The 57,671-nt window shown below is 45.8% G+C and carries 50 protein-coding genes; 18 read left to right on the top strand and 32 right to left on the bottom strand.

What is annotated here, in order from left to right; genetic code table 11:
* Positions 1-215 precede the first annotated feature (215 nt).
* The 4 genes from QUA34_RS21030 to QUA34_RS21015 form a co-directional block, all read right to left on the bottom strand.
* On the bottom strand, positions 216-878 hold the full coding sequence (locus QUA34_RS21030; RefSeq protein WP_333329567.1) for a V4R domain-containing protein: 663 nt from the start codon (positions 876-878) through the stop codon (positions 216-218).
* 57 nt (positions 879-935) lie between these two features.
* Positions 936-1,406 carry a phycobilisome protein gene (locus tag QUA34_RS21025; RefSeq protein WP_333211707.1) on the bottom strand — a complete coding sequence of 157 codons (471 nt, stop codon included), beginning with the start codon at positions 1,404-1,406 and terminating at the stop codon, positions 936-938.
* Between the two features lie 170 nt (positions 1,407-1,576).
* Positions 1,577-1,843 (bottom strand): hypothetical protein, encoded by a 267-nt coding sequence (locus QUA34_RS21020; RefSeq protein ID WP_333042386.1) that lies wholly within the window; start codon positions 1,841-1,843, stop codon positions 1,577-1,579.
* Between the two features lie 93 nt (positions 1,844-1,936).
* Positions 1,937-2,638 carry a V4R domain-containing protein gene (locus QUA34_RS21015; RefSeq protein ID WP_333389123.1) on the bottom strand — a complete coding sequence of 234 codons (702 nt, stop codon included), beginning with the start codon at positions 2,636-2,638 and terminating at the stop codon, positions 1,937-1,939.
* Between the two features lie 282 nt (positions 2,639-2,920).
* Here QUA34_RS21015 and QUA34_RS21010 point away from each other — a divergent pair, with 282 nt between their 5' ends.
* From QUA34_RS21010 to QUA34_RS20995, 4 genes are all read left to right on the top strand, one after another.
* On the top strand, positions 2,921-4,756 hold the full coding sequence (locus QUA34_RS21010; protein ID WP_333389122.1) for a caspase family protein: 1,836 nt from the start codon (positions 2,921-2,923) through the stop codon (positions 4,754-4,756).
* A gap of 771 nt (positions 4,757-5,527) precedes the next feature.
* Positions 5,528-5,683 carry a hypothetical protein gene (locus QUA34_RS21005; RefSeq protein WP_333329573.1) on the top strand — a complete coding sequence of 52 codons (156 nt, stop codon included), beginning with the start codon at positions 5,528-5,530 and terminating at the stop codon, positions 5,681-5,683.
* Between the two features lie 565 nt (positions 5,684-6,248).
* Positions 6,249-6,473, top strand: coding sequence for a hypothetical protein (locus QUA34_RS21000; protein WP_006635912.1), 225 nt, complete (start codon positions 6,249-6,251; stop codon positions 6,471-6,473).
* A 760-nt stretch (positions 6,474-7,233) separates the two neighbouring features.
* A complete protein-coding gene (locus tag QUA34_RS20995) occupies positions 7,234-7,485 on the top strand; it encodes a TIGR02450 family Trp-rich protein (RefSeq protein WP_242725377.1) in 252 nt (83 codons plus the stop codon).
* A 223-nt stretch (positions 7,486-7,708) separates the two neighbouring features.
* Here QUA34_RS20995 and QUA34_RS20990 read toward each other — a convergent pair whose 3' ends face one another.
* The 5 genes from QUA34_RS20990 to QUA34_RS20970 form a co-directional block, all read right to left on the bottom strand.
* Positions 7,709-8,821, bottom strand: a complete 1,113-nt coding sequence (locus QUA34_RS20990) for a M24 family metallopeptidase (RefSeq protein WP_333389121.1) — start codon at positions 8,819-8,821, stop codon at positions 7,709-7,711.
* 101 nt (positions 8,822-8,922) lie between these two features.
* On the bottom strand, positions 8,923-10,011 hold the full coding sequence (galT, locus tag QUA34_RS20985) for a galactose-1-phosphate uridylyltransferase (RefSeq protein ID WP_333389120.1): 1,089 nt from the start codon (positions 10,009-10,011) through the stop codon (positions 8,923-8,925).
* 224 nt (positions 10,012-10,235) lie between these two features.
* Complete coding sequence (locus QUA34_RS20980; RefSeq protein WP_333389119.1) at positions 10,236-11,915, bottom strand: AarF/ABC1/UbiB kinase family protein; 1,680 nt, start codon at positions 11,913-11,915, stop codon at positions 10,236-10,238.
* A 442-nt stretch (positions 11,916-12,357) separates the two neighbouring features.
* Positions 12,358-14,583, bottom strand: a complete 2,226-nt coding sequence (locus QUA34_RS20975; RefSeq protein WP_333329585.1) for a GAF domain-containing sensor histidine kinase — start codon at positions 14,581-14,583, stop codon at positions 12,358-12,360.
* A gap of 533 nt (positions 14,584-15,116) precedes the next feature.
* Entirely contained in the window at positions 15,117-15,995 is an 879-nt protein-coding gene (locus QUA34_RS20970) for a hypothetical protein (RefSeq protein ID WP_333389118.1), read from the bottom strand.
* A gap of 177 nt (positions 15,996-16,172) precedes the next feature.
* Here QUA34_RS20970 and QUA34_RS20965 point away from each other — a divergent pair, with 177 nt between their 5' ends.
* Positions 16,173-16,721, top strand: coding sequence for a LeuD/DmdB family oxidoreductase small subunit (locus QUA34_RS20965; RefSeq protein WP_333042404.1), 549 nt, complete (start codon positions 16,173-16,175; stop codon positions 16,719-16,721).
* Between the two features lie 100 nt (positions 16,722-16,821).
* Here QUA34_RS20965 and QUA34_RS20960 read toward each other — a convergent pair whose 3' ends face one another.
* Positions 16,822-17,244 carry an NUDIX hydrolase gene (locus tag QUA34_RS20960; protein WP_333329594.1) on the bottom strand — a complete coding sequence of 141 codons (423 nt, stop codon included), beginning with the start codon at positions 17,242-17,244 and terminating at the stop codon, positions 16,822-16,824.
* Between the two features lie 221 nt (positions 17,245-17,465).
* The gene (locus QUA34_RS20955) at positions 17,466-17,891 is read right to left on the bottom strand and encodes a DNA-binding protein (protein ID WP_333329598.1); all 426 of its coding nucleotides are present in this window, start codon (positions 17,889-17,891) and stop codon (positions 17,466-17,468) included.
* A 144-nt stretch (positions 17,892-18,035) separates the two neighbouring features.
* Here QUA34_RS20955 and folD point away from each other — a divergent pair, with 144 nt between their 5' ends.
* Positions 18,036-18,905: a bifunctional methylenetetrahydrofolate dehydrogenase/methenyltetrahydrofolate cyclohydrolase FolD gene (folD, locus tag QUA34_RS20950; protein WP_333329601.1), complete on the top strand. Its 870-nt coding sequence runs from the start codon at positions 18,036-18,038 to the stop codon at positions 18,903-18,905.
* Between the two features lie 242 nt (positions 18,906-19,147).
* On the opposite strand, the gene QUA34_RS20945 is transcribed toward folD, so the two are convergent.
* Both QUA34_RS20945 and QUA34_RS20940 read right to left on the bottom strand, forming a co-directional pair.
* Complete coding sequence (locus tag QUA34_RS20945) at positions 19,148-19,912, bottom strand: methyltransferase domain-containing protein (RefSeq protein WP_333329602.1); 765 nt, start codon at positions 19,910-19,912, stop codon at positions 19,148-19,150.
* Between the two features lie 98 nt (positions 19,913-20,010).
* Positions 20,011-20,499: a GNAT family N-acetyltransferase gene (locus QUA34_RS20940; protein WP_333329604.1), complete on the bottom strand. Its 489-nt coding sequence runs from the start codon at positions 20,497-20,499 to the stop codon at positions 20,011-20,013.
* A 110-nt stretch (positions 20,500-20,609) separates the two neighbouring features.
* Between QUA34_RS20940 and QUA34_RS20935 the strand changes: the two genes are divergently transcribed.
* From QUA34_RS20935 to QUA34_RS20925, 3 genes are all read left to right on the top strand, one after another.
* Positions 20,610-21,497, top strand: a complete 888-nt coding sequence (locus tag QUA34_RS20935; RefSeq protein ID WP_333389117.1) for a LysR family transcriptional regulator — start codon at positions 20,610-20,612, stop codon at positions 21,495-21,497.
* A 190-nt stretch (positions 21,498-21,687) separates the two neighbouring features.
* A complete protein-coding gene (gene crtE, locus QUA34_RS20930) occupies positions 21,688-22,614 on the top strand; it encodes a geranylgeranyl diphosphate synthase CrtE (protein WP_333389116.1) in 927 nt (308 codons plus the stop codon).
* 14 nt (positions 22,615-22,628) lie between these two features.
* Positions 22,629-23,087, top strand: a complete 459-nt coding sequence (locus tag QUA34_RS20925) for a divergent PAP2 family protein (RefSeq protein WP_190658220.1) — start codon at positions 22,629-22,631, stop codon at positions 23,085-23,087.
* A gap of 60 nt (positions 23,088-23,147) precedes the next feature.
* Here QUA34_RS20925 and QUA34_RS20920 read toward each other — a convergent pair whose 3' ends face one another.
* The 4 genes from QUA34_RS20920 to QUA34_RS20905 form a co-directional block, all read right to left on the bottom strand.
* On the bottom strand, positions 23,148-23,651 hold the full coding sequence (locus QUA34_RS20920; RefSeq protein ID WP_333389115.1) for a YbjN domain-containing protein: 504 nt from the start codon (positions 23,649-23,651) through the stop codon (positions 23,148-23,150).
* Between the two features lie 334 nt (positions 23,652-23,985).
* Positions 23,986-24,879 (bottom strand): ferritin-like domain-containing protein, encoded by an 894-nt coding sequence (locus tag QUA34_RS20915; RefSeq protein WP_333389114.1) that lies wholly within the window; start codon positions 24,877-24,879, stop codon positions 23,986-23,988.
* A 303-nt stretch (positions 24,880-25,182) separates the two neighbouring features.
* Positions 25,183-25,416: a hypothetical protein gene (locus tag QUA34_RS20910; protein WP_333084936.1), complete on the bottom strand. Its 234-nt coding sequence runs from the start codon at positions 25,414-25,416 to the stop codon at positions 25,183-25,185.
* A complete protein-coding gene (locus QUA34_RS20905; protein WP_333084935.1) occupies positions 25,413-25,739 on the bottom strand; it encodes a hypothetical protein in 327 nt (108 codons plus the stop codon). The genes QUA34_RS20910 and QUA34_RS20905 overlap by 4 nt, the downstream gene beginning before the upstream one ends.
* Before the next feature lie 37 nt (positions 25,740-25,776).
* Here QUA34_RS20905 and QUA34_RS20900 point away from each other — a divergent pair, with 37 nt between their 5' ends.
* The gene (locus QUA34_RS20900; RefSeq protein ID WP_333389113.1) at positions 25,777-26,256 is read left to right on the top strand and encodes a hypothetical protein; all 480 of its coding nucleotides are present in this window, start codon (positions 25,777-25,779) and stop codon (positions 26,254-26,256) included.
* Between the two features lie 109 nt (positions 26,257-26,365).
* Here the strand turns inward: QUA34_RS20900 and glnA are convergent, their stop codons facing one another.
* Positions 26,366-27,787 carry a type I glutamate--ammonia ligase gene (gene glnA / locus QUA34_RS20895; RefSeq protein WP_333329618.1) on the bottom strand — a complete coding sequence of 474 codons (1,422 nt, stop codon included), beginning with the start codon at positions 27,785-27,787 and terminating at the stop codon, positions 26,366-26,368.
* A 337-nt stretch (positions 27,788-28,124) separates the two neighbouring features.
* Between glnA and apcB the strand changes: the two genes are divergently transcribed.
* On the top strand, positions 28,125-28,634 hold the full coding sequence (gene apcB, locus QUA34_RS20890; RefSeq protein WP_293258696.1) for an allophycocyanin subunit beta: 510 nt from the start codon (positions 28,125-28,127) through the stop codon (positions 28,632-28,634).
* Between the two features lie 253 nt (positions 28,635-28,887).
* Here apcB and QUA34_RS20885 read toward each other — a convergent pair whose 3' ends face one another.
* A complete protein-coding gene (locus QUA34_RS20885) occupies positions 28,888-29,085 on the bottom strand; it encodes a hypothetical protein (protein ID WP_333329621.1) in 198 nt (65 codons plus the stop codon).
* Between the two features lie 264 nt (positions 29,086-29,349).
* On the opposite strand from QUA34_RS20885, the gene QUA34_RS20880 reads away from it, so the two are divergent.
* From QUA34_RS20880 to QUA34_RS20870, 4 genes are all read left to right on the top strand, one after another.
* Positions 29,350-30,192 (top strand): TlyA family RNA methyltransferase, encoded by an 843-nt coding sequence (locus tag QUA34_RS20880; RefSeq protein WP_333389112.1) that lies wholly within the window; start codon positions 29,350-29,352, stop codon positions 30,190-30,192.
* A gap of 135 nt (positions 30,193-30,327) precedes the next feature.
* Positions 30,328-31,017 (top strand): hypothetical protein, encoded by a 690-nt coding sequence (locus QUA34_RS20875; RefSeq protein WP_333329627.1) that lies wholly within the window; start codon positions 30,328-30,330, stop codon positions 31,015-31,017.
* 183 nt (positions 31,018-31,200) lie between these two features.
* A complete protein-coding gene (locus QUA34_RS30240) occupies positions 31,201-31,800 on the top strand; it encodes a Crp/Fnr family transcriptional regulator (RefSeq protein WP_333329630.1) in 600 nt (199 codons plus the stop codon).
* A 372-nt stretch (positions 31,801-32,172) separates the two neighbouring features.
* Positions 32,173-33,369, top strand: a complete 1,197-nt coding sequence (locus QUA34_RS20870; protein ID WP_333389111.1) for a serine hydrolase — start codon at positions 32,173-32,175, stop codon at positions 33,367-33,369.
* A 541-nt stretch (positions 33,370-33,910) separates the two neighbouring features.
* Here QUA34_RS20870 and QUA34_RS20865 read toward each other — a convergent pair.
* The 6 genes from QUA34_RS20865 to QUA34_RS20840 form a co-directional block, all read right to left on the bottom strand.
* Positions 33,911-35,401, bottom strand: coding sequence for a DUF697 domain-containing protein (locus tag QUA34_RS20865; protein ID WP_333389110.1), 1,491 nt, complete (start codon positions 35,399-35,401; stop codon positions 33,911-33,913).
* Between the two features lie 198 nt (positions 35,402-35,599).
* Positions 35,600-36,208, bottom strand: coding sequence for a Uma2 family endonuclease (locus QUA34_RS20860; RefSeq protein ID WP_333389109.1), 609 nt, complete (start codon positions 36,206-36,208; stop codon positions 35,600-35,602).
* A 156-nt stretch (positions 36,209-36,364) separates the two neighbouring features.
* On the bottom strand, positions 36,365-37,813 hold the full coding sequence (locus QUA34_RS20855) for a slr1306 family protein (RefSeq protein ID WP_333389108.1): 1,449 nt from the start codon (positions 37,811-37,813) through the stop codon (positions 36,365-36,367).
* 250 nt (positions 37,814-38,063) lie between these two features.
* The gene (locus QUA34_RS20850; RefSeq protein ID WP_333389107.1) at positions 38,064-38,486 is read right to left on the bottom strand and encodes a thioesterase family protein; all 423 of its coding nucleotides are present in this window, start codon (positions 38,484-38,486) and stop codon (positions 38,064-38,066) included.
* Positions 38,487-38,761: 275 nt separating this feature from the next.
* The gene (locus QUA34_RS20845) at positions 38,762-39,844 is read right to left on the bottom strand and encodes an ATP-dependent 6-phosphofructokinase (protein WP_333329651.1); all 1,083 of its coding nucleotides are present in this window, start codon (positions 39,842-39,844) and stop codon (positions 38,762-38,764) included.
* A gap of 303 nt (positions 39,845-40,147) precedes the next feature.
* The gene (locus QUA34_RS20840) at positions 40,148-40,390 is read right to left on the bottom strand and encodes a hypothetical protein (protein WP_333052315.1); all 243 of its coding nucleotides are present in this window, start codon (positions 40,388-40,390) and stop codon (positions 40,148-40,150) included.
* Between the two features lie 137 nt (positions 40,391-40,527).
* On the opposite strand from QUA34_RS20840, the gene QUA34_RS20835 reads away from it, so the two are divergent.
* Together QUA34_RS20835 and QUA34_RS20830 are read left to right on the top strand one after the other, a co-directional pair.
* Positions 40,528-41,034: a hypothetical protein gene (locus QUA34_RS20835; RefSeq protein ID WP_333211658.1), complete on the top strand. Its 507-nt coding sequence runs from the start codon at positions 40,528-40,530 to the stop codon at positions 41,032-41,034.
* 285 nt (positions 41,035-41,319) lie between these two features.
* Positions 41,320-42,138 carry an FkbM family methyltransferase gene (locus QUA34_RS20830; RefSeq protein WP_333329654.1) on the top strand — a complete coding sequence of 273 codons (819 nt, stop codon included), beginning with the start codon at positions 41,320-41,322 and terminating at the stop codon, positions 42,136-42,138.
* 458 nt (positions 42,139-42,596) lie between these two features.
* On the opposite strand, the gene QUA34_RS20825 is transcribed toward QUA34_RS20830, so the two are convergent.
* From QUA34_RS20825 to QUA34_RS20810, 4 genes are all read right to left on the bottom strand, one after another.
* On the bottom strand, positions 42,597-44,177 hold the full coding sequence (locus QUA34_RS20825; protein ID WP_333329657.1) for a glycosyltransferase: 1,581 nt from the start codon (positions 44,175-44,177) through the stop codon (positions 42,597-42,599).
* Between the two features lie 121 nt (positions 44,178-44,298).
* The gene (gene xylB, locus QUA34_RS20820) at positions 44,299-45,741 is read right to left on the bottom strand and encodes a xylulokinase (RefSeq protein ID WP_333329659.1); all 1,443 of its coding nucleotides are present in this window, start codon (positions 45,739-45,741) and stop codon (positions 44,299-44,301) included.
* Positions 45,742-45,762: 21 nt separating this feature from the next.
* Complete coding sequence (locus tag QUA34_RS20815; RefSeq protein ID WP_333329662.1) at positions 45,763-50,946, bottom strand: PAS domain S-box protein; 5,184 nt, start codon at positions 50,944-50,946, stop codon at positions 45,763-45,765.
* A gap of 115 nt (positions 50,947-51,061) precedes the next feature.
* On the bottom strand, positions 51,062-52,558 hold the full coding sequence (locus QUA34_RS20810; protein ID WP_333329664.1) for a mannitol dehydrogenase family protein: 1,497 nt from the start codon (positions 52,556-52,558) through the stop codon (positions 51,062-51,064).
* A gap of 312 nt (positions 52,559-52,870) precedes the next feature.
* On the opposite strand from QUA34_RS20810, the gene QUA34_RS20805 reads away from it, so the two are divergent.
* Complete coding sequence (locus QUA34_RS20805) at positions 52,871-54,160, top strand: NAD(P)/FAD-dependent oxidoreductase (protein WP_333329667.1); 1,290 nt, start codon at positions 52,871-52,873, stop codon at positions 54,158-54,160.
* Between the two features lie 68 nt (positions 54,161-54,228).
* Here QUA34_RS20805 and QUA34_RS20800 read toward each other — a convergent pair whose 3' ends face one another.
* From QUA34_RS20800 to QUA34_RS20790, 3 genes are all read right to left on the bottom strand, one after another.
* Positions 54,229-54,948 (bottom strand): HAD family phosphatase, encoded by a 720-nt coding sequence (locus tag QUA34_RS20800; RefSeq protein WP_333389106.1) that lies wholly within the window; start codon positions 54,946-54,948, stop codon positions 54,229-54,231.
* A gap of 4 nt (positions 54,949-54,952) precedes the next feature.
* Entirely contained in the window at positions 54,953-56,458 is a 1,506-nt protein-coding gene (locus QUA34_RS20795) for a mannitol dehydrogenase family protein (RefSeq protein WP_333329673.1), read from the bottom strand.
* 1,018 nt (positions 56,459-57,476) lie between these two features.
* Positions 57,477-57,671: hypothetical protein (locus tag QUA34_RS20790; protein ID WP_333389105.1), on the bottom strand; the 195-nt coding region annotated here is incomplete at its 5' end.

Here is a 57,671-nt window from a genome sequence, read left to right as displayed (position 1 = left end):
TGATGGCTTTTAAATTTTATGAGTTTCTAGAGTAAGTTATGAAGTTTCTAGCTGCTAGTTATCATCAGGTTTTATTTGAATTGCTAAAACCTTATTTTTTAACTCACGAGCTTTTTTATAATTTAACTCACAGTTTTGATGATACGGTCGATAATATGGCTGCCCAAAAATCGATTTGACAGCTATTAGCAACAAACTAATAGCTGTCAAATAAGTCAGTTTTTTTGAAAAAGTTGACTGAGAATAGCTTCATGGTCTTTTCCTTCTTCGACCATAGAATCTGCTGGTTGGAGGCGCTCGCGCAGCCCTAAAATAAAGCGGTTGCAGTCCGAGCCCAATGATTCGCAGGATGTTTGCAGGCAGTGAAGTTCTCGACCCGTAAGCTGACTAAAGAAAGAACTTAAAATACCTGCTTCTAAAAAACAGGCTGGTCGCTTAGACTTGGGGGCTGTTTTAGCAAAAAGAGAGTTGGCAATTTTTACTATTAAAAATCCCTGTTCGGAATAGCTGGGATCTAGATCAAATGTTCCCCATCCATGAGTTTTCCAACACTGCTGCAAGGACTGAAGAAATTCTACCATTTCCATTTCAGAAACTGGCTGACCGTAGTATTCGCTGACTTCTTCGCAAAAACGCACGTAGAAGTTTTTACCCCACCAGCGACCGCAGTTGAAAAGCACGAGGCGGGAGGCTTGACCTGTTTCTTTTTCTAAGCCAATATAAATAGCTTGAATCAGTGTTTCTGGGAGTGCTAAGAGCCGATCGCCCCGGCGGTTTTCGAGGAGACCGAGTTCGAGGTCGCCTCGGACGTAGGCATCGCTGGCAAAGTAGTTTCCCGGTAGTCGGGGCTGTTTGAGTAAGTCGGCAATATTAATCATCGGGAATTGGGAATTGGGAATCGGGAATTGGAAATTGGAAATTGGGAAGAAAGCTGATTATTTATTACCTTGGTCAATAATAATTGACTGTGCTTGGTCAAAAAATGGTTGCAATATAGCCCGGGCTTGCTCGGAAAGCAATTCTTTTAAACGAGTTTGCAGCAGATTGCAAACAGTTGCTTCGATTTTTTGAGTTTGGTGGGCTGCGACTATGCCGGAAAGCCAGTCTACAAGGCGCTGTTCGAGAAAATTTTGATCGTTTAGCAGCATAGCCATAGCGCAGTACCGCAAGACTAACACCCAATGTTTGAGCGATCGTTCTAAGGTTTCTTGTTTTTCGTCGGGGAATGTTTCTTGTAGTTTGTTGGCTACTGGTTGGAAGATGCTTGCTTCCTTCTCTCGCAAAAATTCGTAAATTTTTAAGCGCTGGACAAGGGTTACAGCTTGACGCTTAAAAGCCATGAGTTCTTCGCCTTTTAAAAAGCGGTTTTCTGCCTGATCCAGCAGCGCCTCAATCTCAGGGTGCATGATTTTAATTAAGTGGTAATCGGTAATTGATAAAAGGAAGGAAGTTCGGCAACGAGCTATGTACGGGATTTAACGGGTTTAACTAATGGATTTTGAGGGATGAGGAAAGATGGGTGAGGGAAGATGGATGAGGGATTGCCCTATTTTTTATTTTCCATTTGGCACACAGATTAAAACAGGTCAAATAGGTCATCAATGGTGACTTCTGCTTGTTCAGAAATAGAAATTACTGGCAAGGGTGGCGGTAGGGGTAGGGCACCTACTTCCGGAATTCCTTCCCAAGAAATAGCTTGAAAAAAGTCTGCTACTGGCTGGGTTAAACTCAGAAGTTGACCGGGAGTCGAGCCATTTGGGGTTTCTAAAGATTTTCCCAGCCAATTATAGTGACCAAAGAATTCTTGGACAGATTGGTCCAACCATGAAGTTTGACTTTTCATCTTTCTTCCTGCCTGGAGAAATCCACCATCGCACTTTCATCGCGAAATTGGTGGGAGGAAAGGCAGGGCAGGGGATGTGCCTTTCCAGGTTGTTTACCGCAATATTTCACCGTGTTGCAGTCGATTTTGAATATCGCGGGCGTTCGCACCTTCGTTGAGCCAGAATGCTGCTGCATCAATTTTATCTGGGTTGCCAAGCAGGAACTTGCAATAGGTTTCTCCCATTGAGTAACATTGGAGTTCTATGCAGCTCAGAGGCTTTTTGACTAAAGAGCCGAAGAAACCGGCGAACAAACCGGCGTATAGGTGACAAACCGGTTTGCCTACGTCGCCCAATGTGCGAGCAACTGCTGAGTCAAAGAGGTTGATGAAGATGCAGCCGTGTTTGCGATCGCTCATGTCCACTTCCCAGCGACCCCAACCTTGAGCCGTGAAAGGCCACCACCAAGTTTCTAGCAGAAACATGAGATTTGACTGGCGAATGTTCTGGCTGTATTCAGCACTAAACCATTTTTGAAAAAATTCGGAATCTTGGAGTCCCCACTGGCAACCAATAGTATACATGATGACAGAGGACGCGGGGCCGACTTCTTCTTCGAGCCCCTCCACCAAACCGATAATGAAGTCTTCGCTGGTAAAAATGTTACGCGACTCATTCCAGTCGTCAATTGTACCCATCTGGCGATCGAAGGCAAAAAAATCCTGAAACCTATAGTGGCTGTGAGTTTTAGGATGCTTTTGCTTCAGTAGCGATTCGCTGTGGCGGGAGATTTCTTTTTTGGCGGTAGAGACCATTGGCGGGTTATTCCTTTTTGGTGTAGTTTGGCGAAAATTAGAGTCAAAGAGACGGGCCTGTGTATCCAATTTAACTTTATTTTTCTAAAGGCAGGCACAGGGTACAATTTTTTACGACTATATAAAAATTAAAAATTCTAGGATGCTAAATTTGGGGGCTGGTTGGGAGTTCTGCCTGCGGACAACTGCTCTCTGAGTGCTGGCGAAAGTGGGTATAACCTTAAACGGCTATGTGTTATCGTTTTGTGCAAGCTGTCCACTATATATATAGGGCATATGGGGATGAAAAATCACGCTTGTATTGCAATAGGCATCAATCAATATCAGTTACTCCAGCCTTTGAGTTATGCCCAAGAGGATGCAGAGGCCCTGTACGGTTTTTTGACTGAGGAGGCGGGTTTTGCGCCGGATGGATGTCTGCTGATGACCGATAGCTCGCCATCGCTGTGGGGTCAATCTACATATCCAAATCGGGAAAATATTCTGAGGTTGACCCAAAGGCTGTGCGCGGAACACGTGCAACAGGGAGATTTACTCTGGTGTTTTTTTAGCGGCTACGGTGTCAGCTATGAAGGTAAGGATTATTTGATGCCGGTTGACGGCAATCCGGCTGACATCCAGGGTACGGGGATTCCGGTAGAGTTGCTGTTGAATACTCTGAAAAACGCTCCTACGGAAACGGTGTTGGTGCTGGTTGATATGAACCGCAGCCAGATTGTGAAAGCGGGGGAAACGATCGGCTCTCAAACGGTCGAGCTGGCCCGGGAACTGGAAATCCCAACGGTGCTTTCTTGCCGCCCGAATCAAGTTTCGCGGGAAACTTCGGCTTTGCGTCAGGGGTTTTTTACGACGGCGCTTTTGGAGGGGCTGCGATCGGGACAGTGCATGACTATTAAGGGTTTAGACCGTTTTTTGAGCGATCGACTGCCGGAGCTGTGTGACCACCATTTGCGTCCGAAACAAGAACCTTTGATGGTGGTGAATCCTCCAGGAAAGGCTAATTTGGTGATTTTGCCCGATGCTTCAGGGGTACCAACTGCTGCGTTGGCAGGACGCAACGGCAATATGGCGGTTGGTACGGCTGATGGGTTCGATCGCCCGCAAATGGCGATGGCTACGGCTCGAATGGATGTGCCTCCGGCAGTTCGTAACGCTCAGGATTCGTCGGTTGAGATGCCACCTGTGTCGCCACCAAATGCTGTGGGCCCGGCTGATGGGGGGGGCGATCGACCGAACTTGCAAAAGCCGGAGGATGAGCATAACGGGGGGTCGGATAAGTCATTTTTGCAGCAGCTAGTTTTATGGAGTTCAGCTACGGCTTTGGTGCTGCTGTTGGGTGTTTTTGTGACGAACAAATCAATTTTTGTTGGTCAGCAGGAAGGAGATCCTCGATCGCCTGCTAAAAATGCCGAAAACTCTGGATCTCAAAAATTTACTGGTACTGGGGGATCGCAGAACCAACCGCGGGCGCTGCAAGCGGGGACTGGAACCAAGCAGCCACCATCCAGCCAGCAGGTGTGGGCTGAGGCGAAAACTTTCCTCAAAGATGGTTCGGCTTCTAGTTTTAATAGAGCGGTGGTTAAGGCTCGAACGATTCCGGCTAGCGATCCGCTCTACCCGCAGGCTCAGCAGGATATTGAGCGCTGGAGTTTAACGATTTTGGATATAGCTAACGGGCGGGCTGCTCGGGGCGATTTCCAGGGGGCGATCGGCGCGGCTAAATTGATGCCGGATGTCAATCAGCCTGTTTACAATCAGTCGAAACAGGCGATCGCTCAGTGGGAGGAGCTATCCAAAGACCAGGATGTAAATATTGCTTTGCTATCGGCTGCTAAGCGTCAAATTAAGCGGGGGGTTGCCTCTTCTTACAGTAAAGGCATCCAGCAAGCTAATAAAATTGAACCCGGTCAGCCGAAGTATGCAGAAGCTCAACAGTTAATTGGAGAGTGGAGCGAAAGTATTCTCAAAATTGCTCAGTTGCGCGGCTCTCAAGGAAAGCTGAAAGAGGCAGTTGAAGCTGCTTCGCTGGTGCCGTCGGGTACTAAGAGTTATCAGCCGGCTCAGAAGGAGATCGCCAATTGGAAAACTAAGCTCCAACGCCAGCAGAAAAAAGGTTGATTTAGTTGATAATTTCTCGGTTTCCCACCGGGAAATTATTTTAGCGACTGGCCGAAGTAGGTCGATCGATCGCTCGATACCTTTTGATACTGCCAAAAGAGATCTACACATCGATAATTTAAAACCAATAATTTTATTCACCATTTCCCCTCCGCAGCTTCTGCGCGAGGGGATTTTATATGCTGCCTGGTAGGTTAGTTTTTGTAGAGCAAAAGATATTGTATGAGCTGTTAATGGGGGGTTGCATAATAGCGTGATGATTTTAAGTTTTTTTGCGATCAACCCATGATCCCGAAGGCGTGTATTTTCAGAGCAGGCGAGACGCCTAACCCTAGTCCCCACAAGGTCTCAAATTGTGCAACCAGGTTAATTAATATTTTAAATTCACGTCCAAAGTTCCCTAAATCTGCACCTGCACCGTCACAAATGAGTTGTCATTAACAATAAGCATTGGTGTTAAAATGTTTACTAAGAATCATGAATAAAGCCTAAATAAGTTAAGTTAAAATTAACTAAAACAGTTAATTTTTGAATTCTATTCGGTATGTTTGTTACCTAAGTTTATAGTTTATTTTAACTTAAATTATCATCAAATTTAACTATATCGAATTGCTATCTCAGGCAAGTGGCTAAGGCAAAATCGCTTTAAACAATTGGGTATGCAGAGTTAAAAATTTTTATCCCTCTTCGTGGGCTATTAGGAGCGATCGACGGATGGAAGACTGTTTAAACTTGTACTGTTTTTAAATTATGAACAGTGACATATCTGTTATGAAATATACAAAAGGAGCCGTTACTGGCAATTCTGGCGGAGGAGCGATCGCCCCCAATGAATTCAGGAAACAGATTCACCGCCACAGAGTACAAATTATCTGGATTCGCAAGCTGCGAGTCTTCGTTAGCCCGGAGATGATAAAGCTGCCTTAATTAACACAAATAAGGGCTTTGCACGAAAATCCAAAAAATATTTTCTTGAGAAACAAGAATAAAAACTTGCTCGCTTATTGTAGCCGCGGTAACAACACGTATGCCTGAAGTTATAGTCCACAGCCAAGTCTACGGGATGATCTAAATCAATAGGGTGATGTGGCAGTGTGGGGGTGTTAAGAGGGGCGCTCGAAGAGGAATGTTCCCGGAGCGATCGCTTCCCAATCGGGGAGTCTAAAACCTAGGAAGGCAAGGAGTTGGAGACAATGCTGAACTTTTTGAGTTCAGGAAAGTAGCGTTAGCACTAAACTCTGCCGTATTGTGGAAATCGAGCCAAATTTGTAACAGTTCTTAACTATAAATAATTCTGCCAAAACTGCTAGCATAGTGACACTTTTGCTAGCAAAAACAGATAAAGTAAATAAAGTTGGCTAGCTCTAGACCCCGCGATCCCCAGGATGGGGATGTTGAATCAATTTGATTCATACCAACTGGTTTTAGAGTTACAATCGGAATCAAAGCATCGCTATTTAACTGAGTTCTTTACTTACTTTTACTTTCAGCTATGAACGTGGATTTTATCAAAGCCCAAGTCAGGTTGCTACAGGGTGCAAGTTCATCGGAGCGAGAAACCCTTATTAAAAACATCGGCGTCTGTGCTGGCGTGATCCGACCGGGAGAGTACGTGACGCCGCAACGGAAGCACGCTATCACTCTCTGGCTGCAAACAAATGCGGTTCGCCTCCGGCTTCCCCAACTTCCTCTGGACTTATCAGGCCAAAAGCCTTAACAGGGAAGTCATCAAGAGGTAGCGACAGAATCAAAGAAATTAGTCAATCTTACCTAAAAGTGCGTTTTTATTGAGCTGTACAGGATCAATGAAACACGATTAAGATTGAAAAAATGTTTGTAGGGAAAGTTGGGCTCGAAAACACGCCTGTGGAAAAGAAGCGGCCGACCGCCTTGCTAGAAACAGGAAGTGAACGTCAAACCTGCTCTAAAAGTAGATTTGAGTAAGTTTCACAGAAAGGATTATTCTGCACAACTATAACCTGGGTTATTTGCTTTTAGATTTGAGATTCACGATTTAGCTCGTACTGGATAAATTTGCTATTTGTGGATCGCCTGAAAAATTATCCTATTCAATAGGTATAACTAATTACAGGGGCAGTCATTGAACTGCCCTTACTTTTGAACCCCGATGCGAAACTGCTGCAAGTTACAATAAAAACATCTACTTGCAGATAGAGTTTAGGCGAACTCTCATGTAAGCTGCTGCGGATCTATATTATTTGGTATGTTCGAGAGAAGGGGAGAGGGGGAGAGGAGTTGACGAGCTTTAATAGGGAATTAATATCATCAAACAGAACGAGTTATAGCAATCCTTGCAGGAGTCCTACAAAGATGTAGGGATAGTGCCTTTCTTTGCCTACCCCGGCCTCATGGGGGCAACCACGGAGGGGTTTGCCCCTACAAGAATTACATAAAGGATTTAGGATGGCTATATTACAATTCACTTGCTTTCTAATATATTTTTCCACAAAAATACTGTGAGCAAAAAACAAAAATTTCCTTATTTAGTTGGTTCCCGATGGACTTCACACCAAAAAACTTGGGGGTGGCGACACTTTCAAGTCGTCAACCGAAAAAACGAAGGTAAATGGGTATTTGCAGAAATGGTGGCGGCTTGCGATCCAAATGTCCGTTTTTGGCTGAACGCCGCACAGCTCAAAGACAGATCCCTCTGGCAAGCTGGATGGCAGTCTACGCAAGAATTAGAGGAACTAGAAACTGCCGACTAAAAGACAGGGCTGTGGGGTAGAGTGAGGGGAACTTCCGCCGCCTCCTGCTATCGTTCCGATCCAAACCAATACGGAGTGAAACTTTGCAGGTTTTGAAAAATCTTTTACATGACTACAAGTTCGGAAACCCTTATGTGGCAGCGTTTTTGCTTAAGTAAGTCGGTTGAATGCGTTTTGTAGGGTAGTGTACTTTTTTCTCTACTAAGGCGATAAGTTAAATTGACTAAGGTCGATCGTCCCATATTTCCAGCGGCACAGGGCGCAACCTTCCGGCGACTTCTACACTCGGCCAATTCGGATCGAAAGTCAAATTTTCCAACGTTCCATCGCTGTGAATTACAAATGTATCCTCAATTTTTGCTCCCGACAAACTCGGATTCCAAGCCACAGCCATATTTTCTGCCAAAATATCTGAAGTTGCCGGATTCGCCACAATTTCCCGCGCCAAATATCCGGTAGTTCCGCCTTGATGATGTTCCGCAATTGCTTGAGGATATCCGTGTTCTTCGTAAGCAGTTTTAAGCGTATCATAAACCGCATTCAGCGTTACTCCCGGTCGGCAAAAATTTAGCGCGGCTGCTTCAATTTCTCTGACTTTTCGGTGTAACTCGGAATGCTTTTCTCCAAGAAAATCGAAACAGACAAATCTGGTTAAATTTGCATACAAACCCCATCCCCTAGCGCAAAATACTAACATTGCTTGTCGTCCAATTTGTTCGGCGGTTGCTGTGGCGTGGCGGTACAGCGGCAAACGCCTTTCTCCAGCAACTAATGTCAGGGCTGGATGCAAACCTCTCGCCCACAAAGCCTCTGCACCGGCTCCGGCTAGCTGATATTCTGTCCATGTGGGTTTGGCTGCAGAAAGTACCTCTGTCATCGCTTCGCTGGCTAAACGGCCGACTCGCCGGTATCGCTCTAATTCGCTTGACATCATTGTCTGTTTGCGGGATTGTAAAGATGCGATTATTGGCATTTCTTGGGAATTTGGCCGATCGCTCATCACGTTACCGCCACCACTAATTTCTTTGACAAAAGCTTCGCGCTGTGCAACATCTGCCCAAGGATAGATGTGCATTTGAAAGTTGGCGGGCAATTCTTCATCTTGCAAGCGTTGAGCTTCGATTTCATCGGTGAGAACCCAAGCTGTTTCGGCGGTAATTAAAAGTTCTGCCACTCCAGTTTCTGCGGTTAGCAATACTGTATGGGAGCCGCCGGCTGTGGCCCAGGCAAACCAGTCTGTACCGCGCAAGCGAAGGGCGATCGCTTTTGTTTCGGTTAAGGCTTTGCGGATGAATTCGAGTTTTGTATCGACTTCTTGGTTTAATGAGTTTATCATCTGCTTTCTTGCATCTAAATTATATTTTTAGGGCGGTCGGGACACCCCACGAAGAAGGAAGAAAATCCATTATTTTAGTCAGCATTTCCTCAATCTAAAATCTAAAATCTAAAATCGATAGATACGGCTTGCAATTCTTTAGCTTTTTCTTCCGGTAAAGCGTCGTTGGCAAACATTCCGGCGGCGAGTTCGGTTCCTGCTAGGTATTTTAATCGATCGCTCGATCGATAGGGCGGATAAAATTGGGCGTGCAAATGCGCTTCTGGATGGGGTTTCCCGTCTGTGGGCCCTTGAAACCAAGCCATCAAATAAGGGAAGGGGCGATGCCACAAACCGTCGTATTTAAGGGTGACTGTTTTTAAGGCCTTAGCGAGTGATTGCCGCTGTTTTTCCGTCAAATCGACAAATGTAGCAGCGGGGGCGATCGGGGCAATCCACACTTCGTAAGGGTAGCGAGCACAAGCGGGGACAAAGGCGATCGCCTCTTCGTCTAAATAAATAATTCGCTGGTTGTCGGAAATCTCTTTTTGAATCAAATCTTGCAGCAAACCGCTACTGTTTTTTTGATAGTAAACGGATTGACATTCTAACATCCGCGCCGGCACCGGAGGCACGAACGGATAAGCGTAAATTTGACCGTGGGGATGGTGCAAAGTTACTCCGACTTCGACACCGCGATTTTCAAAGGGCAAGACGTATTGAATTTCGGGATGGCTGCCAGTAACTGAAGTGCGATCGGCCCATACTTCTAACAATAATTCCAAGTGAGATAATTCCAAAGAACCGAGGGAAGCCAGCGGATCTTGAGTGAAAACCACGACTTCGCAAATGCCTTTGGCTGGCAAAGTTTCGACAATATTTGCAGGTGCATTTTTTGCTTGCAAAGTCATCGAGGGAAATCGATTGTCAAACACTGCGACATCGTAATCTCCCGGCGGCAATTCTGTCGGAAACTTAGGGTTAATTGTAGCTGCCAGCGGGTTGTATTCCGGCGGCGGCATGAAAGTTCTTCCCTGACGGTGGCTGGCGTATGCTACCCATTCCCCCCGCAAAGGATGCCAGCGAAAGTGAGGGTTTGCTTGTACGGGTTCATTGCTGGGACTTACGGCCGCGATACCTTCTGGGATTGGGTAGCGGCTGTACAGTGTGAGTGGGCGGCCGTCTGGTTTTAGCAATTTTTGGGCGTACATTTTTTGTAGGGGCGGGCGATCGCGTTTAATATATGTTATGAGTATAACTTCGTGCTTTGAGAATCCGCCCCTACCTAAAGTCGCAAATTATGTTAAAAACTTGAGTTGGCAGTACCAACGTCAGCCTACCGTCTGCTATTGTAGAACGGGCCGGAGAGCTCGGATCTGGATTAAATTTAAATGCGTAGCAGCTTACGATCGCAATTCCCAATTACCCAGTATATTTATTGATCGACCATTCGATCGAGCTTTTCCTTAACCAACAAGTCTAACAACGATCGCAACACAAACAAGCCACCGAATCCCGAAACCGCAAAAGCTGCGATCGCCCCCGTTTGATATCCGCCCACTAGCAGCACAGCACCCGACAAAAACACAAAACCAGTCAAACAAGCGAAAATTAGAGTTTTCAGGGCTAAATTAATGCGTTTCAAGGCTCTTTCGCTCTCGATATTTCGGACTCTAATTTGCAGTTCGCCCTCTTCAATTCGCTGCTCCAAACGCTTGAGAAAAATTTGCGATTTGCTGGGCTGCCGTAACTTATATGTAATAAAACTTCGCGCTTGCCTTGCCAATTCTCCGATCGCATTTCCTCGCCCCTTGCTCACCGCAATACTTTTGACAAAAGGCTGAGCGGATGCTAGGAAATTATAGTCAGGGTCGAGAGTTCTAGCAATGCCGTCGAGAGTCGTCACCGACTTGATAATAAACATCATTTCTGCAGGCAAGCGAAACGGTTGCTGCTCGAACATGATATAAAGTTCGTTCTTAATTTCATTAAAAGCTTGAAAGTCGATCGGCTTATCAATAAACTTATCCAACAGAAAAGCAATCAACCTGCGTACCGGCATCATATCCGGCATCGGCTCAACCAAGCCGATCTTAATTAAAGTATTGATTACCTCGTCAGTATCCTTTCTCATCACAGCAAAAAAAGTCTTAACCATTTGGTCTTTAGCCAGAGACTTCACCTCAGCCATCATCCCAAAATCGTAAAAAATCAAGCTACCATCTTCTGTCACCGCCAAATTTCCCGGATGCGGGTCAGCTTGAAAAAAACCGTCAATTAACAACTGTTTCAAATAACAGCAAATTCCCAGTTGATTGAGCTTCACAATATCGACTCCAATCGCCTCTAAACTAATGCGGTCGTCCACCTTAATCCCTGGTGCATATTCTAGAGTTAGCACTTTTTTAGTAGTGTATTGCCAGTAGACTTTCGGGACAATAATCTGAGGATATTCTCGAAAATTATGGCTAAAGCGATCGGAATTTTTACCTTCTTGCAGGTAGTCAATTTCTTGATATAAAATCTTAAAAAACTCGTGATAAATAGATTCTAGGTCATATTTGCGCGTCGCAGGCAGATAGCGATCGCAAAAACGCATCACTTGGCGCACCGCCTTTACATCCAAATCAAATAAACTTTCCAAACCCGGACGCTGCACCTTTACAATCACATCTTCCCCGGTGTGCAGCCTTGCTTTGTGCACCTGTCCCAGACTCGCAGCAGCGATGGGCGACGGGTCAAAATCGCGGTACAAAGCATAAATATCCTTGCCTAACTCTGATTCTACAAGAGCGATCGCCTCTTCCGAACTAAACTGAGGAACCCGATCCTGCAACTGTTCGAGTTCCTTCACATACTCGAGCGGCAACAAATCCGCCCGAGTCGAGAGAGACTGCCCGATTTTAATAAAAGTCGGGCCTAAATTCAGCAAAGTATTGACCAACCAATGAGCGCGAATTCTTCTTGTATGAGGCGAATTATTTTGCAGCAGTGCGTCCCACCACAAAAAAAACATAAACTTTCCCGCCGCTGCAAAAATGTCTATTTGCCGTGCCAGTGGCGAATATTTAGAACGTTGCCAACGCAGGGTTTTAGGTGCTGCTTTTGTGAGCATAATATTGGCGATCAAATTCCATGCACCATGACAATTTTTAGGGAACAATCCAGGACGCAGAAACCCGCTGGTACGAAAATACGGGTTGCAGGCTTTTGAAACAGTTAAAAAACTCAGTTTTTTTGGTCTATCTTGCGTAATATCATATCCGACTATACAATTATAATTAAGTTCCTAGTAAGTAATACAAGTCCTGATTAATTCATAAATATAGGACAGTCGTACTCACTACAAACAGGCGCTAATTACGGGCCAATAACCAGACATAATATAAGTCCTGTGGAAAATCAGCAATCGAGAACCGGCAATTTAGACGGCAACTAGATCAACAATTCAAAACAGAGGACTTGGTAGTGTTTACGACATTTCCAAATCTCTCTTTTCTGGCAAGTCTTCTAATTTTGCCTGTTCGCTGCCAATTCCCAACAACTTCTCAACCGAACTATTCTTCTACATTACAGAGTGCCACTGCAAATTGCGGCAGAGTCAAAGTAAAAGATGTGCGCCACAAAGTGTCAGCTTCTGAACTTTCGACCGGACAGCTTGATACATCAATAGTACCATTCAAGTGCTGCACTAAACACTTTACCAGCGCCAGACCCAAACCCGTACCGGCGATAGCTTGGTCAGTAATGCCAGTGCCACGGCGGAACTTATCAAAGATGTGGGGCAAATCAGCAGCAGAAATGCCACGCCCGAAATTAGAAATGCTCAGGACAATATAGCCGGCTGCCTCAGACGCCTCCAAAACTACCGCCGTTCCAGAAGCAGAGTATTTTCCAGCATTCGTCAGCAGTTCCAGCAGTACCCGATTTAGAATGTCCAGATCAGTTTCCCAGCAAGGGGTCAACTTGGGCAAATCCACCTTAAGAGTCAATTGCTTATCCGCCCACTGTTTTTCAAAATCCCCAGCTAAATCTTGAAACAAACGGTTGAGATCGATTTTGATTAGAGAAATGGGGACTTGCTGAGGCTCAAACTGCTTGAGGGCCAGCAAATCGTTAACCAGAGCAGTTTCCTTAGAACACTGCTGTTCTAGAATGTCGAGATACTTAGTCCGATTCGCTGACGGCTGTTCAGCTTGTTTGAGCATCAGAATCGCCAGCTTCATGATTGTTAAAGGGGTACGCAACTCGTGACTCAGAGTGCTGAGAAACTCGTCTTTAATCAGCTTCAATTTCCGCATTTGCTCTAGCTGATTGGCAGATTGTTCGTACAGTTTCCCCTGCACGTCGAGGCTTTGCTGCAACTGAGAGGTTCTGTCGAAGACTAAGGTTTGCAATTCCTTAAGCGTTTGAGTTTGGATAATCATCTTGCTCACTTGAGCGCTGATTGATTCGAGAACTTCTAATTCTTCCGGGTTCCAATTGCGCGGCTTCGAGTGCTGCAAAACCAAGAAACCCAAAACAGTTTCCTGGTAGCTACGGCCCGTGAGGGGAACCAGCAGCAAGCCGCGAATGTCTTGGAGTTTCAAAATTTCTGTGGCCGCTTCTTGTTCTTTGCCGATTAATGCGCCTGCATCAGCGAGGGCGAGGGGTTTGGGTGCGCTGTGGAATGCTTGGTGGCACAAATTAGATTCTGACAGCCAAAAAGCGGGATAGTTATTTGGTTGTGAGTTGGGGATTTTGGATGGGGGATTAGCAGTTTTATCTTTGTTTTTTGTTTTGGATGTTGAGCTTTTTTTTCCGGTAGCGCTTTTTGCTATTGGCTGTTTCTTTGGATTTTTTTTTGCAACGGATTCGCAAACTAATTCGATTTTCGCTTTGGGAGTTTGATTGGGGGAGCGAGTTGTAAATAGAGGATCTGTATATTTCAATAGCAGGATTTGGCCTCTATCTACTTCCAGGGTATCGACGGTATTTTCAATAACTTGCTGCAATATTCGATCGACTTCTGAATTTGTGTCGATCGAGGCAGCAACTGACCTGAGTAGATTTTTGTATTTAGCTTGTCGCTGTAACTGTTTGTTTAAGCTAGCAATTTCTTGAGTTTTTTGAATGTGAGAAATCGCGCTGCCGATCGCGTCTGATGCTGCTTCAAGGCGCTGCCGATCGGCTACCGACCACTCGTGAGGTTGCGACTTACCAACAATCATCATCCCATTTACAGCCCCTCCAAATCGCGCAGGCCCTGCCAGAATTGCCCGAAAAGGCAGCGCAGTCACAGGGGAATTGGGCGATGAAGCTGCCGGAATATCAAGATAGTCGGATATCGCCACTATCTCGCCGTCTGCTAGGACGTTTGCCCAAACAGGATGTTCGAGTGATATGCTAGGCGGTTTTAATCTAGGGGTTTTGGGGTGTTCCGGTGTTTCGGTGGAATCGGCAACACCGGCAACATAGGGGAAATCGCTGCTATTTTGCCAGTAAGCATTCGGATGTACTACTTTTTGGTCAACCACAGCAGTAACTAAACAGAAATCTGCCCCCCATGCAACCCCCAAAGTATTGGCTATTTGCAGCAGGAGGAGTTCTCGATCAAAGCTGGTGGCGAGAATTTGGCAAATTTGTCGCCCAAGAAGGGCAGGATCGACCTGGAACTGCATAAGACGATCCAGAAATTTTTGGACTGATACTGGTTCTGCGATTTGCGGAAAATACAAAGTGCAAGACTCTGACGGCGATCGGTCGATCGAAGTAAAGTCTTGATTTCCCTGGCGATCGATCATGGCAACCAAGCCTTTATTCTAAGATGTTTGAGCCGGCTCCCGCTGCCAATCTAGAACCTTTCCATAACTGTCGGCTTGACCGTTGTTATGAGCCTGCTTTCTGTGTTTGTGCAGCCGGTCGGCGGGTCGCTCGATATGTAAAAATATACCCAGATCTGACCGAGTTCTATTTTCCTGTTTTCTACCCTTTGATCTGTACGGGAGGAACTTTAGCATCCTTTACCGGATGATTATCAACCCCATTCCCGCTAATTTTGACGGCTATTAGTAGTATGAAGGTTTTCTAGAGACCGCTTAGTGACACCCATCTCCTCACCCTGTGATGTTTCCTCTTTAAGTTTGTGATCTTAACAAATTTTTATTTTGATACAAATCGGCCGATCGAGTAATGCCGATCGCAAAAATTCAAAATCCCCAAATTATCACTCATAACTATAGCTGAGAGTTTCCGAGTTTTGACTCAAAAACTCATTTTTCACAACACCGAGAGCAGCGCGGCAAACTCTAGGCTTAAATTTATCAGACTTACCTGCTTACTTATTTTGTGCTTCCTGTTGGGCTTTATCGCTATTTTGGCGGTAAAGTGCCGTCCGGTTCTGAGCCGTTGTGTAGCGGGGATGCTTGGAAGGCACGGCGGCCATCAAATCGGAAGCTTGCTGCCACTTAGCAGCTACGACTAACCAATCCTGGCGAGATTGAGCGGTTTTGCCCTGGGTGGCTGCTTGTTCGGCTACTCGCACTGCTTGGGCAAAAGAGTCAACAGCAGAATTAACAGTCTCCTTAGAAATTTTCAAAGCAGGTTTTGCCTCCGAGGAAGGGGCAGTTGCTACGGCTTGGGTGGTGGCTTGTTTGCTGTTTGGCACTTGGGAATTAAGTCCTTTGTAGATGGCAGTTGCTGCTGCAAGCAACAGCACGGTCAAGCTGATGCCGCCGACGATACCGCGCTGAAATTGCCGCGGTTGCTGCATCGATCGAGGTATAGCCATTCTCGGCAAAGCCCGCTTGCCTGCCACAGCTTGTCGTTCGTGATGCTTGCTCAGAGCTAAACGCTTGAACAAATTCGGCTTTCGGAGTTTAATTTCTTGAGACCACAAAAGTTGATTATCTGGATCGCGGCTAATTTCTTCCAGCCACAGCAGTTGGTGTTCTCGGACAAGCCGGCTGTTGATGTTGACTCGGCGAATATTGTGGGGCGAAATGCGTTCCAAAATTTCTCGGACTCGATCGACCAAACTAGACTCTTCGAGCAGTTGGGGCGTTGCAGCTTCGCACAGCAGTTGCAGCACGCCGTCTGCAAACACGGCTCTGGCCCTCACCCCTACCTGTGCCAGTTCGTCATTAAGGATTTGAATAATCGATGCAACCGAGCCCTCGCGAGCTTGTCGAGCAATGTCATCTATTGGATTTGCCATAAAACTATCTTGACGCTTAGCAATTGTTAATTGTTAACCCAAAGTCTCGGATCTAATTTTTACTCATACAGGTTATCACTGACACTGCCAGGTTAAAATAAACAGATGCAAATCTTGCATACCGATCCACTTAAAATTATCACCACAGCATCGAGCGAGGCTAACAGGAAATAAACTATGGGTAAAGTAATTAGCGGTCAAATTTTTGTTGTAGACGACAACATCGATACAGATCAAATTATCCCGGCAGAATACCTGACCCTGGTTCCCTCGAAGCCGGACGAGTACGAGAAACTAGGCAGTTACGCGATGATTGGCTTGCCCGATCGCTACGGTAAGTTTATCGAATCCGGTGAACAGAAAACCCGGTATCCGATTATCATAGCGGGCGAAAATTTTGGCTGCGGTTCTTCGCGGGAGCACGCTCCGATAGCTCTGGGGGCCGCTGGCGTCACAGCGGTGGTAGCTTTGTCTTACGCACGCATTTTCTTTCGCAATTGCTCGGCTACTGGCGAATTGTACCCGATCGAATCAGTCGAGCGACTCTGCGACTTGTTTGTAACGGGCCAAGAAGTGACGATCGACTTTACAGCAGAGGTAATTGTCAACCACACTCTCGATCGAACTTTCTCACTCAAACCTTTAGGAGAAGTAGGCCCGGTAATAGATGCCGGAGGGTTATTTGACTACGCGCGCCAAACGGGAATGATTGCGGCTCGCTCTTAACTGTTAAAATCCCTGCAATGTAGGGTGCGCGGCTCTGCCGTCCACCTTACGAATATCTCTTTGCTCAAACCCCTCCCATCTAGGGTGCGTGGCACTTTTCTCACATCGAGTCAATAAAATTCAATAAAATACGCTGGTGAGCAATGCCAAAAGGTCGCACATCTCCTGACTGCTCAGAAAAGCATTTTCCCGCCCGAATCTGCTCCGGTGTCAACAACTTCATATCCCAACCTTCAAGCAAAACTAAATCGTTGACATCCGCACTAAGTTGTGCATGAAAAACGTGGCGAACCACATCTTTTTCGACATCACAACAGAAAAAAGAAACACTTGCAGGAGCATAACTAATTTCTTCTTTCAATTCCCGCAATACAGCCACTTGGGCAGTTTCTCCCGGTTCCAAGTGTCCGCCAAACAAAGCCCAATGTCCGGGATACCTGATATGAGGAATATCGTCTCGCAACTGACAGAGAAACTTGCCGTCTTGGTACAAAATCGCGATCGCAACGTGAATTTTAGTCATGTGTTAGAAAGAAGAGAGAAGGCAGAAATTGCTGTAGAAGCGGGTTCACCAACATCTGTAAAATTAACTAAAAATATAGGTAAACCCGCCCAGACCCTAATATTATGATTAATGAACTTTTAAGATAAATAAACAGCTCCCAATAGCCCAATCACAACTATAAACCTTTGATTTTTATGAAATAGACTTACTTATGGAAATAAATTAGCATCTTCGTATTGTTATTTATTAGCTGCTGGAGTGCGCTTTAATTGTTCCATTTCCTCAACATAAACTTCACCTAAATCTTTTCCGGCCAATTCCTTCAGAGTAATACTCTTGTAGCGGACTTCTCCCTTCAGCAACACTTCATCCCCAAGCTGGGGCAAATCTTGCTTGGTTAAAATCCAAATACTGCCCGTACCATCCTCAAGTTGATAAGCCGCATTCCCCACAAACGGAGCGCGATTTTCTACCTTTCCCCGAAGATAAACTTCAGCATCCACTTGCCGCTTTTGTTGAACGTCGCCAATGCTAGCAACATTAAAGCCAAGATTAAGTTGAGACAGAGGTAAATTGCCACAACTGAAAAAACCGCTGGCGAGGATTAGCGATAAAGAGCCGGTGCAGAATCTTTGAACCCAAACTTGCTTAATTGCAGTAGTCATTGGTCAACTGAGTTGAGATTTGAGATACGACTTACTTTAACAGAATCCCAAGAATCGATCGCAAGTAAGAAATTTCTCTAGTGTAGTCCTTGGCGGGGATTAAGCTAAAATCTAAAATCGTCAGCCCCTAACCCAGAGTCTACAATGGATGCCAAAACTGCTCAAATACTAGATGGCAAAGCTTTAGCGACAAAGATTCAAACCGAGCTGAGCGATCGAGTCCGCACCCTACAACCCCAAAAGGGGCGTCCTCCCGGACTTGCGGTGCTGATGGTGGGCGACAACCCAGCTAGCGCAGCCTATGTTCGCAACAAAGAGCGAGCCTGCGCTAAAGTTGGCATAGCTTCCTTCGGCCAGCATTACCCAGCCAACGCTACTCAAGCCGAACTAGAACTTGCAATTGGGGCACTCAACGAGGACGATCGAGTAGACGGCATTTTAGTGCAATTACCACTACCAGAGCACTTAGATGCAATTTCGCTGCTGTACCAAATTGCCCCCGACAAAGATGCTGACGGACTTCACCCTGTAAATTTAGGCCGTCTCGTGCGCGGGGAGGAAGGTTTGCGAAGTTGTACTCCCGCCGGAGTGATGCGGTTATTGCAGGAATACCAGATTGATTTGAAAGGAAAAAATGCCGTTGTTTTGGGACGGAGTATTTTGGTAGGTAAACCGATGGCGCTGATGCTATTAGAAGCTGATTGTACTGTTACTGTAGCTCATTCGCGGACGAAAAACCTAGAATCGATTACCAGCCAAGCCGATATTCTAATCGCCGCCGTCGGCCGCACAGAAATGATTACAGCTAATATGGTCAAACCTGGATCAGTAGTAATTGATGTCGGTATTAACCGCGTTGTCAATCCAGACGGTACGAGTCGTTTGGCCGGAGATGTGGACTTTGATGCTGTTAAAACAGTAGCGGAATTTATCACGCCGGTGCCGGGAGGAATCGGGCCGATGACTGTTGCTATGCTGTTGGAAAATACCGTTTCGACCTACAGTATTAAGTAGTAATTAGTCCTTATAAATACACCTAACGTAGGGTGCATCGCTGTCGAAAATTCTGGTGAAAAATCGATCAAGTTTTCAGGAAGCCACGCACCCTACAACTACACCTAATGTAGGGTGCGTCGCTGCTGAAACTTTTGATCCTATTGGAATATCTAAGGGTGGCGACGCACCTGACTTTACCGTAGGGTGCGTCGCTGTGATATTGTCTATCGGATTTGCAGATTTAAGGGTGGCGATGCACCCTACTGCTTGACCGCAACAACGCGAATTCGGCGATAATCTGCACTCCAATTACCATCGCGGTACAGCGTCGGCCGCAAACGTTCTTCAACTGCGTTAATTACCTGCGATCGCACATCATCAGACAACCCCGACAAAAACCCGCCAGCAAACATCTCAATCCAATTTACCATACCCGCGCTGCCGCCTTCTAGGGGAGTCGGGCGAGCGAACAAAACGGCATAACCCACCTCAAATCCCTGCTTTTCCAAAAGCCCAGCATACTCGCCAATACTCGGAAAATACCAAGGATTAAGCGCTTCAGGCTCCTGACAGCCAATTTCTGACAAAACACTCAAAAGTGCGCGGACGATCGCCCCCACGTTCCCCTTACCCCCAAACTCAGCCACAAAACGCCCTCCCGGCTTCAGCGCTTTTTCCACACAATTAATCACAGCATCCGGCTGTTTAATCCAGTGCAAAACCGCATTAGAAAACACAGCATCTAACGGCTCTTCTACTTGAAAATTACTCGCATCCGCTGCATCGAAGTTGATGTGAGGGTAGTTTACTTTTGCCGTGGAAATCATCGACAAAGATGAATCAATACCTTGCACAAAAGCACCACTTTGAGCAATTTTTTCAGTTAACTGCCCCGTCCCGCAGCCCAAATCCAGAATTTGTTCACCAGCCTTCGGAGCTAGTAACTCCAAAAGCGATTCACCGTACCGCCAAACAAAAGCATGATTTCCCTCATAAAGAGCGGGATTCCAAGAATTTTGTGCCATGATAACTACCCTAAATCTGTCTTCTCTTTCTCTGTGTTCTCTGTGTTCTCTGTGTTCTCTGCGGTTAACAAAAAACCTTCTTCACAAAACCAATCAAATTATTTGTTAGCGAGTTGGGCGATCGCACTTCCATCAATACGGCAAACCCTAATATTTTCCAAAATCCGCGCTCCCTGCTTTTGATAAAAAGCAATTCCCGGCGCATTGCCAGTATTAACAGTCCATTCCATTCGCCCGCAATTTGTGGACTCAGCAATTCGTGCCAAAGACTTTGACAGTGCTGTACCGACTCCCATACCGCGCATAGGAGCTAGGACAAATAAATCATCAAGCCAAAGACAAGGCTGCGCCAAAAGACTTGAATAGGAAGCATAAAACATCGCAAACCCTACCGCTGTGTCGCCAACTTCCGCCAACAATACTCGCACTAGGGGAGACTCGACAAATAGTGTTTGCTTCAATTTGTCTGCTGTTGCTTCTAAAAGATGTGGAACTCCATCGAATTCTGATTTCTGCGAAATAAAAGCCAGAATTAGTTCCAAATCTACCAGCTCTGCTTCTCTAATTTTGATATCCAAATTTGCCATTTTTTGATTCTGAATTTCGCCTATTAATCACTGTATGAAATATCATCATTAATGTCCAATATATGTTTGACTAACAACTTATACTTTTAAAGTATCAATCATTGGGACTTATGGAACTTCGGCATTTGCGTTATTTCGTTGCAGTTGCAGAGGAACTGAATTTCACTCGCGCAGCCGAAAAACTGCATATTGCCCAACCACCGCTGAGTCAACAAATCCAGCATTTAGAGGCAGAGTTGGGGTTTCAACTGTTTCAGCGAACCAAGCGGACGGTGCAGTTAACGGCTGCGGGACAGGTTTTTTTCGAGGAGGCTGGGAAAATTCTGCTGCAAGTCGATCGAGCAATTCAACTCGGCCGACAAACCAGTCGGGGCGAACTCGGCCAACTGACGATCGGCTTTGTGAGTTCTGCAGCACACAACGTGGTTCCAGCGATTTTGCAGGCGTTTCGCACTCGGTGTCCCGCCGTCAAACTGGAACTGCACGAACTGACGACAAACGAACAGTTGCAGCGGCTGCGGTTCGGGCAAATTGATATCGGCTTCGTGCGCCCTCCGGTTGAGGAAGATGGGATAAATTCTGAAATCGTTTTTCGAGAACCGCTGATCGTGGCACTGCCAGAAACGCATCCGGCGGCCGATCGCACGAATGTTGAATTACGCGAACTTTCCACGGAACAGTTCATTTTATTTCCGCGTTCCCAGGCTCCGGGATTGTACGATGCGATCGTCAGTCTTTGTCAGCAAGCAGGTTTTAGCCCGATCGCAGCTCAAGAAGCAATTCAAATGCAAACCATTGTGAGTCTGGTAGCTGCCGAGATGGGCGTGGCGATCGTCCCTGAGTCGATGCAAAATTTCCAGCGCCACGGGGTTGTTTACAAATCTTTGCCAGAATCAACCTGCATTGTGGCGATCGCTCTAATTTGGCGCAGCGATCCAACGGCGGCGGTGCAGCGGTTTTTGGAAGTCGCCAGACAAATCAGCGGATTTGAGATTTGAGATTGTAAATTTGAGATTGACTGGCAATTTGACAAACTTATCAAAACTCAAAGATTTTCTGTGCAACAACACCCGTAGAATGATTAATTGATGCTCGGAGTTCGAGCAACTACTGCCGTAAAAGTCGGCACGATGCGACCCCAACGGCTCACAATATCCCATATAAATATTAAGTACAAGAGAGCAAGGGATGGTATTGGCAACAGAAATGGGTTCGTCCCAACCGGAATCCTCTTTCGATTTATCTACTTATCTAGTCAATCGAAAAGAGGCGATCGAGGTAGCTCTCGACAATGCACTCCCGGTCATCTACCCAGAGAAAATTTACGAAGCAATGCGCTACTCGCTGCTAGCGGGGGGCAAGCGCCTGCGTCCGATCCTGTGTCTGGCTAGCTGCGAACTGGCCGGCGGCACTACATCTATGGCAATTCCGACAGCTTGCGCTTTGGAAATGATCCACACGATGTCGCTGATTCACGACGATTTGCCGGCAATGGACAATGACGATTACCGACGCGGCAAACTGACGAACCACAAAGTTTACGGCGAAGATATCGCCATTTTGGCTGGCGATGGTTTGCTGACCTATGCTTTTGAATTTATCGCCACTAAAACTGAGAACGTACCCCCCCAGCAGGTGTTGCAGACGATCGCCCATTTAGCGCGGGCATCGGGTGCTGCTGGATTGGTAGGCGGTCAGGTGGTTGATTTGGAATCGGAAGGAAAGACAGATGTTTCTCTGGAAACTTTGAATTACATTCACGCTCACAAAACAGGCGCGCTGTTAGAGGCCTGCGTAGTTTGTGGGGCAATTCTGGCTGGGGCGTCTGCTGCAGATTTGCAGCGGCTGTCTCGTTTCGCTCAAAATATTGGGCTGGCTTTCCAGATAATTGACGACATTCTGGATATTACTGCTACCCAAGAAGAACTGGGCAAAACTGCTGGCAAAGATGTTCAAGCAGGGAAAGTCACTTATCCGAGTTTGTGGGGAATTGAGGAGTCTCGGCGCCAAGCTTCGCAGCTTGTTGCTGATGCTAAGGCTCAATTGGCAGTGTTTGGGAGCAAAGCTCTACCGCTGCTGGCTATCGCCGATTTTATTACCAGCCGCAGTAACTAGAAATACTAAACACTATGCAGGAAATTTGCAGCGGCATATTCAACAATCATGTACTCGTGGTTGCTTTGCTCGCTTGTCTGGCGGCTCAGATCATGAAGTTGCCGATCGAGTTGGTCAAAAATCGCAAGTTTAATCTTCAGTATTTGGTAACAACGGGGGGAATGCCCAGCGCTCACTCGTCTTTTGTGGGCGCTTTGGCTGCTGGAGTCGGACAAACGATGGGATGGGAAAGCCCGGATTTTGCGATCGCTGCGATCTTTGCAATTATTGTGATGTACGACGCAGCAGGCGTCCGCCAAGCAGCAGGCAAGCAAGCTCGCATCCTCAACCAAATTATTGACGAGTTTTTTGAGGAAGATCACAACCTTAATGAGGCTCGCCTGAAAGAGTTGCTGGGACACACTCCTTTTCAAGTGCTTGTAGGTTTGGGGCTGGGAATCACGATTGCTTGGATCGCAGGGCCTGCATATTAGTTAACTGTTAACTGTTAACTTTTAACTGTTAGTTGTTGACTGTTAACTGTTAACTAATCACTACTGACCGAATTCTGCTTGCAGAATATCGTCATTGTCATCGGCGATCGTGGCGACAATAGTAATAACCCGAGAAATTTCCCCGGCCGAGATTTCGGCGATCGTCCGAGTCGATATTACCGCAACTTGATTGTCAACAATGGCAAAATGAGATTCCAAAGTAGACAGCCAATTCATTTCTAGAAGTTTCCGCATTAATTGAGCTTCATTCTTCGCTGGCAACTGTAGTACAAAAGCCCAAACAGTCAAAGTATCCTCTTCGGTTTCGCCGGTGAGTTGCACGAACACTTCAACACTGCCGTACTTAAACTTCCAAAGATGTCCGCCAGCTTCATTTTGACCGACCATCACTTTTTGGTCTACAGCCATGCTGGCGATGACAGTTTCAATTTCTTCTGCATAGGTGACGGCTGTGGCTTTTTCGACCTGCTCGGAGGCGATCGCGCTTTCACTCGATAGGCTTTCTGCGGAAGCTGTTTCTATGTTCGGCTCGCTGGTAGTCATAATTATATTTAGATGGAAAACTATTCCAATAATCAGTTTACTTGCTATGTTCTTCAGATTGTAAATTTTAAATCTTAAAGCTCCGTCCAGAGTAACTTCTTCCTAGGCTCTGCCTGGGAACCGATGTCCAGAGGCTCCGCTTTGCTTAACTACGAAAACTTGAGGCAGAGCATCTGGATCGGCGTTACCAGGCTCTGCCTCGTAACGAGTACAAATTATGACTTTAAATAACTGGTTCCCAGGCATAGCCGGGGAACCAGTATATCTCGCTTGTTTGCGGAGGCAGACGCAAGTTTGACTTGCAAAGCGGTTTCAACCAGGTTCGCGATCGTTTTTAAGCCTTGGGCTTAGTCGCCGGCTTCTTCTCAATGGTATTCAAGCCGTTGAGGAACATGGGGACTAATTTCTCCATAAATGCCTGCGGGTCGCGGTTCCAGGCGCGCTGAGCTACATCTACTCTGGTCATTTGCAGGTCGGGGGCTAGCAGGGTTGCGGGCAAGCGTTCCATCAGGTATTGCGGGCGTTCCCACATCGGCATGGTGTTGGCTATATCTACTAGGCGGGTGACGCGGCGGAGTTCTGCCCCCAACATGATATCCATTCCCGATTCAAAAGCTGCTTGTTCGATCGCCACATACTTGCGCTTTGCCTGTTCCACCTTCTGGCGGTGTTCCGGGCTTTTGTCGGCGATTTGGGCCAGCCAGCGGTTGCCCCAGCGGACGTGACCAGCTTCTTCTGGAAAAATCTTTTCGATGGTTTCGCGGATTTTGACGTTTTCTGCGGTTTGGGGAGCCTGTTTGAGGGCGTGGATGTGCGCTGAGAAGTATTCGCAGCCCCGCTTTTCGGTGACATTGATTGCAACTAAGGCTGCAATTATACCGTCCTCGAGGTTGCGGTATTGCTCTTTGTCCAGCAGGCGCTCAAATTCGTCAATGTAGGAGACTCCCGGCGGCGTTCCCACATTTTGGCCCAAGTCTACCAGCAAGTCGGTAAGCCACATAGCGTGTCGCGCTTCGTCGGAAATGTGCCGGGAGAGGTCGCGCACGAGTTCGGCCGGTTCGCCGTCTAGCCGTTCGATCAAGTCGGTGAGGTCTTTGCAACTGCGCTGTTCGCTAAACCGATAGCGATTGAGGGTGATCAAGTGAATTTCGCGATCGCGCACTACATTAGCTAAAATTTCGCGCGCTCCCATAGCGTTGCGAAGCTTGCGGGGATAGGCAACAGTCATGCTTTTATGTTGTTTTGTAAAGATACTTGTATAAGTGTAACGCAGTTTTTTCGACAACCAATTACCTCGCAAGGCAGAAAGTTATTGTTTAGCACGGAGATTCAATTTTATACAGACAATTTTTTTACTAGCTCAACAAATGACAATAGTTTTGAGTTGCGAGCCATACCATTTTAGATTTTAGACTTTAGATTAAAAATGAGTGATGACTATCAGGGTTGGGAGCTTTTCTACAGTTAGATTATTTTTTTAAACTGCTATCACGCAAGGGTGGCGCGGATCGCAGAAAGCAATCTCACGCACTCAAAACTCTTCAGGTTCCGTCGAGTCTGAAGCCTCAACACTAGCAGACTCTTGTTGAAATTTTCGCGCCTCTTCTACTTCTAATCTAGCCAGAGTTGTCGCCACATCAGCTAACTGTAAAGCCAGATTCATCCGACAAACCGGGTTTTTTTCCCTCCAGAGGTCTTTTGCCAAGAAATGTACTCGATAACGAAACATTTTAATTGAATTTGGCGGAGTAACTTTCACGGTCATAGTCTTTCTTCGGTTGAAGTTTGAATGCGGAGCAGCACCCGTTCTAGCTCCAAGTAAACAAATGTCAGCATGATTACTTTATCTTCATCGGTGATTGTAACACTACAGGTTGCCGATCGAGGTTCAACGCCTTCGTGCCTGACAACTACAGTATATTTTCCCGGCTTCAGGTTATCAAAATTCACATCAGCTTCAAACAGGTCAACTGTCTCCTCTGCCAGCACTCGTCCTTCTTGAGTCAGTAAAGTGACAAACGCAATGCCGTCAACTGAAGTCATGGCGACGTTACTCTGATTGCGGATCATCACAAAAATATCGGACATCGTTTGGTCATTGTTAATTGCTAATTGCTAATTTAGAATGAGTGCAGAATCTCACAAAAGAAGGAGCATAAATACAGTGAATCCTTTCAAGTTTTTGCTAATTTTGACTGTTAGTGCAGCGGTTCTCGGTTGGGGAAAAAGTGGGGCCGTAGCTGCTATCTCAAATATCTCTGAGATTGAGCCTCGTTTGCAGCTTCACGGCGTGCGGGTTGCTCAAAGGGACGATCGCAATTTAAGCAACTCGAAAGGTACATTAAAAGAAGGCAGTGCCCTCTCTATCGATCCTGATGAAGTTACGGGCATACCAAAAGCTGAGGCGCGACAGCGTTTCATTTTGAATAAGATATATCGGGTTCAGGAAGGCACTACCGCTGACGATTTGTTTATTGTTGATGAGAAAGCAAATAAATGGGCTGTAGAGGATGTCTCTGAGGCTACAATGGGCCCTACTACTAACAGCGTTGCCCAGATAGTGTCGGGTAACGGGAGAGTCTGGGCGTTGATCCAGAAGTTCTAAACTTCAAAAAAACGCCGCTTTTAAGGGCGGCGTTCTTATTAATTAAAAATCACAGGTTAAAAATGGTATAATTACCAGTTTTAACTTTTAATTTTTAATTTTTAATTTTCTAACAGTCGTAGTAGAGAGCAAACTCGTAGGGGTGAGGACGCAGCCGCATCGGGTTGACTTCATTGTCGAGTTTGTAGGAAATCCAAGTTTGGATGAAGTCTTCGGTAAATACGCCGGTTTCAGTTAAGAAACTGTGGTCTTTTTCTAAAGCTTCTAAAGCGCCTTCCAAGGAACCGGGAGTCGAAGGAATTTTGCTCAATTCTTCAGGGGAAAGGTCGTAGATATCCACGTCCAAAGGTTCGCCCGGATCGATTTGATTCTTGATGCCGTCAATGCCGGCGCACAGCATGGCTGCAAATGCTAAATAGGGGTTGGATGTAGCATCGGGACAGCGGAATTCTAACCGCTTGGCTTTGGGGTTGGTTCCCGACAACGGAATCCGCACTGATGCCGATCGATTTCCTTGAGAGTAAGCTAAGTTTACAGGCGCTTCAAAGCCTGGAACTAAACGCTTGTAGGAATTGGTGGTGGGATTGGTGAGTGCCAAAAGTGCCGGTGCGTGTTTGAGAATGCCACCAATGTAATGCAGTCCCATTTGACTGAAACCAGCATATTGATCGCCTGCAAATAAAGGTTGGCCGTCTTTCCAAATCGACTGGTGAACGTGCATCCCGGAACCGTTATCGTTAAATAGCGGTTTGGGCATGAAGGTGATGGTTTTGCCGTATTTTTTGCCGACGTTTTTGATTACGTATTTGTAAGTCAGCAAGTAGTCGGCGGCTTTTACCAAAGTGTCAAAGCGGAAGCCGAGTTCGCATTGACCGCCGGTGGCGACTTCGTGGTGGTGCTTTTCGATTGGTACGCCGCATTTTGCCATTGTCAGCAGCATTTCCGTTCTCATGTCTTGTGAGGTATCGGTTGGTGCTACTGGGAAATAACCTTCTTTGTAACGCGGTTTGTAGCCGAGGTTGCCGCCTGCTTCTTCTTTGCCGGAATTCCAGCGACCTTCGATCGAATCTACGTAATAGTAGCCGGAATTTTGGGTTTGGTCGAAGCGAACGTCGTCAAAAATAAAGAATTCTGCTTCCGGGCCAAAGAATGCTGTATCGCCAAGACCGGTGGAAAGCAAGTAGTCTATGGCTTTTTGGGCAATGGTGCGCGGACAGCGACTGTACGGTTGGCCGGTGCGAGGTTCTTTGATGCTGCAAATGAAGCTGATGGTAGGTTCTGCCATGAACGGGTCCATCCAAGCGGTGGTCGGATCGATGACCATCGTCATGTCTGATTCGTTGATGGCTTTCCAGCCCCTAATGCTGGAACCGTCGAAGGGTACGCCGTCTGTGAATGCAGTTTCGTCGATTTGGTCGTGGTACAGGGAAAGGTGTTGCCAGATCCCCGGCATATCGATGAATTTGAGGTCAACGATCTGGATCTTATTTTCTTTTATGTAGTTTAAGGCTTCTTGGGGTGTCTGGAACATGACTTACTCCTGATATTGGTTGTTTCTTGGCGATCGGCCGATTTCAGACTGTTTGGGCGATCGTAGGCCTTCAGTATCCACTATTTTGTATCTAGGGCTACAAAATTCTGAAATAGGGGCCCAGTGCGGCCGGGCAGTTTGAAATTCTTGCCCTGTGGATTTTTCGACTGAAGATACAAGGCAAACGGCTGAATTTTACGACAGTTTGCCACGGATAGACTACCCTTCGTGAAAATCCTATCTCAAATCTTAATCAAACGCCGATTTGTAGTAGTCTACAATAGGCGGTCTGTCTCAGATAGCAAAGTATTGATAAAGATTTTTGGGAGAGAAACTTATGCGCGATGCAGTGACGAGCCTGATTGAAAATTATGATGTTGCTGGTAGGTATTTAGACCGAGATGGTATCGATCGGTTGAAATCTTATTTTGCAACGGGCACGGCACGGGTACAGGCGGCGGCTGCGATTAACAGCAATGCTGCGGCAATTGTTAAGCAAGCTGGTATCCAGCTATTTGCTGAACAGCCAGAACTGATCCGTCCCGGTGGAAATGCCTACACGACTCGTCGCTACGCGGCTTGTCTGCGGGATATGGACTACTACTTGCGCTATGCTACTTACGCCCTGGTGGCTGGAAGTACCGACGTGCTCGACGAGCGCGTGCTGCAAGGTTTGCGAGAAACTTACAATTCTCTCAGCGTTCCCATTGGCCCGACGGTGATGGGGATTAGCATTATGAAGGAGATGGTTAAGGCTCAGGTGGAAGCTGCTGGCTTGTCTGTGGGGCCTTTTTTGGATCAGCCTTTTGATTACATGATTCGCGAATTGAGCGAACAAGATATTTAAGTCAATTTGCTAATTCTTTTAGCAGCAAATTGCACTTGTGGCTGGCAGTTAGCAGCAGTTGGATCGATCGCTTTTTTTGGCCTCACCGCCTCCAAGCGATCTTTTTTTATGGGTTATACAATTTTAGATTAAAGATTTCAGATTAAAAATAATAGATTAAAAATAATAGATTAAAAATTTAAATAATTGGGAATGACTGATGAATTAAGGGTTTGGAGCTCCCCTACAATTGCATTCTTGTTTGAAACTGGTGCTAAAAATCGTCAACACATCCCCAGACGAGGCACTTGTCCAGGGGATTTTTAGTTTGACCCAGATCCACTTGTGCGACGGTTGTTGCTTCTACTTCGCCATTGGGGTAAAGAATGTGGATGATGTCACCGCTGACGAATGCGAGGGGATTTTCTTGACAATTGCCGGGATTTCTGATAGGAAAGTTCATTGTTTTCATGGTCGCTCGCCCTGATGGTATTTGTAGCGCTTTTAGCTGCATATAAATCATCCGCTAGTAACAAAAATTATTGTGTGATTCTATGAATGTTTATCTGTGATAAAACTACACACTCAGAGCGATCTCAGTCACATCATGTAAGCTGGGGGCGATCGCCCCGCGACAATCGCCAAACCAAAATAATCGCCAAAAATTAGCAGTGGGGCTTGTGCGTAAGTGCTAATCTGGTACTGTTCTTAACCCTATCCGTACAGATTAAAAACCTTGGCTAAACAGCGACTAGACACTTTATTGGTCAGCCTAGATTTGTGCAGTTCCAGACAGCAAGCTCAGGCATTGATTCGGACTGGAAAAGTCTCTATCAACCAGCAGGTAGTTGACAAACCGGGTACTGAGGTTGACATTGCAGCAAAAATTCAGATAAAAGAGCGATCGCGCTATGTTTCCAGAGGCGGTGACAAATTAGCCAAAGCTTTAGAAGTTTTTGCGATTCCCGTTGCAGGCAGAATTTGTCTCGACGGCGGCATTTCCACAGGCGGTTTTACCGACTGTTTGCTGCAAGCCGGCGCGGCCTTAGTCTACGGCATAGATGTTGGCTACGGTCAAGCAGATTGGGGCTTGAGGAATGATCCGAGGGTAATTTTGAAAGAACGCACCAATTTGCGGTACATGACTGCTGCTGAGCTTTACGGCGACTCTGAGCGAGCAGATTTGGCGGTAGTAGATGTGTCGTTTATTTCCCTGGATAAGATTTTACCGGCGCTGTGGGAATTGTTGGCACCACCGCGAGAAGCCGTGTTGCTGGTAAAGCCGCAGTTTGAGGTAGGGCGGGAGAGAGTCGGGAAAAAAGGCGTAGTGCGAGACTCAGCAACTCAAGCTGATGCGATTTTTCAAGTGTGGAAGGCAGCCACAGCTTTAGGATGGCAGCAACGCGGCTTAACGTGGTCGCCTTTACTTGGCCCGGCCGGTAATATCGAGTATCTTTTATGGTTGGGGATCGATCGCGAACAAGAAACAGACCAGAGGGCGATCGAAGAGGATGTTGTGAAAGAACGGATCGCACAAGTCACCAAAGCGGCGGCGCGAGAACTTGTCGATCGATTGTAGATTGTAGATTTTAGCTTGATTTCAAGATGTCAAACTAATCAATTTAAAAAATCAAATTTGGAACTTCAGATTGCTCTAAATTTTCAAAAATTTTGTCAATCAGACTCCTAAACTTTCACAAGAGTGAATAATTCCATGCAATCATTCAAACAAGCCGGTTCCATTTTCCTGTACGTTCTAGGTGCCATCGGGTATGTGGCGATTGTAGCTACTATTATAGGCGTTTCAATGCTGATCAAGTGGGCAGCTTTGCTACTAGCTGACAAATTATTATATACAATTCTGATTATCGGTGATTTGTTGAGGGGCATCGAAATTATTGAACTGTTAAATATATTGATATTTGCATTTATCGGTATGGGAGTGGGTGTGGCGACAAGGCTTCTACACCCTCAATACGGTCGCAAAATTAGTGCTGCTTTGTTGATAGTTATAGTTCCCTTAGTTTTCATGATTACGCCAGCCATTCGATATAATTCTTGGCTCGAAAAAGTGGAAGAATCGGATAAATTATCGCCTCCGCAAACTGCAACCTTAACTAACTCATTTTTGAATAGAAAAGTAGGATTGCCTGGTTTTATCGGTTATTACGTATATACTGGTCAGTTTCCCGTTATTCCGACGAAACAATCGGAGATGAAAGACCTTGACAGCTTTGAAAAAAAAGTTAATTCCAGATTTGTACAGTTCACAGGTATTGCTCCGACTATTGTTTCTTGGTCAATGCGGGTTTGTTTTTGGCTGATTAGAATATTTTACTTTTCTATAGCGGTAATTGCGACTATCGCGCATTTCAGGGAAGGTGTGAGAATCGCGAGACGGTAAGACGATTTTCGATTTTCGATTAAAGAATTGGGAATCAGTGATGAAGATCGTGGTTTGGAGCTTACCTACAGTTGCATTGTTTTTTGACAAAAGTATTAGTAGCGATCGCTTGCCGCTCAATTTAGCCGTTAAGCCGCTAATTAGTTAAAAATTATTAGGTTTTTTACAAAGGGTTAATAAGGAATGCATGAGCAACTTTTCCAGACATTCAATCAGATCATACCTCTATCTCCACAGCAACGGGAAGAACTTCGTAGAGTTACATACCTCCTCGATTTGCCTCAAGGCTCTTTATTGCTAGAACGGGGTCAGATTTGCAACCATCTTCATTTCATTTTGGAAGGAGTAGTTAGAGCAGTCCACTATGATAATTGGAAAGAAGTTATACCTTGGTTTGGGTTTGAGGGCGATATTGTAAATTCACACCTCAGTTTTACCTATCGCCAACCCAGTCTAGAAAGTATTATTCTGAGCTCAGATTGTAAATTCCTCTCGATAACCTACGAGAGTCTCCAATATCTCTACAGTAAAGATCCGATCTGGCAAAATCTGAGCCGCGTCTTTATTGAACGCTACTATATTGATGTTCAAGACCGGTTGATATCTTTCCTTTCTTTGACAGCATATGAGCGCTACGAGCAATTACTACAGAAATATCCAGACATTGAAGACAGGGTTAATCTTGGTCATATTGCTTCTTACTTAGGAATCCGACAAGAAACTCTCAGCAATCTCCGTAAGAGGCGCAGAAGGCATCAACGCAACCATGGCAAGCCTAATTGAATGGAATAGCTTGAAATTTGATCTAGATCAAATTTGATCTAGATCAAAAAAAACTACTATTCATCATTCCTTTTGGCATTCTAATATTATTCTTGGATTGCCAATAGAGAACACGTCATGGGTAAGGAGATAGTAATGAGATTTTTTCTGACTCGGCTCTGTCCGGCAGTAATTGTATTCTTCATTATTTTCTCTGTGACTGCTCAAGCAGTAAATGTGAATCAGGAAAGAAAATACGATCGAGCTGTTAATTCATTTTCGCTTTCAGCTTTTGCTAGAGCTTTACGCTCTTTTTAAAGTTTGCAAAAGAGCGACAATATTATGAGACCCAGCCCGCCTTTATTCCTCATTGTTATACTTAAATTTAATCATATGTTAACCAATCAGAATAAGTTATTAATTTTGACAGTGGCTTCGATCAGTATAGTATGTGTTTCTTTATTTTCTGTTTGGCAACTCTATTTTTCTCCCAAGCTATCTTTGTTTGACCCTAACAAGCGAGCAGCCAACTTTCGCAACATGGGAAAAATTTTTCCAAGCAAACAAATTTACTCTTCTAATAACCCATATCATTTCAAAGAAAATCTGCATCTTTTAGATGTTTCTTATAAGTTTGAAGGCCAATATTATCAAATGTCTGAACTGCTGAAAAAGACAGAGACCACTGGTATTTTAGTGGTAAAGGACGGCACCATTGTTTATGAAAAGTATTTTCAAGGGAATAGTGCTTTATATAAGAATACTTCTTGGTCGATGGCAAAATCATTTACATCAGCATTAGTGGGAATTGCGATCGCGGATGGATACATCGATAGTATCAATGACTCAATCACAAAATATATTCCAGAACTAGCAGAATCAGGCTATCGCAACGTTCCTATTAAACATATTCTTCAAATGTCTTCTGGAGTGAAATTTAGCGAAAACTATGACGATGAATCCTCTGATATAAACAATTTACTTCCCCAGCTTTTTCTCTATATGCAGCCAATTAAAAAAGTTGTTCTCAACTTTCCATCAGATTATCCATCGGGAAAGAGATTTAACTACATCAGTTTAGACACACAGGTATTGGGTTTGCTTCTTGAGCGAGTAACTGGACAGAGTATTTCGTCATATTTTCAAACCAAACTATGGCAACCGCTAGGTGCTGAATCAGATGCTTTATGGTTGACAGATAATCACCATACAGAACTGACATTTTGCTGCTTGAATGCGACCTTGCGCGATTACGCCAAGTTTGGGCTACTCTACCTCCACGAGGGCTACTTTAACGGAAAACAAATCATCCCCCAAGCCTGGGTTAAAAAGTCTGTTGCCCCAGATAGTCCCTATCTGCAAGTTGGATCTACAGCGGAGGAATATGGTAAATGGGGATATCAATACCAATGGTGGATTCCTACAGATTCTAATGGAGACTACAGTGCTGTAGGTGTTTGGGGGCAGTATATCTATATTAATCCGAAGGAAAATCTGGTGATTGTAAAAACAAGTTCTGACTTAACAAAACCTAAAGATGATGATGAGGTGATAGCACTTTTTCGGGCTATTGCAAAGGAGTTAAAATAGTCTGGATCATTTCACTTACCACTGAAATCGGAGGTAAATGAGCAGTCGTACAGAAACTTACGGGCATAGAACCCAGATCAGAATGAAAACGGAAATAGTGGCTAAAAGGCTTGATTTTCCTTGCCTCTAGATGCCCTTGGTGCATTTGTAATCACAAAACCCTTTGGATTCAAGACTGGCATTGAATTCCAGAAGACGGTTGAATAGGGAGGCAAGTCTTTGGGAAAATCACAACAATTACAGCCGTTTTTGAGCTGATAAAAGCTCCCATCCAAGATTGGCTTTTTACTCCAACGAGGAGGTGTAGTTTTATTCTTTTGTGAGAGTAAGAGTTCGATAAGTTCCCCCTATGAGTCGGTTAAGCTGCTGGAGTGTGACTTTTATTTCTGTGATTCTAGACTCCAGTGATCTTAGCTTGTTACGAAATATCCCAAATGGGTTCTATAAGATTACAAGCAGTAGGGTGCGTCAGATCCTAGATCTTCGATTATTAAGAAATAACCCTCTGCTGACGTACCCTACTCAACTACTAGGGCAATTTTTAATTGCCAATTTTAAACTCTTGCTGCAAGCGATCGATAATTGTATTACGCTCGATGGTGGCGAGAATTTCTTGAATTACCGTATCTTGTCCCAGGGGGCCCCAGGTGCAGCCTTTTTCTAAATAAACTTGGGCGGCACGACCGACAGCGTAGGTTCCGTAAGCTGCTAAACTAGCTTGAGTGACAGCGACTCCGGCAAAAGTAGAAAAGCCGATGTGCGGGGCCGCTGCGGCTGCACTTTTGCCAAATCCCAACAGAAAACTGCTACCCAATTCTCCCAAAAGTACGCCGCCAGCGCTGGAGAAAATAGTCTGCCAAAGTTTCCCGGCTTCGTAACCAGTCATGGGTAAGCCGTAAAGTCTGGATAAAGAGCGAATTAAGGCTAAATCTGCGACACTTGCTCCCATTACATCCAAGAATGCCACTGGATTTAAACCGACAGCCAAAGCTTTATATTTGGCAAATTGCCAGATTAAATCTTCGGCTTCTGTTTGTCGCAATTTGAGAACGTGACGGGCAATATTGGCTTCGGCATCTCTAGCTTCAACTAACGCATTTAGAGCGAGGAGCGATCGACCTTCTCTGTTAAGAATTGTGAGAATTTTATGTTTGAGTTCGTCTATCTGCGGGGGTGGCGACTCCCATTCGTTAGTTACTCTTCCGTCGGACCATTCCACTCGCACTTGCACCGGCGCGGGTTCGGCGGCTACCATGACTATTTCTAAAGATTTGGCAATTTTAGGCGGTGATTTTGCAGTAGATTGATCAGATGGGTTGTTTGGGCGATCGGACAAATTTTCGCTATCTGTTTGCTCTGTTACCGCAGCCGCTGCTAACTCTTCTGAATTTCCCAGCGCTTGCAAACTTTGGTAAATAGCTTTTCTGTCTAATTCTGGATAAAGGTCAATTTTATTAAAAACTAAAATTACTGGTTTTTGAGCTGTTTGCAATTCGCACAGTGCTTGATATTCAGTTCGGGTGATATCCCCTGCAACGACAAACAAAATTAAGTCAGCTTGGCGAGTTACTTGTTTCGCCATTTCGCCGCGCACTTCGCCGCCAACTTCATCAAGTCCGGGAGTATCGATTAATTCTACTTGCACTCCTCCTTTCCCCCCTTTGCCAAGGGGGGATTGGGGGGATTCCTCGCTGTCAAGAAAGGATAAAGGCACACTCCAGCGCACGGAACGCGGCCACTGAGTCACGCCGTTGAGAGGGCCTGTTTGCAGAATTTTGTGACCTAAAAGCGCGTTTAATACGGCTGACTTGCCGCGGCTGACTAGGCCGAAAGTAGCAATGCGGATTATGTTGTGGTCTAGTTTTTCTGAGGTGGAAGTTAAGATATCTAGCTGATATTGCAGCGCCGCTTCTAATTCTGTATTATTCGAGTTTTTTTTCCCTTGGCGCAGGTGGGAATAGCGCGCCAGGGCTTCGCGCAAACTGGCGCGGGCAAGAGATAAGCGATTTTCTTGAAGGGAATTGTCAGCCATTGGCGCTCGGCTTTTTTAAGCAGGTATAATTGATCGTCGAATTATAAATCCTATTTCTTATTTTAATACAATTTTTCATAAATTTATAATTTTTTAGTTTTGAGTTTTCCAAAAAATATTGAACGGGATATCCCGCCCGTTCCACAATAACAAAAAATTTTTGTGGAACAGCCATCTTGCCTGTTCTTTTCCCTAACACTAGGCTCCGCCTCGGAAAATTTGATCGACGTTCAGCTCCATATTGGGAAATGTAGGTGAAATAATGCGATCGCTCCCTCTGAACTGTCTAATCCTATACTCTCCGTCCACGAGCTGACAAACCGAAAGCGTGGGTTCTTTGGGGTCGCCAATATGACGTATTCCGCCGAATGCAGCATAATCCGCAATCCAATATTCGAGGATTCCCATCAATTCGTAATCTGCTAACTTTTTGAGATAATCGTCGCGCCAGTTGGTACTGACAACTTCAACAAGTAGCGGGATAGATGTTCCTTGGGTGAGTGTTGCTGACTTCAACCATAAGGGTTCCGACGCTAAAGCCTGACGGTTTAATAGCAAAACATCAGGAATATATCCTGTATCTTTAGCTGGGGGCTTAACTAGCGCTTTCGAGGGAATGCGGTATGGAAGTTGCAGTTGGGTGTAGAGCAGCGTAAATTCTTGAACAAGGTATGCTGTGATATCTTCGTGTTCTCCTGTTGGCTGCATTTCAACCATTACCCCGTCGTGAAGTTCGTAGCATCTGTTCTCGGCTTTGTCTTCTAGAAATTCTTCAAAGTTTAGTATTTTGGGTTGAGTTTGTATCATCGTGCAAACTTTATTTGATTATATAACAGAAGGCAGAAGGAAGAAGGAAAATATTAACTGGTTGCCTGCTTCTGCTAGGGAACAAGCAAGAGGCCTGTTCCACAACAGAAAAACTGTCTTGTGGAACAGGCCGAAAAGCCTGTTCCTTTATTTTACTTAATTGGCCGCCGACTTAACGGTTTCGGGCCCAGATACCTGAGATGAAAGGCGACTCGCCACTTGGTTGACGAAAGATTGCAAGAAGGAAACTTGCTGATTTTGCGTAAATACTGCTTGCAAAGTTTTAGTCAACTGTTCGAGATTGAAAATGCCTTTTGGAGCATTTTCCAGTTCTTGACTTTGGAAATATTCAATTAAACTCAGTCCTGCTATTCTGGTAAAATATGCTGCACTAATTCCCTGCACCGCGCCTCCTGCTACATAGGTAACGGCATTGCTTTTCAGCAGTCCAGTAATAGTTTGGGTAGACAGTTCTACTAATCCCAATTTAAACATTTGATTAGCTAAAGTACCCGCTACTGTCTTAGCTTGGTCTAAGGAAAACTGTTGCTGGTATATAGCGCCGAGGTCGATTACGAGTTGGGTGCTGATGGCGGTTGTTGCTAGCAAGTCTAAAGCGGGAACCGGGTTAGTAAAGACGGCGGCGGCGGCGATGTACTGATATTGTTCGATAATGGGAAGTGCCCGATCGCGCCTGACTGCATTTAATAAGGTTTTCGCCTCTAGCTTGATACTTGCAGCCTCGCGCACTGCACTCGCCCAGACCAACTGTTGCCGTTCTTCAGTTAAGATTTTAGTCAATCTTTCCGTCAGCCCGTCGAGTTGAGAGACTTGATTTTCGATGCGTTCTTTAAATGTGCCGTCCGCTTGGTGCTGGCGCACTTTAATAGAATTGGGAGAAGCTGCGATCGCAATTATCTCTTCTGTTCCCAATATTCCTTGCATTTTCTGCTGCAAAGAGTGCAAAACCTGCGACTGCTGTTCTGGCAAATATTGGTCTTGTTTGTTCCAGACTAGCAGCACGCGCTGACCTGCAGAAGCTAGCTGAGATAATGTTTTAAATTCGGAATCTGTGATGTCGCCCGCTGTCACAAACAGCACTAAATCACCGTTGATTTTGGCATCGGCATTTGTATTAGCAAACAGCGCTGCTGTTTCTTGTAAACTAAGCTTTTGCGAGTGTTGAGAGACCCAATTAGAATTTAAAACTTGAATTAAGGCAGTTTTGCCGACAGCTTTGCCGCCTGTTACGGTAATCCGTAAATCTTGTCTATCTAATTCGGCTCTGAGCCGATCGAGCTGTGCTGTTAGATTAGCAGGATCAGCAGAGTTTGGAGCTTCTGAAGCCAGCAATTTAATTGCCGCTTCGGAAGTCGCGATCGCTTTTTCGGCTGCTTCCCTGTTGGCCAAGGGTTGGGGGAGTGCGAGTTCCAGTTTGGGGGATTGTTGCTTCCACCACCAATACCCCGCACCGGCAGCCGCCAAGCCGATGAGTGCCGTTTCGCCCATTTCTGAACCCGAATGCTGTAGAGTTTCCAGCAGCCACAGCGCTGCTGAAAGTCCTATTCCGCCTATCAAAATCGGTCGCCGCAAGTTAAGTGTCATTTTTCCCTTCCTGTGGGTATTGTCGCCAAGCTTAACCTTACCGGGCTTGGCCTCCCTCCCTCTATTCCATCGTACCTCTGTGGCATCCAAACTGGCAGGCGGGCGAGCCGACTTTTTGCGATCGGGATTTGCGGCCCCGGCAACAATCAACTTTTTGCACTTCTACAAACGGGGAATAGGGGACTGAAGTCCTCACTACAAACCAATAGATTTTTACAGGATTTTGCAAATATAATAGTTGATTTTTTCTCTAGGTTGGTAATGCTTGAGATTGTGATTCAAAAATATCAATTATTTGTTTGGGAATTGCTCGCGGGCGCATGGTGGTAACTTCAACCCACACCCAAAGCGCCTCTGCTTTTAACAAGATTTCGTCACTTCCAGCTAAGCGAATTTCGTAGCGGCGAACAGCCCGCGGGCCGCGCATTTGTTCGATCCAAGTGGATATCTCCAATCGATCGCCCGCAGCGGCCGATCGCAAATAGTCAATCTCTATCCGCCGCATTACAAAGACGCCGCCCAGTTCCCGGTAGCGATCGAGGGTAAATCCCAAGTGTTCTAAATGTTCGATTGCAGCGTGTTCTAAATAATGCTGGTAGACAGCATTATTGACATGACCGAGGGCGTCCATTTCGTAATGGCGTACTCTAATTTGTGTAGTAAATGGTGTCAATTTCTCACCTTTCCACTTGTTGCGGTATTTTGTAGTTCCGAGTGCGATCGCACTCTGGGTCGATACTAGCTCGGAACTGATTGCAAGTTACACTAAATAGTTGAAACGTCACTGCTTCCAAGTTAATCTTAGTCCTGGAAGCACGGACGGTCATCAGCTTGGTTTTTTTACGACAATACACTGGCTTAAAACCCTCATTCTCCGTTGAAAAACCCGGTTTCGTGGTTCTGAGTGCGTCCCCAACTAAACCTTTGAGAAATCGGACGGGTAATTGTTTAGTCCCCCAGACAAATCCCTAAACCGCGAGCCGTTTTAACCAGAGTACCATCGAAGTCTACAGGTCTGTATTTGGCGATCGCATCTTCCAGAGGAACGCTCACAACTTCCCGCTTTTGCCAAGATACCATGCAGTCGTATTTCTCTTCGGCAATTAAATCAACTGCTGCGATGCCAAAAGCAGAAGCAACTAATCTTTCTAACGATGAAGGAGTTCCTCCGCGTTGAATATGTCCCAAAACAGTGACGCGAGTTTCTGCACCGCTGCACTCAGAAATTGTATCAGCTAAATACTGACCTATTCCGCCTAATCGACTTTGACTTAAGCGATTTGTGTGCATTACTAACTCGCCTTCTTCAGTGCGAACTGCCTCCGCTACTATAATTAAACAGTAGTTTTTTCCCCGGTCTTGGCGTTCTTGGATTTGGGCACAGATTTTGGAAATTGTGTAAGGGATTTCTGGAATCAGAATTATATCAGCTCCTCCCGAAATTCCGGCACTGATCGCAATATGTCCAGCGTCGCGTCCCATGACTTCAACAATCATGACACGACTGTGACTTGCCGCAGTAAAATGCAAGCGATCGAGTGCTTCAGTGGCAATATTGACAGCAGTATCAAAACCGATGGAACGCTCGGTAATGCCAACATCATTATCAATAGTTTTAGGAATAGCAACTAAATTCAAATTACCTTGTTGAGCAATCTTCCTGAGAATGGCAAGACTGCCATCGCCACCAATGCCAATTAAGGCATCCAGACCTAGTTGGTGATAGCCTTCGATAATGTCCTCAGAACGATCGCGTAGAGTGCCGTCAGGCATTGGGAAAGCAAAAGGGTCGCCCTTATTTGTCGTGCCTAGCATCGTACCGCCAATGGTGAGCCACGAGTCTACTTTCTCAATATCCAACGGAATTGCTTGAGGGGGACGACTCATCAATCCGTTGGTGGCTTGACGAATCCCCATGACTTTCCAATTGTAAGTTCCCGTTGCGCGGTAGACAACGGCTCGAATAACTGCGTTTAAGCCTGCACAGTCACCCCCGCTAGTGAGGATACCGATACATTTTTGTTCTCCCATAATTAAGACCCGACTTTTGTTCTTCAGAACATGAGTTGATATTTTTAGATCCCGATCGTCCAATCCTGATTTTCGACGTAAATATGTAGGCGAAAATAAACCTTACTCTGTAACAGAATGTAAAGCTATCATAACTTTTGTGATGGCTTTCATAAGAGCTCGCTCATTCAGGGAGCTTTTCACTACTTATGTATTTTCCAGCTTCATCGACCTAATGGAGTGCCTCATCTCTGACGCATCCCACAAGTTCGATCGCCAACAATCGTAGCATCGCCAATCACCGTCTCCAACAAAACATCAATTTTACTTGGGATTGAGGCGTTTAGAAACTTGGTTAATTATACCGCTGAGAATAGCACCGCCCATAAGAATTCCCAGGGCGGGATTAAATACGGGCTGCCAGAGACTGTACCACAAATCAAAACCGAGATTCACCCCGGTCGATCGACCTGCTACTGCGATCACAAACCACCCAAAAATGGCAAAGACGAAAAACACATCAGCTACTAAAATCAAGTTGAGAAAGTTAAGAAATTTATCTTTCATTGTCGAGGGTTCCTTTTGAGTGTATATGTGCCAAGTTTGGGCAAGCGGTTGGTAATGGAGCGGATCGATAGCTGCAACTGGCGATCGAATAAAGATAAAATATCATTCAATTGTTTTCGCGCACAGGCTGTCAAAATATGGTTCGCTATACACTTCCTCAAAGCCCCGAAATTATTTTAACTGTCAAGGGGAAAGATTCAGCCAAAGCCCGGGAAGAAGCGATGGATCGGCTGATGGATCTCATGGATGAGGGCAAGCTGCCTACGGAACTCGTGGAGGGATTTGGGCCCAAGCAGTTTGTTGAAGTTAAAGATATCGAAGATGCTGCGTCTGACGGCGAGGATGCGATTACTGAAGCCGTCCAGATTTTGAGCAATTTGGCAAGTCTCAAATTGAAAGTCATGGAATCCCGCGAAGAAGCACTCAAAATCCGGGCGGCGATCGACATTTTGTTTACAGATGAGGCTGTGAGTGCCGAGGAAATTGGTCGTTTGAAAGATGGTTTCAAGGTTCTCAAAAACTTTGCTCAAGCTAATGTCCGCTATCGAGAAGCTAGAAGTAAAGCCGAAGAAGCACGGGCAATTCTCGACGAAGCTTTGCAATCTGTAGAACCGGAAAACAAGGCGCAGAAATCCGCGAAATAATAGCAAGTTGGGTGGAAACTCACATCTTGTACTATTCTCAAGAACAGGCTTTTCGGCCTGTTCCACAAGAAAATTCACTCTTTGTGGAACAGGCCGAAAAGCCTGTTCATAAAAAGCTTATTGACAAGAGTGCCACATCTGAGTTGAAACCTATTTCTGTCATTGCGATCCGAAGGGAAGCAATCGCCGAGGTTTGCGATTGCTTCGTTTCTTTATTCGGACATACAATAACTCGGCGGCAGGATATAATATTAATTTTATCCACATTGAAATCGGGAAAAAATTGTGAGCCAACAACAAACAGGAATTCTCAGAAACTCGATGTCAGGCAGCTTGCTGCTGGCTAAAAAGTTAGGTTTCCAACCAAGAACTGTGATTGATGTCGGTGCCGCCTTGGGAACTTTTAACCTTTACGAAACTTTCCCCGATGCGCGACATTTGCTAATTGAACCCATCGCCGAAAATGAACCTTATCTAGCCAAAATTTGCCGCAAGCTCAAAAGTGCAGAATACATTATTGCGGCAGCGACCAAAGAAGCTGGAGTTTTCACGCTTAACGTCAGTCCCTCTATGTTGCATTCTTCAATTTCTGAAAATCGCGTTACTGACAGCAGCAATCCTTATTTGAGAAACATACCAGCAATTACCCTGGATGGAATATGCAGGGAAAGAAATTTGCCAGGGCCGTATTTAATTAAAGTTGATGTAGACGGAAAGGAATTAGATGTTTTAGCAGGAGCAACTGAGATTTTGCAGCAGACTGAATATGTAATTGTAGAAGTTACTTTGTTCGGTCAGATGTATGATGTCATGAGTTTTATGAAGTCCCAAGGATTCGCAGCTTACGATATTGTTGATTTGTCATATCGTCCGATTGATAAGGCTTTGTGGCAAGTTGACATGGCTTTTGTGAAGGAATCCGGTCACTTCAGAAGAGAGAAGGGTTTCGCCACCGGAGAGCAGGATATCGAAGCACTTAACTCGCATCTCAAAGCTTATCGGCAAAGTTTCATCCAATACATCGACACTCATTACAGCGACCCAGTAGAGCAGGAACCACAGGTCACTCAAGCTGTTTTGGGCGAAGATTGTGTCATCATTTAACTCAAGTTGCTTCCATCTGGTACCAAATCCGGGTAGCACTTGGCACGCTTATTTAATTAATCCTCAACATCTAAAAAACTGGTTTTCTAAATGCTGCTATTGCCGTCTCTAAACTGGCAATCTGCTGTCAATTGGCTTTCACTGCATATCAGAAAGTGGGAATGCCCTAATGCGGCAGGGCGGTTTCATTTTCTTGTAGGGGCAAACCCCCCGTGGTTGCCCCGATGCCTGAAATGCCCATGACATCATCTGTGGGTGAGGGCGGGCACTCTTGGCACCGCCCCTACAAAAGCCTGATTTTCCCTAGGGGCAAACCCCCCGTGGTTGCCCCGAAACAGCCCTACGCTGTGACGGCGGAGTGTCAACTACCACAATTAATCCCAAGGCGCTTTTATTGTGAATCGTTGAGTTGCTGGCGGCCTAAGCTGTCAACCATCAACCAGTGGAAGCGGGCAATTCTATTTCTTGAGCCCAAGGTATTGCTGCCAAAATATAGTAGATGTCATCTCCTTGGAAGCACTTTTCCATTTTTCACTTAAGGATGACCATTCATTAATACCTTCAGCAGCAACTTTAAACCACCTAGTCAAAAGGTTAGTACCAGCTAATTTATCTACCTCATTTTGGTTATTATAGCTTTTACTAAGCTTTACAATGCTCATGTGAAAGCTTTCTGGGTCAGAGTTTTTGATAAAATCTGGGCCTTTTAGATAGTCTTCAAAAGCTTTTACAACCATCTCTACATGATTATAATCAAATTTTGCTAAAGCCTGAAGTATTACTTTTGTCAAATGCTCAACTGCCGCCATATATTCTGGAGAATAATGGATGGAATAAGCTATTAAATCATTGCGGATATAATAATAATTTTCCCAATTTACATTCTTGGCCGCCGCTGGTTGATGCCACACCGCCATTGATGGAAAAGCTACAATGTTATTCCCCAACTCTTTTATTCTTAAACCAAACTCCACATCATCTATTTTGATAAATAAAGGCAGCGGTAATTTAGTTTGTTCAACAAGTTCCTTAGAAAAAGAGAAAAACCAAAATCCGCCATAGTCTACATCTTCTTCCTTGAGCAACCTGTTGAGAGAATTAGAATCTCGTAAATCGATATTATAATTTAAAGCAATTAATGCCCCAGGCCCAAATCCTCTAGTTTTAGAATAGGCGTTGTACGATGCTCCTGCTTCATACAACATATGCTTTTTCTGTAAATTTAGCAGTCCACCCGCTACAGCAAAATCCGAATTGGCGTATTCATACAAAGGAAATAATTTATAAATACATTCACTTTCTAACTCTATATCATCATCCATAAGCAAAAAGTGAGAATATTTTTCTTCCCCTAAAGCTTCGACTAACCCTCTGGTAAAGCCACCGCTTCCACCCGCATTTATATTAGGAACTAGCCTCAGTTTTGGCTTTCCGAAATCAGCTTCATCTAAAGTTCTACCATTATCAACAACGAATACTTTAAAGTCCTTGGTTTCTAGCAATTCATCTTGAAAAATTGCAGTTAATGTATTTTGTATGAAGTCCTCTTTTTTAAAGGTGCAAATTACAATCCCCAATGATACTTCTCTAGTTTTACTTTCATCAGTTGCTATCCATGCCCCTTTAAATTCGCCCCGTTCACTAGAACAAGTTATTTCAAAATATATTCTGCCCGCTTTTTTGCCTTGAAAGAGATTTATTGGTGAGATTTTTACCGGCTCCGAGAATTGACATTTCTCAAAGCTCTCTTCAGAAATTATTTCTTTGTTTTTTTGTCCATCAAATTCTCGGTAAACAGAAACTTTAAAATCGCCTTCAAGTTTCAGTACATAGTAGATAGAGCTAAGAGTTGTATATTGAGTATAATATCTCTCGTAAAACGAATTAAAATAAGAATTTGAGGAGACAACACCACCCCGATATAAAACAACTTTTTTGTCATTTTCCTGATAGTTTATAGATGCAGATTCATTACACCGTATATATACATCCGCGGCCTCGGCTGATTTTGGTAGCTTAATGCCAGCTAATATATTCATGTAATATCTACCTCTTTTTGTACTAAACTTAGTTATTTTATTTGACTGATGTTAAACAGTCTTAGCTTAAGAGTAAATTGTGGATAGGTTCTAGTACCTCCTCCTTTAGACATAACTCATATCACATTTTTTTAAGCCGTGGATAAAGAGATTGATATCGAAACCAAGCCTCTTCTAGGATTGGATCAACTGATTGGGGAGTGGCAGCAAGCATTGGTGTGGTTGCCAGTTTGATGGTGTCATTAGCATCTGCGTATACGCCAATTCCGATACCCGCCAGTAGAGCAGCACCACGTCCAGAAGCCGCAGCAACTGTAGTTGAATAGAGGGGTATTCTCAATACATCGGTCAGTAATTGTTTCCATGGCATTTCTGCTGTTCCACCGCCTGCTAAACGCAGTTCTGTCGCTTTAAAACCTGTTGCTTCAAGGGCCTCAAAACCTTGTCGTAAGGCAAAAGCAACTCCCTCTAAAGCTGCCCTCATCAGGTGCGCCTGTGTGTGATGAAGTCCAAGCCCCACCCATGCGCCACGTACATAGGGGTCGAGGTGTGGAGTTCGCTCACCTGTGAGGTATGGCAAAAATGTCAATCCTTCACATCCTGGGGGAACAGAAAACGCTTTAGTATAGACTTCCTGCCAGCTCAAACCGAGGATACCTCGCACCCACTCCAGCGCTAACCCCGCATTTTGCATTGCAGCAAGGGTGTACCACTGGTTAGGTAGGGCCGATCGATAGAGATGGGTACGACCATGACGATCGATAATTGGTTGCGATCGAGGTGTAATGATTTGAGCGCCTGTGCCGATGGTTAGTTGAACCAATCCAGGCTCTAGTAGTCCGTTACCAAGCGCCGCCGCAGCGGTATCCGCAGCACCAGCAATAACGGGTAAGCCAACAGGTAAGCCGAGATGCTCTGAAGCAATAGTTGTTAGGTAGCCGGAGATCGCACTTGAGGGGATAATTTTTGGTAACCAATCACTACGTAGATTCAGCCCTGAGATGGCATCCTCTGCCCAGTTGTCCGACACAACATCGTAAAGCAAAGTACCGCTAGCATCAGATGGTTCTGTTGCAACTTCTCCAGTCATCCGTAACCGCAGCCAATCTTTTGGCTGAAGTGCCCAACGCGCTTCGGTGTAGACAGTAGCCTCGTGTTCTCGTAGCCACAACAAAGTGGGGCCCGCCATTCCAGCCGTAATCGGGTTGCCCAATCGCTCTCGAATAGCAGCATCGAGCGAATGATAAGTGTTAAGCGTGGCACTAGAGCGAGTATCCGCCCAAAGGATAGCAGGGCGCAGAGGCTGACCCGACTCCGAAGCTAGGACAACGCCGTGCATTTGTCCTGAAAGTGCGATCGCCTGTACTTGGTCAGCGTGATTTCCCACTGCCTTCCTAACAGCCGAGGCAACAGCTAACCACCAATCTTCTGGCTCCGACTCAGCCCATCCAGGTTGGGGTGCATGAACAGGATAGGATGTTGATGCTTCACCTATAGTGGTTCCGTCTATCGCTAGGAGCAATGCCTTAGCAGAGCCTGTTCCTAAATCTATACCCAGCAGCATGATAGCTAATCCTCAAATCATTCAGTGTCTTAGCAAACGGGCGATCGCTTTTACCAATTCATCGGGTTCAACAGGCTTGGAGATATGTATCTGAAATCCGGCAGCTAAGGCTTGCTGCTGATTGATCTCTCCAGCATAGGCAGTAAGTGCGATCGCAGGAATCGTGCCTCCCTGTTGGGGTGACCACTTTCTAATTTGCCGAATTAGGGCATAACCATCCATCTCTGGCATCCCAATGTCACATAAGAGTACATCGGGGAGAGATTGATTCAGAAGGGTCAACGCCTGTGCCCCCGAAGCTGCTGTGGCAACTTGTGCGCCAGATTGCATCAGGGTGAATGCTGCCAACTCCCGCATATCTGCATCGTCGTCCACAACCAAGACCTGAATACCTGCTAAGTCTGCCGCACTTTCTGGATGCCTGTCATCAGAATAGGGTTCCGGCTCTACGATGTTTAACGGTAGCCGGATGGTAAATGTAGCCCCTAAGTTCTGTCCTAAGCTGTCTGCTTGAACGGTTCCTCCATGCAGTTCGGTAAAATGACGGACGAGCGCTAGTCCCAATCCCAATCCGCCGAATTGTCGGGTTATGGTGCCATCTTCTTGACGGAAGTAGTCAAACACATGGGGTAAGAACTCTCGTTTGATGCCTTTTCCAGTATCTTTGACTTGAATCTGAGCGTACATACCAACCTGCTCTAGTTGCACGTCGATGCGTCCTCCGGTTGGGGTGAACTTCACAGCATTGGAGAGGAGGTTCCAGACTACTTGTTGGAGGCGATTGCTATCGCCTGAAACCGTTCCTGAAATAGGATTAAATGTAGTCTGGATTTGAATGTGTTTGGCTTCGGCTGCTAGTCGTACCGTTTCCCGTGCAGCCTCAATCATTGCCGCTAGATTCACAGGAGCGACGTTTAACGTCATTTTTCCTTGCAGAATGCGCGAGACATCCAACAAGTCCTCAATTAATTGGGCTTGCAGCTTGGCGTTGCGTTCGATCGTTTCCAGCGCTTGCTGGGTTTTTGTGGTATCTAGTCGCCCTGTTCGTAGCAATTTTGTCCAGCCCAGAATCGGATTGAGGGGCGATCGCAACTCGTGGGACAATACTGCTAAAAATTCGTCTTTAATCCGGTTAGCCGCTTCTGCTTTTGCGCGATCGCGTTGAGCTAACCGATATAACTGAGCATTGTCGATCGCCAAGGAAGCACGACGCGCCAATTCCTCTGCCAGTTGCAAATCTGCTGAGGTATACCGTCGTCCAGATTCGGCTGAGATAAAGGAAATGGCCCCTAGAATTCGTGCCTGAGTTCGTAGTGGCACCGTCATTACCGATTTGAATCCAACCTGCCGCAGTATTTCCAAATGCTTTGAATCACGCGCTGCCTGTACCAGCAGTTCATCGGGAATATCCGGCACAAAATCAGATTGCCCAGTTCGCAAGGTGTATGCAGCACCGCGAGGGTCATCCGGATTCATAGGATACTTGTCTCTAATCTGATATGCCCAATCCAGTTTGGCAGGGTCGATGTGAGCCACTGCAATCTGCTCGATCGAACCATCCTCTTCTATCATGTGAACCGTACACCAGTCCGCTAATTCCGGCACTGTAAGCTGTGCGACTCGCTCTAGAGTCGTTTGATAATCGAGTGAGGATGCCAGCACCGTACTTGCCTCAGAGAGAAAGCGTTGGGCAAGCTCTAACCTGACGCGCTCAGTCACATCGACTACATAAACTAAAACCCCTTCAACCTGAGCATTTGAGTTAACAGTCGGAAGATAGTAAACGTTGTAGTAACCGGGACGGCGATCGCTGCGTCCGGGAACATTCACCGCAAAGTTGGGTGAAGTGAAGGGATTTCCTGTGGTGTATATCTGATGAAAGACTTTAACTACTTGGGGATCGAATTGACCAAAAAGTTCTGAAATGGAATGTCCTAAGTGTTGCTCGCGGGTTAATCCATTAATTTCTGCCAAGGCTTCGTTGATGGAAATAAATCGCTGCTTTTCATCTAACAGGCCAAGTCCAATCGGAGACGTGTCAAAAATATTTGCCAGTTGGCGCTGTGCGGCTTCTGCCTGAGAACGGGAAATACGTTCGCGCTCTAACAGTTGTTCTCGTTCTTGTTCGGCATACTTGCGCTCCGTCACATCCAGCACCAGCGATAACACCGAAATCATCCGTCCCGATTCGTCCCTGAGACTGGAGTTATACCACTCGCAGTGCACAATGTTGCGATCTTTGGTGTAATTGCGGTTGTATGAAAAAATATGGGCTTCTTCACCATAGACCAGCCGTTGGCAGACTTCTGTCACCGTTTCCAGGTCTTCCTCAAAGACAAAAGGTATCTCTGTTAAAGATTTGCCCAGAATTTCTTCGGCTTTCCAGCCCAAAATGCGCTCTGCACTAGCAGACCAGCGAGTGACTTGAAAGTCTCGATTCCATTCAACGACTGCCATTGGAGAGTTTTCAACATGGAAGTTGAGCTTTTGTAGAGCTTGACGCAACGCCTCTTCTGCTTGCTTGCGTTGTGTGATATCGATGACGACGCCGATCGAGTGCTTGGGATTTCCCTGAGAATCATAAGTAAACTGTCCTCTCGCTTCAACCCAGTGAATGGAGCCATCTGGCCAACGCAGGCGATGTTCATGGTGATACTCTTTCTTTTCAGCTATAGCTAGCTGAAGTTTCACATTAGCTTCTGCTAAGTCATCAGGATGAACCCGACTTGCCCAAACCTCATAGCTGGGTTCGCACTCATTAGGTTGCAGACCGAGTACCATGAAGTGCCCTTCTGACCAATGCCTTGCTTTGGTCTGCATATCCCAGTCCCAGGTTCCCATGCGTCCAACCTTCAGAGCGAGTTGCAGGTGAGCTTCACTTTCTCGCAATTCCTCTTCTGCCCGCGAGCGCTCCACGGCTAGCCAGGTTTTTTCAGCAATTCGCTCCATCAGCACCACATCTTCCTTCGTCCAGTGGCGACCAGAGACATGGTGCAACACCAACAATGCGACAAATTTCCCATCTTTCACCAATGGAACACATAGGAGAGATTTGGTTTGAATTGCGTTAAAGGTAGCAGCTCCCGATCCGGCAGTCCGAGGATCGGTATCAACATCGTCCACGACGATTGTTCTGCCTTGCTTTAATTCAGCAATGAGTTCAGGGCCAAACGAATCCATGCGATGTCTACCCACTATGCTGATTACACCATTGCAATAATCGCGATCGACAATCACATATTCCTGAGTAGAATCAATTTCACCGTAGGTACAGCGAGTGACTTGGAAATATTGCCCTGCGGAGCTAACCACTCGCCACATAATTTCCTTCGAGTCTTGAATGGCACGAATCGCATCATTCAATTCGATTAGGAATTGCTGAATTTCTTCTTTCTGCTGGAGGTTCTTGAGCAGTTGTTCAATTTGTTGCCTTGCCCGCACCTGGGCTGTCACTTCAATGTTATAAATCAACACACCCTGAATGGTTCCCTCAGCATCCCGCCAAGCTGTAAAGATGCAGTGGAAAAATGCTTCTTCCAACACCCCATCGCCGTTCCGATCCCAGTAAGTAGGTGACTCCTCCCGAATAAATGTTTCTCCCGTCCGGTAAACCTGTTCAAACGCTTCAAAGTAAATTTGCCCCTCTATCTCTGGGAAAACATCCCGTATTGATTTCCCGATCAGGTCGGGAGTGCGCCCAGTCGCTTGCAGGTAGGTGGGATTGGCAAATTCATACACAAGATCGGCACCTTTAACAATGGCAATCATGGCAGGCAATTGCATCAGGATGTCATGCAACCGCTTGCGTTCGGTTTCGGCTTCGAGTCGGGCAGATTGTTCTCGTTTTAAAAGACGATCGCGTTCTGCTTCGATCTGTTTGCGTTCTGTAATATCAACCGAAACGCCAATCATGCGAACTCCTTGCCCCGTCTCATCCCGATAGACTTGTCCCTGACTGTTGAGCCAGCGCACAACGCCGTCTGGACAAATTACCCGATACTCCGGTGCGTAGGGCTGTTCCCCAGCCATTGCCCCTACCGTCGCTTGGAGCACCTGTGGTCGATCGTCTGCATGAATGAGTGCAAAAAAGTCTTCTCCTGTGCCTTCATGAAAACCCCAAACGTCTAGAGCATTAGCAGAACACACTACCTGATTGGTCGGCAAATCCATATCCCAGACCACCATCTGAGCCGCCGTTAATGCCAATCGCAAGCGTTCTTCGCTCTCTCGTAATGCCTGTTCAACCTGTTTGTAATCCGTCACATCTTGGAAGATAACAACGGCTGCAACAATCTCTCCCTGACTATCTAAAATTGGTGCTGAGTTGATGTTAATGAAGACGCGGCTACCATCATCTCGATGAATTTCCATCTCTTCGTTGGTAACGACCTCACCGGTTTTTAGCGATCGCGCCAGGGGATACTCATGAGGGGCATAGAGCTGACCCTCTGAGCCAAAAAAGGCTTTAAATGGAGCAATGGGTGCATATTCCTCAATCTCAAGCGACTGTTCATAGTCATACCCAACAACTTGCTTGGTTTGTTCGTTCGCTAGAACTAACTTACCGGATGCCGCATCGGCAATTATTACACCCGCAGGCATCTGTCGCAAAACGGCTTCAAATCGGCCGCGTTCGATTTCCAGCTCGTGCAATAACCGTTCTCGTTCTGCCTCTGCTTGCTTGCGTTCTGTAATATCGCGAAAATAAACTGCTACTCCTGCAGTCGAGGGATACGCCTTCGCCTCTATCCAACGCTGGACAGATTCCCCAAATTCTTCCCAGGAAACAGGAACCTGTTCCGTCATTGCCCGATGGAGTTCTCGATAGGGAATTGCACCAACCAGCTCAGGAAAAACCTCATTCCAAACGTGCTTTCCTAGTAGATATTCTGGTGTTTTGTGCAGGATTTGAGCCGCCGCCCCATTCACGTAGGTGTAGCGCCAGTCGCGATCGAAGGCGACAAAAGCATCCGTAATGCTTTCCAGAATCGTTGCTACCTTGCCCTCAGTTTCTTGGGCAGGGAACAACTGTTCGCCTTCAAGAGTGCGGGCAAAGCGTTCAATGACTTCAGAGCGAGAAATTCCTCGCCTGTGAGCCTCTTTATCGAGCGATCGCCATGCTGTATTAGTGAGAGATACGCTCACTCGTTCTTTCGTCTCCGAGTTCCAATTGCTAAGAAACTTGCCTGTGGCGTCGCGCTTCATTAAGATTCATCCGTATACATACACGGTCTTCTCTATTGAACCTGAGTTACTCACTCAGGAGAATCCACCTTAAGATAGATGCTTTGGCCAGAGGCAATACGAATGCAGATGGTACTTACGACAATCGGCCTAGTGTTCCTTTAGCACCAAACTCATGCAAACTACGCAACTGGTCAGCAACAGTCTCGACGAAACGTGGCGACTGTACTAAATCTCCAAAAATCTCAAATATGCTGAGAAATGGAGTGGGATCTGTTTTACCTGAGCGGGCTTGTTGAGTGAGGATATCAGCTAAAGGGTCATCAATGACGATAGGACGGTTTTGGTCGTCGTAACCATTGAGATAGTGACACCAAGCAGCGATCGTCAAACTTAGGTAATCGATCGCACCTTCAAGTTGTAATTTATCGCGCATCGATCCCAAAACAAACTTAGGAATTTTGGCCGATCCATTCAGGCAAAGGCGCGGAAGCTGATCGCGAATTTTGGGATTGGAAAACCGTTCAATTAAAGTTTTTTTATAATCGTCTAAATCGATCCCAGGAACAGGTTGGAGCGTTGGTGTCACCTCATCCATCAGGTTAGCGACTGCTTGCTGAAACAAGGGATCGGCCATGACTTCATAAACGTAGGTATAACCTGCCAGAGAGCCGAGATAGCCAATCAGCATATGGCTGGCATTGAGAAGCCGAATTTTCATCATTTCATAGGGATGAACATCCTTAGTCATCTGTACGCCAACGGATTCCCAATCCGGTCTGCCTGCACAAAAGGTATCTTCGATTACCCACTGAATGAAAGGCTCCGCGACGCAGGGAAACGCATCATCAATACCAAACTGTTGGGCTACCATTTTGATATCTGCTGGGGTTGTCAGCGGAGTAATGCGATCGACCATGCAGTTGGGAAACGCAACGTGTTCAGCAATCCAACTTCCTAAATCTGGATCGCGCATTTGGGCAAATGTCGTTAGCATTTTCCGCACCATGTTGCCGTTGCCCTGGATATTGTCGCAGGACAAGACTGTAAAGGGTGCCAACCCCTGTTTACGCCGCTTTTCGAGTGCGGCTGTCAAAAAACCGTATGTCCCAATTGGTTGCTCAGGATGTTGCAAATCGTGCTGCATCGTCGGGTGGTTTACATCGAAATTGCCACTTCCTTCAATGTAGTAGTAGCCGCTTTCTGTGATTGTTAGAGTAACAATTCGGCATTTGGGATCTGCTAATGCTTCAATAACTGCTTGACGATTGTCTGGTGCAAACAGGTATCGAGTGATTGAACCAATGATTCGAGCGCGATCTCCTTCTAGCGATCGCTCAACTAAGGTATACAAACAATCTTGGGACAGAAGCGCATCCCGCATACGCCTGTCATATTCATTGTCAAGCAATCCAACACCACAGATTCCCCAATCACTACCAGGATTCTGATGGAAATAATCATCGAGATAGAGCGCTTGGTGCGATCGATGAAATCCACCAACTCCAATATGCAAAATTCCATTAGTAATTGGATGGCGATCGTAATTGGGTACGCGCACGTTTCCAGGTAAACGAGATAGGGATGCTTGATTCAGCTTGATTGTTGAGTCTGTGCTGGTATTGCTGTTCATCTTAATGTATGACCTTGTGATGACGGCTGATTATCAGTATTGCAGGATGGTTGAAAAAGGTGGAGTCTATTTTGGCGAATCTGCATGGCAAGTCGATCGCAAAACCGATCGCCGATGAAGTTGTCGCCCAAGCTATTCTTGAGAATATCTAACTTTTCAGGGGTTGCCGATGGCAGATGAAAAGACAACCCAGACCCCCACTTCTTTGGTGAAACCCTGATTGCCCTGAATCAATGTGATTCAGAAGTCGGGGCTCTGCCGGGAAGCATAATAAAGTTCGGTACATCAACTCATCGTATTCGGTAAACCCCTATGGTTCAAAACGTTGTGATCATTGGATCTGGTCCGGCTGGACTGCTACTGGCACATTATTTATTGCGTCGGGGCAACTACCATATTGATATCTATGAACGTCGTCCCGATCCTCGGTTGACTGATGTTTCTGGAAACCGCACATTTCCGCTCTCGCTTCAGGAACGGGGCAGAAAAGCCATTCGAGCCATTGCTGGGTTAGAGGAGGCGATCGCCGCTCAAAGTGTGTTCTGTCACGGGACAATTATTTATCGGAAAAAGGGCAAATCCCGATCGGTTCCTCGCGAAAATCCGGTTCTCACAATCGATCGCAATCGCCTCGTGACGATTCTGTTGAAGCAATTAACCGAAACCTCTAGTCCGAATCAGGTTAAAGTACATTTCAACTGTGAATGTACGGCTGTGGATGGAACGGCTAAAACCGTGATGTTGAAACCTTCAGAAGGAGATAGCTTTACCGTTCACTACGATCTACTGGTGGGTGCCGATGGGGCGCGATCGCAAATTCGAGAGTATTTAGTCGAGAATGCAGGCTTGGCGTCTTCCCAAAGCTATGTTCCAGATGCCTATAAATCGGTGTTTTTAAGTCGGCTCAATCCGAGTACAGGAGTGGAGTTAGAACCGAATAAAATCCATGCCTGGAATTTGAATAATCAAACCCGGATGCTGATGGTACCTCAGCCAGGAGATCAGTTGAGTGGCGTGATTATTTTTGATGCACAGACTAATCCCCTAGAAGGATTATCCACGAAAGAAGAAGTCAAGGCATTTTTTGAGGAAAATTTCCCGCTGTTTGGTCAGTTGATGTCGTGGGAAGAAGCGGAAGCGTTGTTGAAGCGTCCAGTGGCAAAGGTGCTAACGGTACGCTGCGATCGCTTTCATGAGGGCGATAGTGTGTTGCTGATTGGCGATGCTGCTCATGCGGTGTCTCCCTCGATTGGGCAGGGGTGTAATTCTTCGTTAGAAGATGTGCTGATTTTGGGACAATTGTTGGACCAGTATGGGGATGATTGGGGGAAGGTTTTGCCGCAGTTTTCAGAGCAGCGAGTCCCGGATGCCCATGCCTTGGAAGAGTTATCAAATTATTCGTTTCCTCGCACGAAGTGGTTGGTGGTTGAGTTTTTCTTGCGGTTGACGATAGGAAGGCTATTTCATCGATTGTTTCCCCGTTTAGTTAAGCCGTCTGTGTTTGATTTGGTGTTAGATACGGACTTGTCTTATTCGCAGGTGCTGAGTCTGAGCCAAGGTTGGATTCATAAGGTGAAGCGTTCGATGGCCCAGAATTCTTGATATTCAGCAACGCCATTTTTCACCATTGTAACTAAGGGCATCAAGCGATCGCCTGATGCCCCCTGTCCTTACACTGGGATTGCTGATAATAGCCCGATAAGATCGTGCATCCGCTCGATAACTTGGTGGGCACCAGCCGACTCAAGAGCATCTGCACGGCTGCTTCGTTCATCCTCGCTGATATGAGTTCCCCCTACATAACCGATAATCTGCCCAATTCCCGCGGCAACGGCAGCCCTTATCCCACTGATAGAATCTTCAATTGCCACGCAATCGGAAACTTCTGCGTCCAGACATTTCACTGCATATAGGTAGATGTCAGGAAGTGGCTTGGGACGCGGAACCGGGAGAGAGTCGTGAGCGCTAAATACCTGCTCGCTTGGGAAATAGTCGGTCAGGGCAGCAGCACAAAGGCAAGCACTCAGCCGCTGTAAGCTGCTGTTACTTACTAGCGCATATTCAAATCCGTCGTCGCGCAGGGAAGACAGCACTTGGGGCGTTCCTTCTGTCGCTTTTGCCTCTACAGTAAGCCGTTCAATCGCTCTCTTTTCTTCTTCAGCCACTAGCCTGTCAATATCCCGCTCATTAAGACTGGTTAATGAGTCTGGGTAGAGCTGTTTGAGTATTTCCCTGTAGGGTTTCCCGGCGAAGCTTTTAACAAAGTCCTCAAGCTCATAGTGTTGAGCGCCAGGGAACTCACTAGCAACTTCATTTGTCAGCCTCCATGCGCTCTTAAGTGCTATGGTTTCACTGTCAACAACAGTTCCGTCATGATCGAAAAGCACCACCTTATCATGCTGAAGCTGTTTCATTTAAAAGACCTCCCTCACTGTAATTTTTCAGCGTAGTCAATAGTCCTTGGGTCTGGAGATCTCGCAAAGCTTGGAGGCATTCATTATCTACGAGCTCTGTCTGTTCGCAATTCTCCAATCCCAGAATCCCGCTAATTAGTGCGCCTTCTTGAATCGCTGTAATTGTGCTTTGGGTATCCTTGGCATAATAGGGCTGACCAGACTCGCACGCCTCTTCTCTGACTGCAAGAAGCCACGCCGCAACAGGAAGTATAATACGCTTCATGCTGACTTTTCGGCTATAAGCATCCTGAAGTATCGGAAATATATACTTGCCTACTTTCCTACAGGTTTCTGAAGAGATTCTCTCCGTAGTATCGGGAAGATCTTCGTTACTGAGCCTTACTAAAACTTGCTCCATATATTGTTCACACATCTGGCGAGGCACTGGTGTTGCTGCTGCGATATCGTCCATGAGAAGCCGAGTAAACAACTGGAATTCCGGTAGCGCGATCGCCTCGTGCATATATTCTATACCTGCTCTTACAGCTAAACAGGCTATGAAGGAGTGTACTGCATTCAAGAATCTCGACTTCATATAGAGGAAGGGAGTGATGTCGCTAGTCATAATCACCCCCGTATCTTCCCACTTGGGGCGATCGCCTGCGAATTTGTCTTCCACGACAAACTGCCAAAATGGTTCGGTTACAATGGGTGCGCGATCGCGAACTTGCAACAGTCGGCTGGGGTAGTTATAGTCGGATTCCTGTTCTTGAGGCACAATCCTGTCTACAACCGAATTAGGGAACGTGGCGTTATCCCTGATGTATTCTGCAAGCTGAGGATCGATCTCTTCAGCGTAAGCTAGCACTGCTTTTTGCAGGATATCCCCGTTTCTTGGGAGGTTGTCGCAAGAAAGGGTGGTGAACGGAGTCATGCAGCGATCACGTCGTCGCCGCAGCGCCTCTACGATAAAGCCAATTGCAGTAGTTGGAGTGGAATGATTTTGCAAATCGTGCGCGATGTCTTCATTCGTTGTGTCGAGATTAAAATTCTTGTCTAGATGGTAGCCTCCTTGAGTAATAGTAAGAGTCACCAGATGCACAGAGGGAGACGCCATCTTTTCAAGCACATACTCGCACTTGTCTCTACCATTAACTATTTCCCTGATAGAACCTATAACTTCCGCTTCCTCACGATTTTGAGCGCAACTAGAGTGTTTGGTCAAACTGTAAAGGAATCTCTGCGGTTTCAACCTAGTAATGGTCTGTTGACTCTTGAGGCTAACCCCACAAATCCCCCATCTCTGCTCTTGGGAATTCTTCTGTGCAAGATAGTTATGTATTATGTAGGCAAGATGCCCCCTAAAAAAACGACCTGGCCCGAAATGGACGATACCAGTCTTAAGCGCCCTCCTGTCGTAAAGAGACTGTTGCCTCCACAAACCAGTTACAGTACCGAAGCGAGAACTTGAAGAAACACTGGGCGGTCTGAGTAAGTTAACCATGAGACTTCTTAAATAAGTGTGATAAGGTAAAATGAAAATTGGTCAGTCTGGGTATACCCGATGACCTACAAGCAACACAAATGTCTCAAACTGCGAAAATTTCTGGTATCCTTTGTGCCATCTACAAAGAAGCGTATTACCACATGGTAATTAGGGTGTGACAGATAGAGCAGAGAAAGAAAAAATCAGGTAAACCTAATTAATAATAATCAAAGCTCAATTGGTCATTAACCTGAAGTAAGGCACAAGAGTAGGCGACCTACTGCAACTTTGTTCAACTTTGGCAAGTGCGTAAGCCGAATGTATGTCCTATAAGAAGGCGCAAATAGAGTGCTTTTAATTCTGGCTTGAGCTTCCCCAATAACTCTGTAGACTTTGATGTTATTTCCCTGGGTCGCTGCTATCCTCCGTCTTCAGGAGAATCTACAAACAATTTTTTATAGGGAGTTAAAACAACAGGGTAGTTAGGGTCTCACAGGTAGAACAGAGACAGAAGAAATCAGGTACACTTAATTAATTAAGTATCAAAGATCAAGTAGTCATTAACCTGAAGTAAGGCACAAGAATACGCCACATACTGCCACTTTGTTTAGCTTGGACAAGTGGGTAAGTCGAATGTCTTTCCTACAAGGCGCAAATAGACTGCTTTTAAATTATGCCTTTAGATTACCTAATAACTCTGTACACTTTGTATGTTATTTGCCTAGGTCGCTGCTATCATCTGTCTTCAGGAGAATATACACATAATTCTTTAGAGGGACTTATAACCACAATCAAGTGTATATTTGGCTAGAAGCAGTTAAGTTAGAGTTTGGCGTTGGTGTAGCAAGCGTCCAAAAAACAACGCTTGCGTGGAAAAGTCCTGTCTGTAGCGGATGGCTGATACAGCATTGCAAGGCCGTTTCAGTCTGTCTATAAATTTTTAAAGTTTCTTCACTCATTCTCTAAAATTGGAATTACGACTCGACTAATTGAGGAACGGATAGCCGAAGTGCAGCGGGATGTGAGAGTCCATTACTCAGAGGTTGCCATCAACTTGCTGGGATTGTGGGAACACCGAGGGAATGTGGAACTGTACTTCAAACACGGGTACAAAGTGTTTAATTATCGCATCGAGAAACTGACGGAGTATTTCGGTGCGATTCGTTGAAACGTGAATCACGGTAATCAGTCCGTACATAGCGTTTCCAGCCACAAGGCTGAACTCTCGGTC

It is taken from the genome of Microcoleus sp. POL10_C6, assembly GCF_036701585.1.
GTDB lineage: Bacteria > Cyanobacteriota > Cyanobacteriia > Cyanobacteriales > Microcoleaceae > Microcoleus.
The sequence above is the reverse complement of the archived record's forward strand: the minus strand, read 5'-3'. Positions and strand labels throughout refer to the sequence as shown.

Excerpts from the sequence above, each read along its gene's own strand:
- galT (WP_333389120.1), bottom strand. The coding sequence starts at position 10,011 with ATGTACGCCCAAAAATTGCTAAAACCAGACGGCCGCCCACTCACACTG.
- QUA34_RS20870 (WP_333389111.1), top strand. The coding sequence starts at position 32,173 with ATGTTAACCAATCAGAATAAGTTATTAATTTTGACAGTGGCTTCGATC.
- QUA34_RS20925 (WP_190658220.1), top strand. The coding sequence starts at position 22,629 with ATGCAGGAAATTTGCAGCGGCATATTCAACAATCATGTACTCGTGGTT.
- QUA34_RS20915 (WP_333389114.1), bottom strand. The coding sequence starts at position 24,879 with ATGACTGTTGCCTATCCCCGCAAGCTTCGCAACGCTATGGGAGCGCGC.
- QUA34_RS21000 (WP_006635912.1), top strand. The coding sequence starts at position 6,249 with ATGAACGTGGATTTTATCAAAGCCCAAGTCAGGTTGCTACAGGGTGCA.
- QUA34_RS20965 (WP_333042404.1), top strand. The coding sequence starts at position 16,173 with ATGGGTAAAGTAATTAGCGGTCAAATTTTTGTTGTAGACGACAACATC.
- QUA34_RS20905 (WP_333084935.1), bottom strand. The coding sequence starts at position 25,739 with ATGTCCGATATTTTTGTGATGATCCGCAATCAGAGTAACGTCGCCATG.
- QUA34_RS20900 (WP_333389113.1), top strand. The coding sequence starts at position 25,777 with ATGAGTGCAGAATCTCACAAAAGAAGGAGCATAAATACAGTGAATCCT.
- QUA34_RS20845 (WP_333329651.1), bottom strand. The coding sequence starts at position 39,844 with ATGGGAGAACAAAAATGTATCGGTATCCTCACTAGCGGGGGTGACTGT.
- QUA34_RS30240 (WP_333329630.1), top strand. The coding sequence starts at position 31,201 with ATGCATGAGCAACTTTTCCAGACATTCAATCAGATCATACCTCTATCT.
- QUA34_RS21030 (WP_333329567.1), bottom strand. The coding sequence starts at position 878 with ATGATTAATATTGCCGACTTACTCAAACAGCCCCGACTACCGGGAAAC.
- QUA34_RS20860 (WP_333389109.1), bottom strand. The coding sequence starts at position 36,208 with ATGATACAAACTCAACCCAAAATACTAAACTTTGAAGAATTTCTAGAA.
- QUA34_RS20805 (WP_333329667.1), top strand. The coding sequence starts at position 52,871 with ATGGTTCAAAACGTTGTGATCATTGGATCTGGTCCGGCTGGACTGCTA.
- glnA (WP_333329618.1), bottom strand. The coding sequence starts at position 27,787 with ATGTTCCAGACACCCCAAGAAGCCTTAAACTACATAAAAGAAAATAAG.
- QUA34_RS20865 (WP_333389110.1), bottom strand. The coding sequence starts at position 35,401 with ATGGCTGACAATTCCCTTCAAGAAAATCGCTTATCTCTTGCCCGCGCC.
- QUA34_RS21005 (WP_333329573.1), top strand. The coding sequence starts at position 5,528 with ATGAAATATACAAAAGGAGCCGTTACTGGCAATTCTGGCGGAGGAGCG.
- QUA34_RS21025 (WP_333211707.1), bottom strand. The coding sequence starts at position 1,406 with ATGCACCCTGAGATTGAGGCGCTGCTGGATCAGGCAGAAAACCGCTTT.
- xylB (WP_333329659.1), bottom strand. The coding sequence starts at position 45,741 with ATGCTGCTGGGTATAGATTTAGGAACAGGCTCTGCTAAGGCATTGCTC.
- QUA34_RS21010 (WP_333389122.1), top strand. The coding sequence starts at position 2,921 with ATGAAAAATCACGCTTGTATTGCAATAGGCATCAATCAATATCAGTTA.
- QUA34_RS20885 (WP_333329621.1), bottom strand. The coding sequence starts at position 29,085 with ATGAAAACAATGAACTTTCCTATCAGAAATCCCGGCAATTGTCAAGAA.
- QUA34_RS20980 (WP_333389119.1), bottom strand. The coding sequence starts at position 11,915 with ATGCTCACAAAAGCAGCACCTAAAACCCTGCGTTGGCAACGTTCTAAA.
- QUA34_RS20975 (WP_333329585.1), bottom strand. The coding sequence starts at position 14,583 with ATGATCGATCGCCAGGGAAATCAAGACTTTACTTCGATCGACCGATCG.
- crtE (WP_333389116.1), top strand. The coding sequence starts at position 21,688 with ATGGTATTGGCAACAGAAATGGGTTCGTCCCAACCGGAATCCTCTTTC.
- QUA34_RS21020 (WP_333042386.1), bottom strand. The coding sequence starts at position 1,843 with ATGAAAAGTCAAACTTCATGGTTGGACCAATCTGTCCAAGAATTCTTT.
- QUA34_RS20920 (WP_333389115.1), bottom strand. The coding sequence starts at position 23,651 with ATGACTACCAGCGAGCCGAACATAGAAACAGCTTCCGCAGAAAGCCTA.
- QUA34_RS20955 (WP_333329598.1), bottom strand. The coding sequence starts at position 17,891 with ATGACTACTGCAATTAAGCAAGTTTGGGTTCAAAGATTCTGCACCGGC.
- QUA34_RS20875 (WP_333329627.1), top strand. The coding sequence starts at position 30,328 with ATGCAATCATTCAAACAAGCCGGTTCCATTTTCCTGTACGTTCTAGGT.
- folD (WP_333329601.1), top strand. The coding sequence starts at position 18,036 with ATGGATGCCAAAACTGCTCAAATACTAGATGGCAAAGCTTTAGCGACA.
- QUA34_RS20855 (WP_333389108.1), bottom strand. The coding sequence starts at position 37,813 with ATGACACTTAACTTGCGGCGACCGATTTTGATAGGCGGAATAGGACTT.
- QUA34_RS20825 (WP_333329657.1), bottom strand. The coding sequence starts at position 44,177 with ATGAATATATTAGCTGGCATTAAGCTACCAAAATCAGCCGAGGCCGCG.
- QUA34_RS21015 (WP_333389123.1), bottom strand. The coding sequence starts at position 2,638 with ATGGTCTCTACCGCCAAAAAAGAAATCTCCCGCCACAGCGAATCGCTA.
- QUA34_RS20940 (WP_333329604.1), bottom strand. The coding sequence starts at position 20,499 with ATGGCAAATTTGGATATCAAAATTAGAGAAGCAGAGCTGGTAGATTTG.
- QUA34_RS20945 (WP_333329602.1), bottom strand. The coding sequence starts at position 19,912 with ATGGCACAAAATTCTTGGAATCCCGCTCTTTATGAGGGAAATCATGCT.
- QUA34_RS20810 (WP_333329664.1), bottom strand. The coding sequence starts at position 52,558 with ATGAACAGCAATACCAGCACAGACTCAACAATCAAGCTGAATCAAGCA.
- QUA34_RS20815 (WP_333329662.1), bottom strand. The coding sequence starts at position 50,946 with ATGAAGCGCGACGCCACAGGCAAGTTTCTTAGCAATTGGAACTCGGAG.
- QUA34_RS20840 (WP_333052315.1), bottom strand. The coding sequence starts at position 40,390 with ATGAAAGATAAATTTCTTAACTTTCTCAACTTGATTTTAGTAGCTGAT.
- QUA34_RS20835 (WP_333211658.1), top strand. The coding sequence starts at position 40,528 with ATGGTTCGCTATACACTTCCTCAAAGCCCCGAAATTATTTTAACTGTC.
- QUA34_RS20935 (WP_333389117.1), top strand. The coding sequence starts at position 20,610 with ATGGAACTTCGGCATTTGCGTTATTTCGTTGCAGTTGCAGAGGAACTG.
- QUA34_RS20960 (WP_333329594.1), bottom strand. The coding sequence starts at position 17,244 with ATGACTAAAATTCACGTTGCGATCGCGATTTTGTACCAAGACGGCAAG.
- QUA34_RS20990 (WP_333389121.1), bottom strand. The coding sequence starts at position 8,821 with ATGATAAACTCATTAAACCAAGAAGTCGATACAAAACTCGAATTCATC.
- QUA34_RS20795 (WP_333329673.1), bottom strand. The coding sequence starts at position 56,458 with ATGGTTAACTTACTCAGACCGCCCAGTGTTTCTTCAAGTTCTCGCTTC.
- QUA34_RS20910 (WP_333084936.1), bottom strand. The coding sequence starts at position 25,416 with ATGACCGTGAAAGTTACTCCGCCAAATTCAATTAAAATGTTTCGTTAT.
- QUA34_RS20970 (WP_333389118.1), bottom strand. The coding sequence starts at position 15,995 with ATGGCAAATCCAATAGATGACATTGCTCGACAAGCTCGCGAGGGCTCG.
- apcB (WP_293258696.1), top strand. The coding sequence starts at position 28,125 with ATGCGCGATGCAGTGACGAGCCTGATTGAAAATTATGATGTTGCTGGT.